The sequence below is a fragment of the Xenorhabdus khoisanae genome (genome assembly GCF_001037465.1).
GTDB classification, from domain to species: Bacteria; Pseudomonadota; Gammaproteobacteria; order Enterobacterales; family Enterobacteriaceae; genus Xenorhabdus; species Xenorhabdus khoisanae.
Map to the genome: position 1 here is coordinate 1 of NZ_LFCV01000092.1, position 57,671 is coordinate 57,671.

Sequence of the window (57,671 nt, forward strand, 5' to 3'; positions counted from 1 at the left end):
ACTTATGACACCTATTACTGCGGCTGTGGCTTTTACAGATTCACCTTTAAATAAAATCGCACAATTTGAAGGAACGGGAAGAGGAACGATATCTGCCACAATCTTAGGTGGTGGTTATTGGGAATAGTTTTGTAATAAAAACACTTATTCCATTTTTCTGATGAGTTTATCAAGTGTATTTCTGTTTGAATTATATTTAATCCTAAAAATTAAATTCTTGGTATTGATAAATAATCTAAAATTCGGCCTGATTCGGTTATGGAATGATATCCGAATTTATCAGAATTAAACTATTCGCAGTGATTGATTAAATTCGTAATAATACATCTGAGTTGAACGGAAGAGATTAAATGCCATCGGGTTAACCATCCGATGGCATTTAATGTTTATGCCCAGCGCTGGATCACTATCGAAGTATTAATACCACCGAAGGCAAAGTTATTACTTTGGATAAACTCGGTCTGGATTTGACGCGGTTGGTGCATGATGTAATCCAATTCACCACAAGCGGGATCAACCTCGTTGAGATTGATGGTCGGTGCAAACCAGCCTTCATTCATCATTTCCAGCGTTAACCAGGCTTCAAGCGCACCACAGGCCCCCAGTGTATGGCCGAAATAGCTTTTCAGTGAAGAGATAGGCGTTTGGTTGCCAAAGATATTGGCAGTGGCTTGACTCTCCGCCACATCTCCCCGATCGGTTGCCGTTCCGTGAGCGCTGAGGTAACCGATATCGGCTGGCTGTAAGCCTGCTGATTTCAGCGCCATTTCAATACATATTTGCATGGTTTCGGATTTTGGCTGAGTGATATGGGAAGCATCACAGTTAGTCGCAAATCCAATGATTTCACCATAAATTTTGGCGCCACGCGCTTTAGCGTGTTCCAATTCTTCAAGGATCAGCGTGCCAGCACCTTCACCAATCACCAGCCCATCGCGGTTAACATCAAATGGGGAAGGCGTAGTTTTTGGTGCTTCATTTTTCTGGCTGGTGGCGAACAGGGTATCAAATACCGCTGCTTCGGATGGACACAGCTCTTCCGCGCCACCCGCAACCATCACGGTTTGATAGCCATGACGGATAGCTTCCCACGCATAACCGATCGCCTGACTACCCGATGTACAGGCACTTGAGGTTGGGATCACTCTGCCACGCAGACCAAAGAACAGCCCGGTGTTGACGGCAGTGGTATGTGGCATCATCTGTACATAAGTTGTACCTGTGATGTTATTGGTATGCTTTTCTGTCAGCATGGTCGCAAATTCACTGACCGGCTTGGTACTGCCCGTCGAAGAACCGTAAGCAATGCCTGTTTCCCCATTGGTCAGGATGGGATCATCCAGTAAACCTGCCATCCCTAAAGCCAGCTCTGTGGCGCGCGTAGACATCAGAGAAACACGCCCCATGGAGCGAATGCGTTTACGGGTATAGTGTTCGGGTAAAATGAAATCCGTGACAGGTGCACCGAGGTGGGTATTAAGCCCGTCATATTCTGCCCATGCCGGCATTTGTTGGACGGTGTTGATACCCGCTTTCAATCCTGCGGAAACAGATTGCCAATCATGCCCCAGAGCGGTAATACCGCCCATTCCCGTAATAACTACCCTGCGAGTTGTTCCATTATGGCTCATAGCATTCCTCCATTGATTGAAATGACCTGACGGGTCACATAGCCTGCAATATCAGACATCAGGTAGCTGGCAAGACCGGCAACTTCATCGGCTTGCCCCATGCGTTTCATCGGGATCATATTCATGGCCTCTTTCAAGGCGACCTCTTCCATTTGAATCATATCTGTGCCAATTAGCCCTGGCGCAATACAGTTCACGGTGATTTTCCTTTTCGCCAACTCGATTGCCAGCGCTTTGGTGGCTCCGATAATGCCCGCTTTGGCTGCACTGTAATTGACCTGCCCACGGTTGCCCATCAAGCCAGACACGGATGACAAAGTGATGATTCGTCCTCCCTGACGCAAACCGATCATTGGCATTACGCAGGGATGGATAACATTGTAGAAACCATCCAGATTGGTATGGATGACGCTATCCCAGTCACTGCCTTCCAGAGCAGGAAAAGCCCCGTCTTTGGCAATTCCGGCATTGCAGACAATGCCATAATAGGCACCGTGGGTTTCGATATCTTTTTCCAGTACTTCACGGCAAGTTGTGCGATCTGAAACATCAAATTTCAGTACACGGCCATGACCGTCATTTGCCTGAATGTGTTCCAGTGTTTTTTCTGCGCCTTTAGCATCGCTGTGATAATGAACGATGACGTTGAATCCGTCTGCTGCCAGTCGGCAGGCAATTGCTCTGCCGATTCCTTTGCTGGCACCGGTCACTAGAACTGAACGCATTATGCTACTCCATCCCTTTGAAATAATTGTTTAAGCTCTGTTTTATCTGGTTGGTAGGTATTTAGGCGACCCGTTGTCAGCACCGTGCCGTTGCAACAGATCGAACCTTCAAAGCTGCCAACTTTTTCATCTTGTAGTAATAGATTCATCTGGATATCCAGCACACTGCCTTGTGTGAAAACAGGGGCCTGACATCGTACTGCGCGCCCACCAAGCAACATGCCCAATGCGGAATCTTCTTCTTTTCTTTCCTTGCGATGCCAGCCAGACCAAACGCCAATGGTTTGTGCCATGATTTCAATGGCAAACCAACCCGGCAGGTGGCCTTCTCCGTTAAGAAAAGGCGACAGGACACCTTCTTTGCTGACGGTGACTTGGCAATGGACATGGTCACTGGAAACGTTGATCACTTTTTCCAGTAACACCATCGGTGCTTCATGAGGGAGGTAACAATCTACCGGTAAATAGTCAGGCATTATACAGTTCCCAATATCAGGCTGGTATTGTTTCCACCAAAGGCAAAAGAGTTCGACATGATGATCGGTTTTTCCAGTGGCTTGGGTTGAGCCAGAAGGCCACAAGCAACCAGTGAGGCGTCAATGCCTGAACGCGAGAAATCTTGTACAGGCAGGGGTAAATTGCGGGTAAGCAATAACCAGCAAAGACCGGCTTCACATGCGCCAGCCGCACCCAGAGTATGGCCGGTTAAATATTTGGTTGAACTGCACGGGGTGTTTTCGCCAAAAATCTGATTGATGACGAGGGATTCCATTTGGTCATTTAATTTTGTGCCAGTGCCATGCAGGTTGATATACCCAATCTCGGCGGGAGATAACCCTGCGTTGTCCAATGCCATATTGATGGCTTCAATCGCCCCTTTTCCTTCAGGATGAGGGGCAGACATATGCCATGCGTCACTGGATTCTCCAACACCGAGCAATGCAATAGGCTGAGGCTCCCGTGTCAGCAGCAGTAATGTTGAGGCTTCCCCAATGGTAATGCCTTCGCGGTTTTCACAAAATGGCTCACATCGTGTTGAAGAGAGGGATTCAAGGCTATCGAAGCCATTGATTGGCATGCGGCTTAGTGTGTCTGCACCACCGACAATCGCTACATCGACCATGCCCATTTCAATCAGGCGCTGACCAGTGATAACCGCCCGTGAACTGGATGAACAGGCCGTGGAGATGGTCAATGCCGGCCCATCGGTATCAAGGTAATTGGCAAGGAAGCGGGAAGGATCGCCCAGTTCTTGTTGGTAATAATGGTACTGCTCATTAGGTTGCTGATGGATTGTTCGGCTAACATGTTGATCACCTTCGTCAAGGCCAGATGTACTGGTTCCCATGATAATTGCGATGCGTTCCCGTCCGAAACGGGCGATAGCTTCATCCACTTGTGGTTTTATTTGCAGAAAGGCAGCCAGTAGTAAGCGGTTATTACGGCTGTTGTGCTTAAACAGAGCATCAGGAATGGCAGGTAATTCACCGTCAACGCCGCCCAGACAGCAGGTTTTATCAGGTTGCAACCAGCCAGAACGCTCATACATGCCGGGTGCTTGGCCGATCACGAGGTTCTGGGCGATTTCATCCGTATTATTACCCAAGGCATTGAGCATACCCACGGCAGAAATATAAATCATGTTTTACTCTTCCAGATGCTGAATGGCGATGTTATAGCCAAAAATGAACTGCTGGACGCGAATCGGGCGTCGTTTGCCATTCGCGGTATCATAATGAATTTCCGTGATTAATTTTCCATTCTTATCATGCAGTTGGCGGGAATTACCGCTGTCCTTGAGTGTCCAGCCAGAAGGAAGCCGGGTCTGCCAGGCGGAAACGGGCCAATAACTCAGCATGATATCAGCCAATACTTGATTGGCTGGTGGAAGTTCCGGCAAAACAATAGATTGCTCGGTATGGATGCCGTTTTTGTCGTAATCCAGTTTGAATAACCGAATGCCTAACGAAGACAACCCCGCCAGAGACAGGTGTTGTTCATTAGCACTAAGCAACACAATTAATGATTGTTGTTTGTCTTTGACGGTGGCTGTCAGCAATTGTTGTTCATTAATCGCAGGCGCAATGCTCGGTCCTGGCAGAGAAACGCGTACACCCGGCTTTAGCCACGCGCTGGGCGAGCTATCTTGTGGAAAATTCGTACAAGCTGCCAACAGGCAAACCAGAGATAAGATAACTATCCGTATCATGATTTCTTTTTCCTTTTTTGGCGTTCGGGCATAGCCAGTGGAGAGAGCAGGAATGCGGTAAAGATCCCACTGCATAACACAATGCCAAAACTACTGATTGCTTGGGTACTACTGAATACCAACATGCCGAGCGTGAGCAATGAAGTACACATTGCTACGCTGATTGCCAGCAAAGAGGTGAGTGGCGTACCACGGGGATTGCTGAAAAACAGGGTGTAGTTGATACCAATGCCCAGCACCAAAACCAGCGCCAAGATTGAGAATAAGTTAAGGCTATAGCCGCTAAAACCGAGAACAGCCAATCCACACCCTAATGACAGCAATGATGGCAATATACTGATGACACCCCGGCGCAGGCCCAGCCGAATAATATAACTGACGGCGATCAAGATGATTGAACCCGCCAGCAACCAGCCAAGCATGGTGCGGTAAAACTGAAACATTTCATCAAAAGCCAGTTTGCGGTCGATCCAACTGACACCTGCCTGTTTCTCCGCTAATTGGCGCATCAGCACACTGTCCTTAACGCCGTTGACGGGTAGCAGGACACCGCTTTGACCGTTTGGCAGGGTTATCCACATCAGGCGCCAGCCTTCACTGACCACACTGTTGAGCCAGTCATTCGGTATAACCGTCATAGGGTGGATATCTGGCTGTTTGATTGTCAGTCCCGCGTCTGCCAAACGAGCCATGATATTGGGAATGGCGGCCTTGATAAGCCCAAGATCCCGCTGCTGTTGTGCCAGAGAGGAAAGGGGCAGACGCTGGTACTGACTGATATTACCTTGCTGTTTTTCTGCATCCAGTTTGGGTATAAAAGACTCTAATCGCTGTAATGTTTGTTCTGCATTATCGCCGTAAACCACGAACCATTTTTGGTCACTTCGCTGTCCGGTCAGTGCGGCAATGTGTTTTTCCTGTTGATGAATATCCTGTGGCAGAGCCTGCAATTGGGCAATGTCATCATTGACGTGCAAACGAGAGATCCCCAATAAAGCAAAAACTGCCAACATAGCGGGTAACCCGATATAAAACAGACGATTACGTCTCCACAAAGCCAGCCAGCGCATTAGCATAATCATGGCAGGAATTGGGCGCACAGGCAGATTCTTAGCCAGTCGGGGATACCAGCAAACGACGGTTAAGCAGGAAGCTGTCAGCCCCGCAGCGGCAAATACAGCCAATTGGCGCAGGCCGGGGAAGGGGGCAAACATCATGATGAGATAGGCAATAACAGTGGTCGCTAATGCCATTAATAAAGCAGGCAAAACTTTCCGCATGCTTTGCCACGCTGTGACTTCCTGCCCGTGCACCATGCGCTCTGTCAGGTAATAAATGGCGTAGTCAGCAGAAATACCGATGATGCTGATACTCATCACCAGCGTCATAAAATGCAATTCGCCAAAGACACCCAAGGTTGCCACGGTTCCGGCCAAAGCGCCGATGCTGATAGAGAGAACACACAGTAACAAGGGTTTCAGTGAGCGGAAAACACCATAGATAAGCAGCAATACTCCAAACACGGTAGCGCTACCCAATGTTGAAATATCGTGTTTTGCCTGTTGAGTCGCGTAATCGCTGTAAAACAGAGTTCCCCGTGAAATGACTTCGGCATCAGGAAATTGCGTTTTTAAGGTTTGCTGCAATTTATCGAGTTCAGTGACAGCATGATGCCCTTGCTGCATATCAAAAGAGGAACTGTTCAGCTCTCCGTGGAGCAGATACCAGTTTCTTCCTGACTCATCTTTAGCAACTAACCAGCCATTCTGAAGGCGTAATTGGCTGGATGTTTGTTGAAGCGCCAGTTGCGAACCCCTGACCAGCATCAAGGGATCATTACTGAGCTCTTGCCCACTGACACCGGAAAAGGCGGAATAAACCTGAGACAGTATCCAGTTTGCCTGCTGACTGCCATCGTCTTTCAGCCTGCCACGGGTAGCAGGATCGAGCAGCGCATTACGGTGCTCATAGTAAAAGCGTCCCCATGCTTGTTGCTGTTCTGCGGTCATTGGCCCTTTGACATGGGTCAGAAATGAGGTTTTTTGCAGATGTTCCAGCCAATATTGCGCAGGTGCAGAGTCTTCTTTCTTCCCCGGACTGACCATCCAGACCAATTGGCGATCAAGGCGTTGTATAAACTCTTCTTGCAGAGCGGGTGGCATCTCTCCGGCACTTTGTGCAGGTAGTAATGCCAGTACGCTGGTGGACAAGCGGGATTGCGGTAACAAGACTACCAGTGATATCAGTAAGATAGTGCACATGAGCAGCCAGAATAATGCCAGCAGACGCGGCTCAGAATTTGAAGTGTTGCTCTTCTTCATGGCTTAGCGTCTCAGGAGTCAGTCGGTGTTGAGTAAACGATAATTCTGTGCGATCACCCTGGCGATCGGTGAGTAAAATAGCATCAAGATTAGCTTGACCGTTCAGGGTAATCGCCGTGAACAGTTTATCCAAAGGGGAGGTTTTTGGCGTTAATACCAAACGCCACTTTTCCTGCCCTAAGTCACTGAACTCGATTTTGAAATTTTCTTCCAGCACGGCACGATCGGCCTGAAACAAGGCCCGCATCAAATGATTGAACTGAAACAGTTGTGGATTGGAGTCAGCAGTAATCACCTGAGGCGCTTGCCCCGACATGATTTGCACCATATGGCTGTCATCCAATACCAGTGTCAGCGGGAAAGGTTTCTTCTGATGCCACCACAGCCCTTGATGCTGTGAAACCAACATGTCACCGTTGGAGCGCAGCGGTTGAGGCATGCCCTGAATTTGACGCTCCTGTGTAAAGTGAGCACGGACAACAGGCTGGTGTGTAAAGCGCTGTTGTAACTCTTCAAGGGTAACGGCATGTGCCACATTATTGATTATCAGAAAATTTGCTGTCAGAAATAGCAGCATCCAGCGCCATTTTTTCACGGCCTAACTCCCATGCGTTCGAATAGAATATCCGGGCTGACAAAACTCATCTCCTGTGTTTCTTCGGAAACGGCAACCTGAATGGTGTAGCCCATCGTTGTTTTTTGGCCGCTTGCTGCATCAAAAATCTGGTAAGCAATTTTCAGGCGGTTTTCAAATTCTTCAATGGTAGCCCTCACGCGTATTTTTTGTTCAAAGCGCACTGATGCACGGTATTTGATTCGGGCATCAACGACAGGCCAAACGTAACCGGATTCGCGCATTTCGCTATAACCATAATTGAATTGGTTCATCAGCGCTTCACGGGCAATTTCAAAATAGCGGAAGTAATTTCCATGCCAAACGACGCCCATGGGATCTGCGTCATGAAATGGCACGGTCAATTCGACCTCAGCGGTAAAACGGGGATCAGTCAGCATTTTTTTTATTCCTTATTTGTCCGATCAGCTGGCAATTGCCAGAAATCGAAAAAATTGAACCAATCAAGGGGAGATTGCAGAGCGTAATGTTCCAGACGGGAAGCGTAGTGATCCACTGCCTGCTGCAATGCCTGTTCTCTTTGTTTACGCGGCAGTTCCAGCGGATTGGCGAAGTGCTCACAATAAATTCTGAATTGGTTATTTTGTCGGAGAGCGAACATTAACAGTACTGGGCAGCGCAACACGGATGCAAGGATAAACGGCCCTTGCGGAAAGGGAGCTGGATGACCAAGGAATTGGCTCCAAACCACACGCTGGGTATTGGCTCGGGAAGGATTAACAGCAATCCGATCACCGACAATAGCGACCCATTCACCGGCATCAATTTTTTCTTTCAGCATGATGGCGGTATCGGCTCCCACATCCGTCACCGGCAATAAATTGATGCCTGCCTGTGGTGAGACTTCTTCAATAATTTGTTTGAAACGTTGGGCATGTTCAGTAAACACCAGTGCATTGATGGTTTGTTTCCCTGCCTTTTGTGCCAGTGCCCGACAAACTTCAATGTCGCCCAGATGCGAAACCAGAAGCAGCTTGCCACCTGAATTCCCATCCAAAAGCGTCTGTTCTGCGTCTGGTGCAAATTCGATATCTTTTCCCCATTTTAAATCACCGCGCCAGCTTGCGATTTTATCCAACATGGCTCCGCCGAAACGCAGGTAATGACGGTAACTATCAAGGTGTTGTGGAATGGGGACCCCTTTGCGTTGCATGGTCTGTTTCAGACGCGCAAGATACTGACGCGATGCCTGACGTTGTGAGCCGCCAGTGGCCCAGAAATAGCCAACAACAGGATAAAGCAGCCACTCAAAGGGCTTGCGTCCGAGCCATCGATAAACCGCCAGCATAAACTTCATGCCAAGCAGCCCCTTGCGCTCTTTAATATCAGACCAGTGACGGTGGTTGCGCCATAATCGTTTACGCCATAACAGCGAGGGAATGCGTGGTAACATGCTGAAAAACAGACGGGTATGCATCCATGAGATGCTGAGGTTATCCCGCAGTGCATCGAAATGGGACAAGCCATTTTCAGGATAAATCACTTTTGTTGGCACAAACTCACTTTCTGTTCCTTGCCAGTAAAGCCGCACCATGATTTCGATATCAAAATCCATCCTGCGGCCAATGTCTTTTTTAGCCAACAATTGCAGCGTAGGCGCCAACGGATAAACCCGGAAGCCACACATGCTGTCTTTGATGGAAAAAGAAAGCGTCTCTACCCAAACCCAGAAATGAGTGATATAGCGTCCATAAAGGCGGGATTTTGGCACGGAAACGTCATATATCGGATTGCCGGAAATCAAGCTGTTAGGATGCTGCTGTGCCTTTGCTAAAAACGCGGGAATATCGTCAAGGCAATGTTGCCCATCTGCATCAACCTGCAAGGCGTGGCTATATCCTGCATCTGCGGCAGCCCGCATTCCTGCCATAACAGCCCCCCCTTTGCCCTGATTATGTGCAAGGCGGAGAAGCGTCACATTGGGAACCGATTTTGCCAAATCTTCAAGGCGACGTTGAGTATCAGCTTCACTTCCGTCATCGACGATAAAGCAGTGAAGTTGATAAGGCGATAACCTTTCCAATACAGCAGGCATGGTTGCGCCGTGGTTATAACAAGGAATAACCACGCAGGGCGTAATGGTGTTCACGCTCAGCGACATAACTTTATCTTTCCTTGGCTTGCAGTCTGATGTTCGCTGCCGTTTGAAACTTCCACTTCATAGCTGAAGGCCAGAAGCTGTTTTTCTTCTGCCCACGTCATTTTTAACAGAAGTTTGTCACGGGGTTGCAGGGGAAACTGGAATTTAACCATTTCAATCGAAGAGAAAGACCAGTCTGGCGCGAGTAAAGTCTCAGCATAGTGCATAACCCAATCGATTTGGGCCACACCCGGCAAGAGCGGTTGAATGGGAAAATGCCCACGAAACCAAGCCAGATCGGGATCTAAATACAGTTGTATAATGGCCTCATTTTGAGCAGGTTGCCCGCGGTGAATTTCAATGGGTTTCATTAAATAGCTCCTGTAACGCAGGCCATGAACGTTTGCTTTGGGCATTCAAGGGGATGGATTCGATCACTCGCCAGTAGCGGGGTAATGCGACGGGTTCCAGCCAAGGCTTCAATTGGCAACGCCAATGTCGGGAAAACTGATTAACACCTTGTTGCTGATAGCGTTCGTAGTCTTCATGCTCTAAAACCACGACTGCGCCAATGTAGTTGCGTTTTCCCCGATTGATGAGCAGTGCCGCAGCATCAGCGATGCCATGAATGTCACACAAACGGCGCTCAATTTCAGACAGTGAAATGCGCTTTTCTTCAATTTTTACCAGCCGGTCACGACGTCCCAATAAAGTGAAATTACCCCGGTCATCGAAGGCAAACTGATCATCCAAAATTAAGCCTTTGGGTTCAGTCACCAGCGGAGAATAAACGCGTAGATTTCCTTCCTCATCTTCACGGAATGAAACATTCTCAAATGTTGTCCAAACGGCATTGTCTGTTTTACGCTCGCGCCAAGCCATGATGCCTGTTTCGGTACAGCCATAAATTTCATTGGGGAGAATATTGAGCCATTGTTGCACCCGTTCTGCATGGGCAAAATGCAAAGGGCCGCCCGCCGAAACCACAAAAGCGCATTCTGGTGCGGGAAGTTTGTCATCAAGCCTTTGTAAAAAGGCGGGGCTACTGATCAGAACGCAGCGTGGGCTACCGATGAGTTGCTCGGGAAACTCCACCATTTTGCGGTCGAATGGCAGACCCAATGACATAGGCAACCAGATGCGGAAGGTCAAACCATACAGATGTTGATGACTGACCGACGCTCTGACAATACAAGATTGCAGTTGATCTCCCCATAAAGCCGCCAGCCATTGGGATTCAAGATCCATGACTGCGACAGGTTTGATCACTTGCTGAGGTTTACCCGTTGAACCGGAAGTGAACATCACCAAAGCGGCATCAGCCGGAATAGCCGGTAATGTGATGTCAGGTGAGGCTTTTTCCATAACATCAACTTCTGGGTTAGACAGCGAGATTTGCCAGCAAGGACAAGATAAAGTCAGAGGCAAATCGGTTAATACACCATCAAACAGAGGCAGTTGTTCCTGCAACTGAGCCTCACGGCAGTGCCCCGGAATAACGGGAGTCTGGCCGGCATGAAGTGTTGCCAATAGTGCGACACAGAAATGGTAACTATCTTCAAAACACAGCGCCCAGCGGAGAGTTTTCTGTTCTTGGTCTTGCAAACTCCGCTCTTTGAGACGCCAATACAGGGCGATGACATCCTGCCGGAGTGTATTCAGGCTGATAGCATGATTGCCCCAACTGATGATTCTATTGGGGCAATTATCTTCTGATAGCCATTGGGATATGGGTTGTACTTTCATCTTTTCTTTACCCGTTGGCGTATCAGCCATTCAACGGTGATGAGTAACCCGATTAATAGATAACTCACCATTCCGTTCCACAATGTCCATAAAACCATATCGTTATACAGGCAAGTCCCAAGTGCTACAGCGCCATTGAACATAAAAAACAGGCACCAGATATAAGTGACTTTACGTGTATAGATAACGCCCTCTGGAGGTAAATCCGGCTCTTTGTAACGGGCCATTCTTTCAATGATGGGAGGCCCATAATGTAATGAACCACCGAACAGGATCAGCAGAACGGTATTAACGACCACTGGGTAGTACATCAGCAATTGATGATTGCGCAGGAATAAACTGGCTAGCCCCAGAATTATTCCGGCTATGGATAATATCCATCCGGCATTCCAACCCGTTTTTTGCTGATTTTGCGTTTGGTGTTTGCTTAACAGTAATCGCAAAACAAAAAACAGAATAATGACAACTAATATTGCATGAAATTGCCCGTAGTTGACCATCGCCCACACCAAGAAAGGCCAGGCGATCAACATCACGGTATTGGCAATACGGAACAATAAAATCAATGGCTTCAATTAACTACCCAAATGTTTGCAGCTTGTTTTTGTTGTACTGATTATTGCCCTTTCAGCAATTGCTCTACGGCATCCACAACATCCTGAACTGTGCGGACAGATTTGAATGCTTCTGGTTTGATCTTGCGGCCGGTTTTTTTCTGCAAATGGACGACCATATCAACCGCATCAATGCTGTCGAGTTCCAGATCTTCGTAAAGACGTGATTCAGGCGTAATGTCTTCAGGGGACAGTTCAAACAATTGAACCAAGAGTTGTGATACTTCCTGAAAAATAGCTTGTTTTTCCATGATGACACCTGTTCTTATACTTGTTGTGACTGGATATAAGTTGCCAGTGCGGCGACAGAAGAAAAGTGCTGGCGCATCTCTTCACTTTCGGAAGATAAGACGATGCCATAACGGTTTTTGACTGCCAAACCCAGTTCCAGCGCATCAATAGAGTCTAGCCCTAAACCATCGCCAAATAAGGGCGCATCGGTTTCAATATCAGCAGGTGTGAGCTCTTCCAGATTCAGGGTATCTATGATTAATTGTTTTATTTCATTGTGTAGTTTTGGGTGTAGTTCTTGCATCATCGTATCCGATATCGATTAATTTTATGGTGTTAATAAATGAGTAAGCTGGCGATTGAGCTGACGGGCAGCGATGGCGTGTCCGTTCTCTGTATCGACAGCAAAATTTTCATTGGTGAGTTGTTCACCAATGGTGATCGTATAAATGGGTTTTTGGGGTGGAATTTGATACCACTTGCTTTTCTTATCTAACATTTTCTGGCTGCAAGTAATATGTATGATCCGTAAATCGCACTCACATCGCACGGCGATATTGGCCGCCCCACGTTGAAGCGAAATAGGATGCCCCGGCGTCGTGCGCGTTCCTTCCGGAAAAATCAGAATATTGTGTCCGGAAGCTAACCGTTCGCGGCAAACAGGAAGCAAAATTTCTGCATCGCTGTTGATGAGATAACGGGCAGAACGGATTGCACCACTGACAAACGGATTGCGCAGCAGCGCTGATTTTACGATGCAATCCACATCCGGCAGGGTTGAGGCCAATATGACGTAATCCAGCAAAGTAGGATGATTTGCAACGATCAAACAGCCTTTGTCTGTGCGAATTTTTTCCAGACCACTAAAATGGTAATCCAGTACGCCCAATTTTCTGGTTAAAAAGAGGAACAGACGGAAGCTGAACGAAATACTGTGGCGCGCAAGACGGCATCGTTTGTCTTCATTGCGTTGAAAAAACAGCAATAAATTAAACCAGATAAGGGAAAGCAGTAGCCCGCCTACGCCAAACAGGACGAAACAGAACCCTGTCATGAGCAGACGCCAGAGCCAGTTAATTCGTTCAGCGATATTGACTGTAATTCTTTTCACCATCTTATCGGTTCCAATTCCATTGACAACGATCCCCAGTAACCATGAAATTTTGTTCACCTCGCAGCCAGCCATGAAGAAACTGTAAGCTTTGGGGAAGATTAGGTTCGGTTTCCGGGGAAGATAGCCTTGTGGAAGACTGCTTTGTACAGCACAGGCCAGTGCCTTGCTCCAGTAGCAGCGCTACCGCAAACGGATAGGTTGGGGTATTGGCATCAATGACATTGTGATAAAAGCCAGGGATCTCGCCATCAAAATCAACGAGCAGGATTTTACGATGACCCGCATGGAGCAGTGTCAGGGCTTCAAACAGACCTTGCTGAAAACTGTCAATGCCTGCCGAAATGGAAGAGGAAACCAGAGGCGCTTTAGCCACAATGGTCAGATTGCCGACTGAAGAGTTATGAACTGACATGGCAAAATTGGTTGGCGAAACGCTCTCTGTCTGTGCCAGATTGTGCAATATCTGGTAATTGCGCTCCAATTCACCATGACGACTGCTATAAACAATAGCATCGACTTGATTGCGACGAAGGATAGTCAAACCACAGTCTACGGCAAGGCGGCTACCTGAACTGAGACGACGAGCCGTCATCATGGGTAACTGGGAGCATTTTGCTAATGGGCATGAACCATCAATAACGGCGGGTGATGCCGCAGACCATTCTTTCCATTCTTCATCCATGGAAAGTCCCGGTGCGATGGCTTGCCAATCTGTAATATCCAATGTCAATTTCATGAAATACCGTTCGTTACTGCTTTTTGCAGATCAGTAATGTGTGTCCAAGCCCTAACTGATCAATTTGGCTTTCTATTACCAACCCTGCTTTATTCAGGAATTGGGTAAAGTCATCAATGCTGTAAAAACGACTATTGCCATTTGCCATACAAGTAAAATAAAGCGAGGTCGCATTAAGACTATAAGCCGCTGCTTCAAAAGGCTGGCAGTCCCAGAACAGCTCCATAATGCAGATTCGTGCATCAGGTTTCATTGCTGCTGAGATCTTGCGTAAGATGCCTATAATTTGTGTTTCGGAAAAACAATCCAAGAATTGGCTCATCCACCAGATATCTGCTTCTGTGGGTAAGTCGTTATCCGATAACATGTCAACAGGATAGCCGAAAATACGGTCAGCCATGCCTTGGCTGCGTATATTTTCTTCAGCCAGTTTTATTTGCTGGGGTAAATCCAGAATAGTGACGCTGACTTTACTGTCATATCGGCAGCAGCGCAATGCCCATTTTCCTGTATTGCCACCGACATCATAAATCACTTTAGGATTCATGGAGAAAATGGTTTTCAAGGCTGCGCTAAAGGCAGAGTCAGAATAAAAATGATCGAATGAAAACCAGCTTGTTTTTGCAGGCTCAGGTAATTGGCTAAGGGCGGGATAAATGGTTGGCCATTCACCGAATACTTTTAATCCGGCAGGCTTATTTTTCATAAGCGATTCTTTTAGATGAAATAGCCCCTGATAACAAACATCTTGGGTGAAATCCATATTGACGCGGGTCATTTTGTCATGCAGCAAATAGTGGCCGATTTTACTGAGAAAATAACGTTCATCTTGTTTGATGATAATTTTACCGCTCAATCCCATATCCAGCAAAATACCCACGCCGTAGCTGTCTAATTCTGAACTGCTACAAATTTCATCTTTAGTTGCACCATTCTTATGATTTTTATCTAAGAAAGATAAAATTCCACAATCGCGCAATCCGATTGCGGTTTGAAATAGCATGGGAGCAAAAGCAATGCGCTGAGCTTCAGTAATCGCTTCCAGAGCACTGAATTCGTCTTTGTCATAATTGTAGGGTGCAGTCATATATCCCAATATCCGATATGTCTATAGCCAGAAAATATATTTAAAGATTGAAGCCTACCTCATCAGGAATTTTTTACCTATCGGGGTAGGCTCTAAGATGATGTTACTGATTAGCCAGCAGGACTAAATTTGACTGAATATCTTTATCCAGATTATTGATCCAGCGATTGTAATTGCGGTGAATTTTACCGTTACTTTCTCTCAGCTTATGGCTGGTAACATAATTAATGGAGTAATTTTTGGCGGTATAATTGATGCGTATTTGAACGTCATGTTTGCGCTTTTTCAGGAAGCCATCAATAACACCCGGGGAAACTTCAGTCATAACCCATTTGCGTTTTTTGCCTGCTTCCAAAATAGCTTTTTTCACGGAAGGCTGGGAGTTATGTGTCACGATAGTAGTTTGAGGCGTTAATATTGGCACATTCCGTGCGCAACCTGCGAGCGTGACGATGCAAGCCAGACTGATTAACAGTTTATGTGAAGTTTTCATCATTTTTCTCTTGTTAGATGAGGCAATATAGCTTGTGACATAATTACTTTGCGTAGAATATCTTAAATAAATTCTTACAATACTGCTACATCTATCATTTCACTATAAATATTATTAAGAATATTTCCACTTTCCACCCGATTTTTATCTCTATGTTTTATTGCTTTTTCATGACTCATTGACTATACAAAAGTATATTTGCATGTATTTCTACTATTGGTTTGAAGTTGGGCGGGTGAAGATTAATTGTGCGATTTTGCTTTATATAGTTAATGTAAATTCTATCCTTGGAATGTATTTATATGGTGAATGAGTTATTTTGTAATATGAGTGATAAAAAGCCAGTGAATAGTCACTTCTGTTATTTTTTATTATTAATATTTTAATATTATTTTAAGGGATTTCCTTTCATCATTAGAGAATGTGGTCATTTTTCCTTATCTTAACTACCTCTTAATTGATATTCCCGAATTTGGACCGGAAGGAACGCCTAAAGCAGTATCTACACCTTTATGTGACCGAAGATCCTTTTTGAATTCCGTTTTCTAACCAAATGTCACTATGACGAATTGCTTCTTCCAATAAGGGGGATCATGTGGCCTTTTAACGCCAGCACATAATCTGCCTTGTTTTCGACAATCTGGTCAGCGATTTTGTACTGGCAGCCCATCGCGTCAATCGTGATGGTAGAACCACCAATATCCAGCAAGACCAGCAGCTTGGGGATCAAGCCGGTTTATCACATCGTTAAAGGTATCGTGGCTGGGGATACCATTGTGAAGATCCAGAAATTGCCGAAACCAATCTTCCTTGGATTTACCGTACTCTTCAATCGCATTGAAACCTTCACAACCCAGAAGCATAAAAGATACCCCCACCCTGTATGGGTAAAATCATTTTAATTGATTGAATCATCTGGAAATAAATTTATAATTTACGACTGTTAGTTGAGCAAGCGCGGTGACCGCCGCTAAAGAGCATTTGATATAGAAAAGGAATTCAGCATTTCGTAAATTTTGCGTGACGTATCATAGTCATCCCAGATGTAGCAAAGCTTTCAGGGCATTGCGCACAGGGTGCATAGTGGAGAGGGGGAAAAGATTTTTAGGGATATCTCTGGCAGGAAAACTAAATTTTCTAATTTTAAGTGTTCATTTTTCTTGTTTAAGAAAATAATTAGTACATAAAAATATCTTTATGTTTTTGATATGTCAAAACATAATTAAAATTAGCAGCTTAATTAGTTGTTTTTATAAGCTATCTAATGAAATATTCTTTCACAACAGAATTATCAAAATCACTCAATGTAATATATATTAGTATCATTGAGTGATAATATTTTTGATTTCTATATTATATTTTTTATTATTGTTATTTTGTTTTATAGTAAGTTATTAATGTGGCTATTGACAGGAAGACAAATAGTTATATATTTTATGACGGTAAAATAGCAAGAAAAAGGAAAGGAAATGGCTAATATTATTTATATGACTTTAAATGGTAAAAAGCAAGGGCTGATATCGGCAGGTTGCTCAACTTATGATTCAATAGGCAATAAATACCAAGAAGAAAATAAAGATAAAATATTAATTTATTCTATAGATCACGATATCAATAGAGAGCAAAATGTAAATCACCACCCTATGGTAATAACAAAACCAATCGATAAATCATCTCCATTATTAGGTGTTTCAATATCAAATAATGAGCATTTAGATTGCCTGCTTGATATATATAGGAATAGCTCAGCCGGGGGATTAGAAAAATTTTACTCTATTAAATTAACGAATGCCACTATAAAAAACATCTCCAGCCACTACCCTAATTCACTAAGCCATAATGATATGCAACCATATGAAAGTATAACAATTTCATATGATAGCATAACTTGGATACATCACATCGCTGGCACATCAGGTTACAGTATAAGAGAAGAGAATGTATTTTAATTCTTCTCAACTAAAAACAAAATGGTACGGTCAGTATCATTTTGTTTTATCTGTATAAAAAAATCTCCTTTACTCCAAGATTCACTTCCATCTGTATTCCAATATGCGTTTATGTCTTTTATATAACCTAATTTTTCAATATAGTTTATTAATTTTATTTTACGATTTGGATTTACATTCGAAAATAAAACTGAATTAGTCATTGGTTTTACACCATCTGGAGAATCATAATAGATAACATAATCATTTGAAATAATTGGCATTTTTTTGACCTCATCAAAGGTAAATAAATTATATTTAATAAAGTCACTTTTTGTATATGAAAAATGATTATCTACAAAGAAAATAGGAATGGTAAAAATCAGCCCTAAAAAAAACAGGGCGATAAATGCAATTTTCAAAAATTTATTCAAGTTCAATCCCCACATCTCTTACTGCATGTATGTTATACCCAGTTATATCATTAATATGTATTATCAAATGACTTCTATCTATATCAGTTATGGGTGATATAGTATTAAGAAACGTAGGCAAAGAAGAATAATATGGCCTAGCATTATTTGGGTATTTTTCCGGATCAGGGAACAACAAAGGCTTAAACATTTTATTTTTATACTTTCCTATGGGACCATAGTAATCCCATCTCTTTAGTGCATCTTTTTTACTTATAGGTTGAAGCTGAGGTAAATAATCAATTTCATTTATCGCTTGATAAAAACCAAGCAGATTTGAAACTAAATCCTCACCACTGTATCCACTATCTGTATACCAATTAAAAGGAAAGGAATCTTGATGTGCTTCAAATAGATGAGTTGTATACATCATAATAGTAAGAGCAACTCTTTTTTTATCATGTAAAGATAATCCTCTCCTTACTCTCCATCTTGTTATTTTAGATGTGCCATATTTTAATCCAAGCCCCATGTATTGTGTGTACTTAATGGTAAAGTATGATTCTTTAGTATCATCACCTGAATTTATAGCAGTCATTAATATTCTGGCATCATTACCTTTTGAATGCCCAGTATCTACCCATCCTAATTTTTCGGTATAAACTAACCTTCCTTCGATTACATCACTTCTACTACTCATGAAAGCTCCTGTAATTTAGTTAAATACACTATAAAACTTTAGATCACATAATAGTATATAAAATAATTAACCGACTGCCTAATAGAAGCCTTTTAGCAAAAGGTTACCGTTTTTTTACCTTACACTAAACAATAGGCTTCTATAGAATATGATACTATAATTACATAGTAGATTAGTAAATCTCAATCTCACTTTTTCGAAGGCCATTTCATATTCCACCGGCGTTAAATAACTATTGGCCGTGTGTAACCGGGTTAAATTATAATAATGCAGGTAATCTGTCACAATGGCGATCCGGTGCTCGCTTGGGCGATGTCTAATGTGGTGATGGAAACAGACGCAAACGCCAATATCAAACCAAACAAGAAGAAATCAGCCAACAAGATTGATCCTGCAATCGCGTTCCTGATGAGTTTTGGTACATGGCAAGTAGAGTATGAAGATTTTGCGTTTAGTCTCAGTGATGAGCAGCAGCGACTAGCTAACTTTGATGGAATTTAATTTATTTATTACTTGGTGGGAGTTATTAATAATCAGTTAATTGACAAATTTTATTAATTAAGCATCTGTTATTTTATGTCATTCTGCAATCAAAACATGCAATTTATCCGTTGAATTAAATCAAGCCGTACTCTCCAGTATTGCTGAACCAATTTTATTGATGTTCACAGGCGGAGAAGTATCCCACCGCCTCATATTGCCAAAGATTTTTTAATAAACCTCTTTGGCTTAATTAGCAATCTACGTTGTTAATACATGAGGGAATAAATATGAGCATTCAAGATAAAAAGCCTGAGTCAAAAGCTTTCGAAGATGATGGCCTTGTTGTTGTTACAACACCGGAGTATGTCAAAAATTCGATTAGAAAAGCGGTCGAAGATCATGCTAAAAGTCGTAATCATCCGGATGCAACACTGCAAGATAAAGGATTTGTTACTCTGAGTAATGATGTTAGTAGTGATAGTGAAACTAATGCAGCAACACCAAAAGCAGTTAAGACAGCATACGACTTAGCAAACAAAGCAAATGAGAATGCCGATACCCGTCTGGCGAAAGACCAGAACGGAGCTGATATACCTAACAAAGAAGAGTTTGTTAAGAACCTTGGGCTGGCAGAAGGATCGGTCTTGCCTGTCGGTGTTCCCGTTCCTTGGCCGACAGAAACAGCACCAGAAGGATGGCTTATATGTAACGGTGATTCATTTGATAGAGCAAAATATCCTAAACTTGCTCTTGCCTATCCATCTGGTGTGTTACCTGATTTAAGAGCGGAATTCATTCGCGGATTGGATAATGGGCGTGGTGCAGATCCAAACAGGGAAATATTAACGCACCAAGAGGGAACGATCGTTTCTGGTTTCGATGACAACGATACAGGAGATATAAGTTCTATTGGTGAACCTAAATATGCGTTTGGTGATCCTATGACGGATACCCAATGGAAGAATATTAAAGGTAAGAAATGGATACTTTGGAATAAGGGAGATTCAAAACTTTATGATTGGTGGGCTTATACTTCAGCACGTCCACGTAACGTGGCATTCAATTATATAGTGAGAGCCGCTTAATCCTGAGTGTTAATAATGTTCAGGGAATGTGATAAATATCACAGGGAGAAATACGACAACGGTTCATTACCGTAGCGGTGTTAATCGGTTATACCTCACGCTACTGCCAGAAGGTATCCTAGAAAAAACTAAGGGGTCGCACTTTTGATGCAACCCCTTGATAATTCTGGTGGCCCCTGCTGGACTTGAACCAGCGACCAAGCGATTATGAGTCGCCTGCTCTAACCACTGAGCTAAGGGGCCGTTGAAGTGAGACGATTATACGGCACACTTTGGTATTAGGTCTAGTCCCCAAAATTCATATGCGTATTTTATATACAATAATTAGTATTTTTTAACATGTTTACAGTCACTGGGAGTGGTCTAAAATCATTCTTAGTGATGTTGATTGCTTTTTTAATAAGTCTTTCTGATTGTTTTCTGTTCTTTGTTTAGACTTTAGCCAACGAAAAATACCTTTGTAAATTAATATGAAAAAACATCCTTTATCTGCGGCTATCCTAGCTTATCTTCAAATAGAAGATCACTTTTTCTCATCTATCAGCCAGATGTATCAACATATCAGCGAAGATGTCCGAGCTTATGTGACAGGCGTTGAAACCCCAGCGTTAAATTTGCTACTGGTAACAGGGCGCTCTGTCAAAATCGCAGAAGAGCTTAAAACGGCTATTCGGCTGCTGGATGAACACCTTAGCGTGCCTTTCATGATTGCTGCCGTCGATCCAGATAGTCAAATTCTGGTGGTTATCCAGCAGGCAGGATTTGTCCCCGATCCTGATAGTATCACTACAGCCATGCAGCTTGATTTGACAGGTTGGCAGATGAGTGATGCATCAGCGATGGAGTATGAAATCAGGCGTGTTGACCATTGCCTGGATGATTGGGCAACTCCGGTAGAAAGCGCATTTGAGACAGAAGGCCCTACTTCTGGGCAATATCGAAAATGCCATCAGGCGGCATTGGAGGCAGGAAAAGATCTACAACATTATGCGTTATATGTTGAAGGGCAACCCGTATGCGCTTTAACCTTATCAAGACAAGGCAATATTGCTCGTTTTGATGATATCGGTACAGTGGTGGAAATGCAGGGCAGGAGATATGCTTCTGTCTTGATTAATCATGTATTGCACGAAGCCAAACAGCAAGGCGTGACTGAGTGTTATTTAGAGGCTTCTCGTGAGGGTAATGGGTTGTATCGGCGCGTTGGATTTAAGCCATTATTTGAGTATCAGGGATTTATCCGTGAATAATAAAAAAGCGTCTGCCGGAACAGACGCTTTTCAGATTGATCAGCAAATTCGTTGATTAGTCATCAAGGAAGCTGCGCAGTACTTCAGAACGGCTTGGATGGCGCAGTTTGCGCAATGCCTTGGCTTCGATCTGACGAATACGTTCGCGGGTTACATCAAATTGTTTACCCACTTCTTCCAGTGTATGGTCAGTGTTCATATCAATACCAAAACGCATACGCAGAACTTTCGCTTCACGTGCAGTCAGGCCAGCCAGCACATCGTGAGTTGCAGAACGCAGGCTTTCGGAAGTTGCAGAATCCAGCGGCAGTTCGAGGGTCGTATCCTCAATGAAATCGCCCAGATGTGAATCTTCATCATCACCTACAGGTGTTTCCATGGAGATTGGCTCTTTGGCAATTTTCAGTACCTTGCGGATCTTGTCTTCAGGCATCAACATACGTTCTGCCAGCTCTTCTGGTGAAGGCTCACGTCCCATTTCCTGCAACATCTGGCGGGAAATACGATTGAGTTTGTTGATGGTCTCAATCATATGTACCGGGATACGGATGGTACGCGCCTGATCAGCGATAGAACGCGTGATTGCCTGACGTATCCACCATGTGGCGTAAGTTGAGAATTTGTAACCACGACGGTATTCAAATTTATCAACCGCTTTCATCAGGCCGATATTACCTTCCTGAATCAAATCGAGGAATTGCAGACCGCGGTTGGTATATTTCTTCGCAATCGAAATAACCAGACGCAAGTTAGCTTCAACCATCTCTTTTTTCGCACGGCGGGCTTTCGCTTCACCGATGGACATACGACGGTTGATATCTTTGACCTGCTCAATGGTCAGGCCGGTTTCTTCTTCGATTTGGCGTAACTTTTGCAGGCTACGCATGATTTCTTCTTCAACTTCCAGCAACTTATCAGACCATGGTTTGTTCATTGCTTTTGCAGCGGTGAACCATGTGTCAGTCGTTTCATTGCCAGAGAATAGCGTGATGAAGTTTTTCTTCGGCATTTTGCACTGTTCAACACACATCTTCATGATTTGACGTTCTTGAAGACGAACACGATCCATCATGGAACGCATGTTGTTGACCAGATAATCAAACTGTTTCGGTACCAGACGGAACTGTTTGAATACCTCAGATAAGGTCAATATTTCTGCTGCGGTACTTGGATGACTGCGCCCGTGCTTCTTGATTGACTGACGGGTCAGTTCATATTGTTCACGCAGTTCCAGAAACTTCTGGCGCGCCAGTTCTGGATCAATGCTGTTATCATCGTCGCTGTCAGTATCATCCTCGCGCTCTTCATCGTCATCCTCTTCGTCGTCGTCAAGCTCTTCCTGAGGAAGTTCTGAGCCAACGTGAGTCGCTGTTGGTGCGAGATCTTCTTCTGCATTAGGATCGACGAAACCCGTGATTAAATCAGACAGACGGCTTTCGCCGGCTTCAACGCGATCATACTGCTCCAGCAGATAAGTAATCGCTTCAGGGTATTCGGCAACGGAGCACTGCACTTGGTTGATGCCATCTTCAATGCGCTTTGCAATGTCAATCTCACCTTCGCGAGTCAGTAACTCCACCGTACCCATTTCACGCATGTACATGCGAACAGGATCGGTGGTACGACCGATTTCTGACTCGACACTGGATAACACTTGCGCAGCCGCTTCTGCCGCGTCTTCATCGGTGTCGTTTGTGTTTTCTGCCAACATGAGATCATCAGCATCAGGTGCTTCTTCCATTACCTGGATGCCCATGTCATTGATCATTTGGATGATATCTTCTATCTGATCAGAATCGACGATATCTTCCGGCAGATGGTCATTGACCTCAGCATAGGTCAGATAGCCTTGCTCCTTACCTCGGGTGACAAGTAGCTTTAGCTGTGACTGCGGGTTTTGCTCCATAAGACGGTATCCACACTTCAGAGTATTGGTTGGTGTCGGTCGGCGAAACAAATATGCCAACAATAACATTTGGGGGCGGTTTCATTGTATTGCCGCTGCCCTCAATAGCGGCAATCGTAGGGCTGTCTCCCTACCTAATGCGGCAGTTAAGCCGTGAATTCTGTATCAGAGTGATTTTACACTTGGTATAGAACCTGTTTCATCAAGCTATATTTCTTTAAAAAAATATATTTTCAAAAAATTATGTTTTTCAAAGATATATTTTCACCCAGTGATGTTACGGACCTAAACGTATTGAGTAAGTAAGCCAAGTAATATAGTCTTCATACAAATATAGCTTGTTGAGACAGATTCTTATTTCCTCGCACCAGATTCCGTAATTAAGCGGACTTCTTCCCGTTCTTCTGGTGTCAGTCCTTCTGTCCTCTCTTTGGCCATCAGAAAGTTAAAACGTTCATCAAGGGCTGACGCGAAAAGATGGTTCAGCGCATCGCTGAAAGTTTTCTCAGCAATTTCTTCTATTTGTATATCGTTCCATGCAGCGAGTTTTTCAAGCTGTGTTGCATACTTATTATCGCGATACTGCTCTAAAAGTTGCCCGGTCGTTAAACCCGGTTGGGCAAGGCACGTGTCGACAAGCTCTATAAATAACGGTAACCCCGCTACCTGAGCAGAAAACATTCCCTGTAATGAAGGAACTAATGTCGCTAAATGCGGATTCTGCACCAGCAATGCGATAAGAATACGCATTGTTGTTGGTTTCAGTTTTAGCGCCTGATATGTATTGGTATCTTTTTTGACAAGTTTTGCCAAAGATCGTTCCAATTGTGTTGTATCAGGTATGCCAAGCAGTTTTCCAATTTCTTGGAGCAAGTAGAGCCGCAGTGCTTCCCCAGGAATTTGACTAATCAGCGGCATAGCAAGTGAACTGAGTTTGGTCGCACCTTCTGGGGTACTCAAATCTACCTGTGGCAATAGCGATTCAAACAAGAATTCAGATAAGGTTAATGCTTTCTGCATTCTTTGTTCGAACGTCGCTCGTCCTTCCTTGCGAACCAGTGAATCTGGATCTTCGCCATCAGGCAAGAACATAAAACGTAATTGTCGACCATCATTCAGATAGGGTAACGCTGTTTCCAGTGCCCGCCAGGCAGCATCACGGCCTGCACGGTCACCGTCGTAACAACAGATGACATTATCCGTTGTGCGGAAAAGTAGCTGAATGTGTTCGGCTGTCGTAGATGTTCCCAACGAAGCCACGGCATAGTCAATGCCAAATTGGGCTAACGCAACAACATCCATATAACCTTCAACCACCAATAGCTTTGAAAGCGTATTGTGGCTCTGCTGCGCTTCATAAAGACCATATAATTGGCGGCCTTTATGAAATATTTCTGTTTCCGGTGAGTTCAGATACTTGGGAAGTGCATCTCCCAGAACTCGGCCACCGAATGCAATTACACGACCACGACGATCGCGAATTGGGAACATCACACGTTCGCGGAAACGATCGTAAGTGCGGCCATTGTCGTTAGTGACCAGCATTCCTGCGTCGTTGAGTTGTTTGCGATCTTCCCCATTATGGGCAAAGCGTTTTAGCACGTTGTCCCACCCAGCCGGCGCAAAGCCGATGGCAAAGCGCTGGATGATCTCTTCACTGAGCCCACGTTGAGCCAGATATTGCCGGGCTGACTGAGCGCCGGGAATTGTCAGTGAATGCTGATAGAAGCCGTTGAGCTTATCCATCAGTTGGTAAAGATTTTGCCTTTGGTGGCGTTCAATATGACCACCGCCGGAGCCTGCTTCATAGGGAACTTCCAGCCCGTGCATTGCCGCCAGTTCTTCGATGGATTCGACAAAGTCTAATCTGTCATAATTCATCAAAAAATCGATAGCATTGCCATGAGCACCACAACCGAAGCAATGGTAAAACTGTTTATCGCCATTAACGGTGAATGAAGGAGTTTTTTCGTTATGAAAAGGACAGCACGCCTGATGGTTTTTGCCTTTCTTTTTGAGAGGCACTCTTACATCGATCAAATCAATGATATCGGTTCTTGCTAATAAGTCATTGATAAATGCGCGTGGAATTCGTCCAGCCATAAGCCCTTTTACGCCTGTTGATGAACGAGAATAAGCCGCGCTTCCTGTTGGAAAGCACGGCCTTTAACTGCAGTAGTTTGTTAATACAACCACTAAGCGGATTGACCGCAAGGATTAGTACAAACGAGTGCGGCGTGCGTTTTCACGAGCCAGCTTCTTAGCATGACGCTTAACAGCAGAAGCTTTAGCGCGTTTGCGCTCGGTCGTTGGTTTTTCATAGAATTCACGACGACGAACTTCTGCTAATACGCCTGCTTTCTCGCAAGAACGCTTAAAGCGACGCAGTGCTACGTCAAATGGCTCGTTTTCACGTACTTTAATTACTGGCATGTGCCTCTCACCTCAATGGAAATCGGGTTTGTCGCTGGCGTGATAGTGCCAGCCGTCTCTAAAATGGTGCGGAATTTTACTTCAATGAACACGGCTTTGTAAAGTGCCGAGGAAAATTGAAACCTATAACGCTACGGGTTACAGGATGCTTTTTTATTTATAAAACAAGCAGTCTGACGTTGGCGTTATTAACATTAACCACACAGGGTATTCAAGTAGGGTACTGATTATAGACTAAACAGGAAAAATAGCCAGCATGTAATGGTTCATAGATAATGTTACACTGGCGCCCGTTCAGAGGAATACGAATGTATAGTGACGAGACGAATAAAACAACGAGACGAACAAAACAAAGAGACGAATAGTACAATGCGAGTTTTAGGTATAGAAACGTCCTGCGATGAAACCGGAATCGCAATTTATGATGACAAAGTCGGTCTGCTAGCGAATCAATTGTACAGTCAGGTCAAGCTACATGCTGATTATGGCGGTGTTGTGCCTGAATTGGCGTCCCGTGACCACATTCGTAAAACGGTTCCCTTGATTCAGGCGGCTTTGCAGGAAGCGGGCCTGACAAATAAAGATATTGATGCCGTTGCTTACACTGCCGGGCCGGGTTTGGTTGGTGCGTTGCTGGTTGGGGCAACCATTGGTCGTTCATTGGCGTTTGCGTGGGATGTACCTGCTATTCCGGTGCATCATATGGAAGGCCATTTATTGGCACCGATGCTGGAAGAAAATAGCCCGGAATTTCCTTTTGTCGCCTTGTTGGTTTCTGGCGGTCATACCCAGCTTATTAGTGTCACGGGTATTGGTGAGTACAAACTGTTGGGGGAATCCATTGATGATGCAGCCGGTGAAGCCTTCGATAAGACCGCAAAATTGCTCGGATTGGATTATCCGGGCGGTCCCGTACTTTCCCGTATGGCGCAACACGGCAAAGCAGGGCGTTTTGTCTTCCCGCGTCCAATGACGGATCGTCCGGGATTGGATTTTAGCTTCTCCGGCCTGAAAACATTCGCTGCCAATACAATCCGCAATAATATTCACGGCCATGATGCGGTTGAGGATGAGCAAACCAAAGCGGATATTGCCCGCGCATTTGAAGATGCGGTTGTAGATACGCTGGCGATTAAATGCAAACGAGCACTGGAACAGACGGGATTTAAATGTCTGGTGATGGCGGGCGGGGTGAGTGCAAACCGGACTTTGCGTACCAAAATGCAGGAATTAATGGGAAAATTGGGGGGAGAAGTTTTCTATGCCCGTCCTGAATTCTGTACTGATAATGGCGCAATGATCGCACTGGCTGGCATGATCCGTCTGCAAGGCGGAACTGCGGGTGAATTGGGTGTTACGGTGAAAGCACGCTGGCCATTGGCGGATCTTCCTGCTCTGCAAAAATGATAAAAAACACGCGGTTTGATATGGGCTGAACGTCATTTGGCGCTCAGCCTTTTAAATGTCTTATTGCCTTTGTTGAGGCTATCCGCTTCAATCGTCTTGTTGCTCCTGCTGTTTGGCAGCTTGAATTTTCTCTTTATCAGTCATTTCTTTTTTCTTTTTCAACTTCTGCCAGATGCGACTTTCCTGCCCTCGCCACAGGCGCTGGATATTATCATGGTGACGAACCAGCACCAGACATGACAGCATTGCGACGGGAAAGGTGAGCTCAGGTTTGAACCACCAAACATAGAAAGGGGCGATTAATGCACTGATGATGGCACCTAATGAAGAGTAGCCACTTAACAGCACTGTCAGCAGCCATGTGCCGGCGATTAACCCCATGAGATCCCAACCAATGGCGGCAATAGCCCCGAAAGCGGTTGCAACGCCTTTTCCCCCTTTGAAATGGAAGAAAATGGGATAAATATGTCCCAGACAGGCGGCAATGGCGATAACACCTAAATAAAACGGGGGAATATTCAGTTTGTACGCCAGCCAAACCGGAACCATTCCTTTGAGGACGTCACAAATCAACACTGCTAATGCGGCCCATTTACCGCCGATGCGCAGTACATTCGTTGCCCCGGGATTGCCTGAACCATGCTGACGAGGATCTGGAAGCCTTGCCAAACGGCAGATTAATATCGCGCTGGATATAGAGCCACATAAGTACGCGAAGATGATCATGCCAAGCGCGATTGCACTCATAAGATATCTCCAATGATAAGAGTCGTTTTCTTAAGTCTAACAGTGGATAATACGCATATTTCGTCGGAAGTGGTATCTGGCGAACCGAAAAACGGGGAAAAGGGCGTGATGGATATCGTATTTATTGAAGAATTAACAGTGACTACCACGATTGGTGTTTATGACTGGGAACAAACAATTAAGCAAAAATTAGTGTTCGATATCGAAATGGGATGGGATAACAAACGAGCCTCTTCCAGTGATAATGTTGAGCACTGTCTGGATTATGCGAAGGTGAGCCAAGCCGTGATTAGCCATGTGGAAAACCAACGTTTTGCTTTGGTCGAGCGGGTGGCGGAAGAAGTGGCTGATATTTTATTGACTCAATTTCATTCACCTTGGGTAAGGGTCAAAGTCAGTAAACCGGGAGCGGTTGCACAGGCAAAAAGTGTCGGCGTGGTTATTGAGCGGAGTGCAGGTTAATTGGCTGGTTATTTAGCCGATCATATTAAAAAAGCGTCCCAATAATTCATTAAATTGGGACGCTTTTTTATTTATTATCAGCAATTAATCCATTGAATGCTGTTTCCAGTTTTCAATGGCAATGCGTCTCTGACGTTCTAATTCTGTGCGAATCTCCGCGCCCTGAAATCCACGGGCAATCACTTCTTGGACGCTGACTTGGCTGGCAATGGTAAACACTTTGCGTAGATAATTACCTTGTGGATAGGGCGCAGCTTCCGAATCGGTATAGCCATGGTTATCTGCTTCACTACAGATAATTAATTGTTCGATTCGCTGTGGTTTACGCCAGGCATCTACAGCATTAAACAAGGTCAGCAGGGTTTCGGGAGATAATTGCTCTGCGGTATGTACCCAACTGTGATATTGCGCCACAATTGTGGCTAAATCGCGTACTGAGTTTGGGATACGCAGCCGTTCGCACATTTGCTTCACTGACATAGCACCGATATGGCTGCATAATGAAGCGAAACGAATATCTGCCTCGTCGCTCAATTGGGTAGACATACGCAAAACTTGCAGTGAATGGAACCCGGCATCAAGTCTGAGAGGCGTTTTTTCCTGTATTTCGTCCCGTAATGGCAGAGGAATGCCAAACAAGTTATCAATCTCAGGAAAAAGAACAGCCAATGCGCCGCAATCGCGTAACACTTGAAAATAGACCTGCGGTGACTGTGAGGCGAGTGCTTTTTCAGTTTCCCGCCAAACCCGTTCAGCGGTCAATGATGACAACTCACCGCTTGCGACCATCTCTGCAATTAGTGATTGGGTTTCCGGTGCAATTGAAAAGCCTAAATGGGCAAAGCGGGCGGCAAAACGGGCCAAGCGCAGCACACGCAAGGGATCTTCTGAAAACGCGGCGGAAACATGCCGTAAAGTGCGATTTTTGAGATCATCGGCACCATGATAAGGATCGAACAATTCGCCTTCAGGTGTTTGGGCCATGGCGTTAATCGTTAAATCGCGGCGCAGCAGATCTTCTTCCAGTGTCACATCGGGAGCGGCATAACAGGTAAAACCGGTATACCCCTGACCAGATTTTCTTTCTGTACGTGCCAGAGCATACTCTTCATGGGTTTTAGGGTGCAGGAAGACGGGGAAATCTTTCCCAACCTGTTGATATCCTTCTGATAGAAGTGTCTCTGGATTCCCGCCAACGACAACCCAATCCCTTTCGGTAACGGGCAGCCCCAATAATTGATCGCGAACTGCGCCGCCAACCAAATAGACTTTCACTCTTGCTTCCTTAAATCAGCTCATCCAGCGATCTTTCTTTTTGCGACGTGGAATAATATGCGGCAATACCAACCCAAAAATCAGGCCGACTCCGGCCACACCACCGCCATAGGTAAACCACTGTAAGATAATTTCTCGTTGTTTATCATCCAGTTGTAAATTAGCCATTTCTACTTTTTTCTCAGCGATTGTTAATTTACTCTGGAGCTGGGCATTTTCTTTTTTCAGGTCATTGATGGCCTTATCACTGGTCGCTACCTTGTTTTGTAACTCTGCGGTACGTTTATTCCACGTATCATCAATATTTGCCAAATTCTCGGTCAGCGTTTTGATTTTTTGCTCCATAGCCGGCAGGCGTTCACGCAGGCTTGGAATGTCACTGAGTTCACTTGCGAGGATCCAGCTTGTACGTCCTTTGCGGTCTTTTACCTGAAAGAAACCATTTTCTGATTTTGAGCTGAGCAGGATGACTTCCTCACCGGAATTCAGTGAGCCAATGATACGGTTTTGAATGCTTGGGCCGCTACGAATGTAGGCTGATAATTCATCAGAAACATAATGTGTTTCTTCAGCATGTACGGATAATGGCAGCGTGAAGCCCAATAATAAGATAAATAATCGATGTAGTTTTTTCATTCTGTATTCAACTGTCTCTTTGTGTATGGACCAATCGTGATTCAAACTACTTAAATGATAGTAAAGAGTTAAGTTTGTGTGTGCAATCAGTAAACCAGAATCAATCCTCTCTCAACTGACCGAATACAGACCTTGTTAGGGGGTTTTTAACAAGGTGAGCATGATGATTGTTGAGATAACACCCTATTATGGTTTATTTTTCTCTTTTGTTAACGCAAGTGTGAACAGTATATAAAAAATTCTGTTATATGAATTGAGGAATAAAAAAATATGAGTTCTGTAGAAATAGAGTTGAAACTGTCTGTAAAATCTGATGCGATATCAGCAGTCCGCCAGCAGTTATTTCAGCTTCCTCATCAACACACTTCACCAAAGCATCTGACAAATATTTATTTTGAGACGCCGGATAATAAGTTACGGCGCTGGGATATGGGATTGCGCATCCGTGGTTTTGACGGGCACTATGAGATGACAATCAAAACCGCAGGTAAAGTGATTGGTGGGTTGCACCAGCGTCCCGAATTCAATGTACCTCTGCATCATCCTGAGCTGGATTTAGCACAGTTTCCCCCGCATATCTGGCCTGAACATACTGATCTTGCACATCTGCAAGCTGAATTGACCGTATTATTCAATACCGATTTCACTCGTGAAAAATGGCTTGTGACTTATGGGCAAAGTGAAATTGAAGTGGTGTTGGATCAAGGGAGCATTTTTTCTGGAAATCAGGCGTCACCCATTTGTGAGTTTGAGTTGGAGCTAATAAACGGCAATGTCACCGATATTCTGTCACTGGCAGAGAAACTGGCATCACAGGATGGGCTGCGTTTGGCGAATAAAAGCAAAGCAGCACGGGGATATGCACTTGCTCATGGTTTGTCGCATAAGGCGTTATCGTGTGTCCCTGATGAATTGGAATGGCAGCAGCCATTGTCTGTGCTTCTTTCTGAAATTTTGACGCAATGGCAGGAACAGGAAGAAGGATGGTTGGCGGGATTGAACGAAGGTAAAACGGGATTGATTCGGGTTGTACATTTGGTGATACAGCTAACTGAAAAGCAGGCCGGATATTTACCAGCACTGGAGCGATTGCCTGATTTACTCTCCGAATTAAGGCAGAGTTTATCTGCTGCCGATGCAGAAGCAGAAATGTTGTGTTACAGCGCTGCATGGCTGCAATGTAAGCTGGCGTTAACCCAATGTTTGATGGCTCAGTCTCGATAAGTTCAGCGCTTATTACCATTAATGATTAGCATTTTTATAGTAATAAGCGGTAATAAACGGTAATCAAGGGAAACCCAGTCATGTTGCCATTTTCATCACCTTTAGCTCAGCAATTACAGCGTGTCATCGCGAATTTCCAGCCATTAGAGGGGACTGTCGCGCCTTTTTCACTTCATGAACAGGCTGTCCTGTCATTAAGTGATTTTGCGGCAGAAAATTTACTTTCTCACCCCGCATGGCTGGAGGATATCCGCCAGAATCCGCCGCAATCGGATGAGTGGCAATGTTATTCCGATTGGTTAGAACACGCATTGTCTACGGCAAATGATGAAAATGGATTGATGCGGGTTTTGCGCCTGTTCCGTCATCGAATGTTGGTCAGGATTGCATGGTCACAGGCTTTACAAAGCAGCACGACAGAACAGACTTTACAGCAGTTAAGTATGCTGGCTGAAACCCTGATTGTCGCCGCTCGTGATTGGCTTTACCTGCGTTGCTGTCAGGATTGGGGAACGCCGACCAATAGTGATGGCGTGGCACAACCGTTGTTAATTCTGGGAATGGGTAAATTGGGCGGCGGAGAACTCAATTTTTCCTCTGACATTGACCTCATTTTTGCTTATCCGGCAAATGGCGTCACCCAAGGCGGGCGCCGTGAAATGGATAACTCCCAGTTTTTTACTCGCTTGGGACAGAAATTAATTAAGGTGTTGGATCAACAAACCGTAGATGGATTTGTTTATCGTGTGGACATGAGGCTGCGTCCGTTTGGTGACAGTGGGCCTTTGGTATTCAGTTTCCCTGCTCTGGAAGACTATTATCAGGAACAAGGGCGTGACTGGGAACGTTACGCGTTGGTGAAAGCGCGTATTTTAGGGCATGACGAGCAGGCTTATTCACAGGAATTGCGCCAGATGTTGCGTCCTTTTGTCTTCCGTCGCTATATCGATTTTAGCGTGATCCAGTCCTTGCGGAATATGAAGGGCATGATTGAGCGGGAAGTTCGCCGTCGTGGATTAAAAGACAATATTAAATTAGGCGCGGGCGGGATTCGGGAAATCGAATTTATCACTCAGGTTTTTCAGCTTATTCGCGGCGGAAGGGAACCGAGTCTGCAATCCCGCTCATTATTGCCAACATTGAAGGCCATCGAAAACCTGGCTTTACTGCCACCGGAACAGGTAAGGCAGCTCGAAGAAAGTTATTTGTTCCTGCGTCGGCTTGAAAACCTGCTGCAATCGATTCGCGATCAGCAAACACAAACCTTGCCGGATAATGTATTGGATCGTGCTCGTTTATCTTGGGGAATGGGTTTTCCGGATTGGGATGCGTTGATGGCAGAAACAGAACGCAAAATGCATGCTGTCCGAGGTATTTTCCAGCTGTTGATTGGCGATGAAAGCGAAGAGAATGGCGAGGAAGCTAACCATGTGCCATTTAAAAGTTTATGGCAGGAAGCGTTGAACAGGGACGAACTCATCACATTGGTTCCTCATCTTGATGAAGCAGAAGCCCAGAAAATGCTGGATGTGATCGCACTTTTTCGTCAGGACGTCAGTAAACGCACGATCGGCCCAAGGGGACGAGATGTACTTGACCAACTGATGCCACGCTTGTTGGCAAAAATTGGTGTGCGGGAGGATGCTAATGCCGTTTTGGAGCGGATTATCCCGCTGTTACTCAGTATTGTCAGCCGGACGACTTATCTGGAACTGATGCTGGAATCAGAGCAAGTCATGATTCACGTGATTCGCCTGTGTGCCGCTTCCCCGATGATTGCCAGCCAGCTTACCCGCCATCCCTTGCTGCTGGATGAATTGCTCGATCCAAAATCGTTGTATCAGCCGTTGCCGATGGAAGCCTATCGCGATGAGCTTTATCAATATTTGCTGCGTATTCCTGAAGATGATGATGAGCAATTGCTGGAAGCCTTACGTCAATTTAAGCAAGCTCAGTTATTGCGGATTGCAGCAGAAGACATTGTAGGTGCTTTGCCGGTGATGAAAGTGAGTGATCACCTGACTTATCTGGCGGAAGCCATTATTGGTGCCGTTGTGCAGCAGGCGTGGAACCAGATGGTCAAACGCTATGGCACTCCTGCTCATTTATCCCAGCGAGGGGGGCTGGGGTTTGCCATTATCGGTTATGGCAAATTAGGGGGCTGGGAGCTGGGTTATAGTTCCGATTTGGATCTGGTTTTCCTGTTGGATTGCCCAATGGGGGTAGTGACCGACGGTGCCCGCGCCATTGATGCCCGTCAGTTTTATTTGCGCCTTGCTCAACGCATCATTCACCTGTTCAGTACTCGAACGGCATCGGGAATATTATATGACGTTGATGCCCGCTTGCGTCCATCCGGTGAATCAGGAATGTTGGTCAGCACGCTTGAGGCTTTTGATGACTACCAGAAAAATGAAGCGTGGACTTGGGAACACCAAGCGTTGATTCGGGCGCGCATGGTTTTTGGCGATGAGAAAATGCGTAGTGACTTTGAGCGCATTCGCCGTGAAACATTATGTATTCCTCGCGACCCTGCGTTTTTGCGCCAGCAAGTGCGTGAAATGCGTGAAAAAATGCACCGGCATTTAGGCAGTCATCAACAAGATCAATTTGATATCAAGGCTGATCCGGGCGGGATCACCGATATTGAGTTTATTGCCCAGTATCAGGTACTGCGTTATGCGCCGGAAAATGCCAAATTGACCCGTTGGTCTGATAATGTGCGCATTTTCGAATTAATGGCGAATCATAATATTATGGATGAGCAGGAAGCGATGGCATTGACGCAGGCTTATATCACCATGCGTGATGAACTCCACCACCTTGCCTTGCAAACACTACCCAGCCGGATTTCATCTGACCATTTTAGCCAGCAGCAGACATTGGTTCGTGATAGCTGGCAGAAGTGGCTAGCAGATAATCGTTGAAATTGTCGGTTTTGCTGCTGATCTTACTGGCATTCAGACGGGTTATGGTAATATCCACCACAGTTTATTTTGATATTTGGAGCATGGGATGAAAGTAACACTCCCTGATTTTCACCGCGCAGGTGTTTTAGTTGTTGGTGATGTCATGTTAGATCGCTATTGGTACGGCCCTACCAGCCGCATTTCACCGGAAGCGCCGGTTCCCGTGGTTAAAGTGGAAACGATTGAAGAGCGTCCTGGTGGCGCGGCGAACGTCGCCATGAATATTGCGTCACTGGGGGCAAATTCACGTCTGGTCGGGTTGACGGGTGTTGATGATGCGGCAAGGGCATTGAACGAAAAACTCAGTAGTGTGAAAGTCCAATGTGATTTTGTTCCTGTTCCAACTCATCCAACTATCACGAAATTGCGTGTTTTATCACGTAACCAGCAATTGCTTCGTCTGGATTTTGAAGAAGGTTTCCAGAATGTTGATGCTCAGCCGATGCTGGAGAAAATTCGACAATCTTTGCCACATATTGGGGCGTTGGTTCTGTCGGATTATGCAAAGGGAGCGCTGAACCAAGTTCAGGCAATGATTAAGCTTGCTAACGAAGCCGACGTTCCTGTGCTTATCGATCCAAAAGGCAGCGATTTTGAGCGTTATCGTGGCGCAACATTACTCACGCCAAATATGTCAGAATTTGAAGCGGTTGTAGGACACTGTAAAGACGATGACGATCTGGTACAGAAAGGCACGCAACTGGTACAGGATCTGGAACTGAAAGCGTTGCTGATCACGCGTTCTGAGCGTGGCATGAGTTTGCTGCGAGTCGGGCAGCCGCCTCTGCATTTGCCAACTCAGGCACAGGAAGTTTTTGATGTCACGGGTGCGGGCGATACCGTAATTGGTGTATTGGCAACGGCTCTTGCTGCCGGCAAACCGCTGAATGAAGCTTGTTACCTTGCCAATGCGGCGGCAGGTGTTGTGGTTGGTAAACTGGGAACTTCTACTGTTTCGCCTGTCGAACTGGAAAACGCAGTGCGTGGACGGGCAGAAACCGGGTTTGGCATAATGAGCGAAGCGCAACTGAAAGAGGTTGTTGCACAGGCTCGTCAGCGCGGCGAACGTATTGTGATGACTAACGGCTGTTTTGATATTCTTCACGCCGGGCATGTTTCTTACCTGTCCAATGCGCGCAAATTAGGTGATCGTTTGATTGTTGCCGTTAATAGCGATGCCTCCACCAAGCGACTGAAAGGGGAAACCCGCCCGGTCAACCCACTGGAACAGCGTATGATTGTATTATCGGCACTGGAATCCGTGGATTGGGTGGTGGAATTTGAGGAAGATACCCCTCAGCGTTTAATTGCAGGTATCCTGCCGGATATTTTGGTCAAAGGTGGTGATTACAAACCAGAAGAGATCGCCGGTAGCGAAGAAGTTTGGGCGGCTGGTGGCGAAGTTAAGGTATTGAACTTCGAAGATGGTATTTCCACGACCAATATCATCAAAACCATTAAGCGCCAGTAAGTTTGGTATTGTGTCCGTTATGCTTCTTTGTGAGCATAACGGCATATACCCTTCGTCTTTCAAGTTGTCTCTTTGTTGGCTGCACTCACTCACCCCGGCCACATAGTTATCTATGCTCCCGGAGATTCGTTCCCTTGCCGCCGCGACGCAACTTGAAATCCATTGGGTATAGAGAAAAATATAAGATGATTTTTTTATGTTGAAAATAAAAGGAAACGATGGAGGAGAACGAAGCTACGATAGCTATTCTCCTCACACAATTATTCAGCCTGCTCAGTTTTCTTGTCTGAACCTTCCTGACGGGCTTCCAATTCAGTTAAGCGTTGTTCCAGCGCAACCAACTTTTCACGTGTACGCAGAAGAACTTGTGTCTGAACATCAAACTCTTCACGGTTGACAAGATCCAGCTTGCTCAGTTGAGATTGCAGAACGGTACGCAATTTTTTTTCTACGTCGTCACCAAACTCTTTGACACCTTTCGGCATTGCATTGTGGATTTGGCGGGCAATTTGTTCAATTTTCTTTGGATCAAGCATGATGATCATCCTTTTATGCATAATTGTGTTGGCAGTATTCTAATACTTGATGATGAAAGCATAAATGATTGCGAGCCAGGTTTCATATTTGATTTTGTAGATTGCCCCTACAGATTATTAGCGCTATAGTGAAATTGTTTATCTCAGGGCAGGGTGAAAGTCCCTACCGGCGGTAACATGAAATGATCGAATGATCATTTTATGAAGCCCGCGAGCGCTCTGTTTGTTGTTATCCGTAACGAAATAAAACAGAGGTCAGCAGATCCAGTGTGATTCTGGAGCCGACGGTGATAGTCCGGATGGGAGAGAATAACAGCATCAATCGAGTGCTTGCGCTCGTCTGTTGTTTTTGTTGCCGTATTTTTGTGCAGCACGAACTCCTCAAAATTGCCCTGATTCTGGTAATCCATACATTTAAAGAGGTTTCTTTACCATGAATCAGACGCTACTTTCCTCATATGGGACGCCATTTGAACGTGTTGAACGTGCGCTTGTTGCTTTGCGTGCGGGTCAGGGTGTGATGGTATTGGATGATGAAAATCGTGAAAATGAAGGCGATATGATTTTCGTTGCCGAAACAATGACGGTAGAACAAATGGCATTGACCATCCGTCATGGCAGTGGAATTGTTTGCCTTTGCCTGACCGAAGAACGTCGTCAGCAGTTAAATTTACCCATGATGGTAGAAAATAATTCCAGTCAGTACCAGACAGCTTTCACTGTCACCATTGAAGCCGCGCAGGGGGTAACCACCGGCGTGTCTGCGGCAGATCGTATCACCACGATCCAAGCCGCCATTGCAGACGATGCTCAACCAAACGATCTGAATCGGCCCGGGCATGTTTTTCCTTTGCGGGCGCAACCGGGAGGCGTTCTGACTCGCCGTGGTCATACTGAAGCCACCATTGACTTGGTTAAATTGGCCGGTTTCAGGCCTGCGGGGGTACTGTGTGAATTGACGAACGACGATGGTTCAATGGCCCGTGCACCTGAAGTGATTGAATTCGCAAAACTGCATGGTATGCCGGTAGTCACTATCGAAGACTTGGTGGACTATCGCTTAAAGATAGCAAAGGCGGCGAGTTAACAGCCTCCTTAAATAGGTTACTTTAAGACACCAGTTCATCATGATGGGTAAGAGATATTGTTTTCTTTAGTATGGATAGAAAACAGTGGATGAAAAAAAATCGGATAGAATATATCGGTTATACCCAACAGATTTTGAGTTACTGTGCAGTAGCACAGTAAATTGAAAGATGAGGAAAAATATCGCATGCACGTATGAAAGGCCACCGCCCATCTTCTGTGGCCTTTCAGTATTTTTGAAACACTCCATCATTTTTGATTGACTGTATTCAGGGAAGAAAAGTCTTAATCTTGTCATAGTTTTTTTACCATAACTCACAATCCATTATTCTAAATGTTTAATTTGCTGTATAAGGGGCGAAAATGAGTCTCCTGAGAATGCCTGCATTGTTCATTGGTCATGGTAGCCCAATGAATGCCATTGAAGATAACTGCTACTCACGTGCTTGGTTTGAGCTGGGGAAAAAATTGCCCAGACCAAGAGCGATTCTTGTGATTTCTGCGCATTGGTATACGGAAGGTACAGCAGTGACAGCCATGACACAGCCCAGAACGATCCACGATTTTGGTAATTTTCCCAGAGAGTTACATGAGAAGCAGTATCCGGCCAAAGGATATCCTGAGCTCGCTGTATTGGTACAAGATATTCTGGAACCGATTGAAGTCGAGACTGATTTTAAAGACTGGGGATTGGATCATGGCTCTTGGGGGATATTAGCCAAAATGTATCCTGATGCAGATATTCCCGTTGTCCAATTGAGCATGGATCGTACTCAGCCATCGTCTTTTTATTACGAGATGGGCAAAAAATTGGCCCTGCTTCGTGATGAAGGCGTCTTAATTATGGGAAGCGGTAATGTCGTACATAATTTGTCGGCTGGGATATTGAAGGCAAAGCCTTTCCCATGGGCACTCTCTTTTGAGCAGTTTGTGCGTGAGAGCTTAACCAGCCTTGAAGAGCCTCATCCTCTGGTTAATGCTTTGGATAGAGAAGATGGTCAGTTATCTAATCCAACCCCAGAGCACTTCCTGCCGTTGCTGTATGTGATGGGAACATGGGATAAAAAAGAGCCGATTTCAACCCCGGTTGAGGGTATTGAAGACGGCTCCTTGAGTATGTTGTCTATTCAGCTTGGATAATTGAATTAATCCAAAATAATATGCGGGTAGAAACGTGACAGATCTTGAGTTATCAACTCTTGATCTTCACGGATACAGATACCCGCCGATTGATCATTCACCAACCAACTACCCACCAACACATAGCTATCGCCAAATTTTGGCAATGAATGGAATTGCTGAACGATCATGCCTTCTTCCCCATAAGGGCCATCGGCACTGGCTATTTCCCGTCCATTTTCGATGATACGAATATTGGCACCTTCACGGGAAAACAGCGGCTTAATAACATAGCTATCCATATCTGAAGGGCGTTCATCCGCAAAATAAGCAGGCAGCAGATTAGGATGATTCGGGAACATTTTCCACAGCATTGGCAATAACGCTTTGTTGGAGATAATGCTTTTCCATGCCGGTTCCAGCCAACGCACACCCGCATCAGCCAGTTTGGTGGAAAACATCTCACGCAACATGAATTCCCACGGATACAGTTTAAACAGATTGCCGATCACTTGATCCTGCAAGTCAGTAAACTGCCCTTTTTCACCCAGCCCGATATCTTCAATAAACAGGAATTCGGTTGGAATACCAGCTTCCGCAGCGCAGTCCTGTAAATATTGGATAGTGCCACGATCTTCCTCAGTATCCTGACAGCAGGCCATATGCAGCAGGCCAAATCCATGTTTTTCACGTAACTGCACAAAACGATCAATCAGCTTTTCTTGCAGGCTATTGAACTGATCTGCATCTGACGGCAGGTTGCCGGCATTGATCTGGTCTTCCAGCCAGATCCACTGAAAGAAAGCAGATTCATACAGAGACGTCGGGGTATCGGCGTTGTTTTCCAGTAACTTAGGCGGATTTTTGCCATCATAGGCTAAATCCAGACGGGAATAGAGTGAAGGCTGGCTGGTTACCCATGAAGAGCGGATAAACTCCCAGCAGTGTTTTGGGATCTGAAATTTTGCCAGCAGCTCTTCGCTATTGACCACTTTTTCCACGACCTGCAAACACATTTGGTGCAGTTCTGCTGTCGCATCTTCAATTTCTTCAATCTGGTTCAGAGTGAACTGGTAATAAGCATCTTCACTCCAGTAAGGCTGACCATACATAGTATGAAAGTTAAAGCCATATTCTTCAGCCTTTTCGCGCCAATCCGGGCGCTCGGTAATACCAATGCGTTTCATCTTTAATTAACCACCCATAGAACGGGAAGAACTGGAGCTTGAGCTGGCAGACGAACGCTGCATAGTCGATTGTTTCGCCACAGACTCACCGAACCCGCCGCGGGTAATGGTGGTTGTGGTGGCGGGTTTTGGCGCCATTGCGGTTTTTGGCACAGTCATGCTGCGACCGCCTGCGGTAGCAGGGCCATAGCTTTTACCTGTCGCATCAACAAACTTGCCGTTAGCCGGGCTGGAAGCTGATTTTGAGGTAAACAGCGGTTGTGATGGTGCAGAGCTGCCGCCCATTAAGCGACCCATCATATAACCTGCCATCAAAGGCATCCAGAAACTGCCGCTGCTGCTGTCTTGTGCCTGAGCCTGACCGACGCCAGCCTGAGCCGGTGTTTGCGTACATTGCTGTTCACCAAACTCTGCAACACACTCTTCGCGAGAAGCATATTTCGGTGCGGTTTTCTCCGCTTCTTTCACGGCATTGTTGTAAGCGACTTTACATTGTTCGCTTTGAGAAGGATTCGCCTGAGAGCACTCATCGGCATTCGTATAGAGTGACACCGTTTCATCGTTTTGTTCACAGGCAGAAAGCATGAAAACAGCACTGACAGCGAGCGCTACAGGTGCCAGACGATAGCTTCGCCACGTTTTGCGAAAAGAATCGCGGTTTATCTCTTTTGTCCGTTTCATTGTCATAGGGGGCATCCATCTTAAAGGTATCTGATTAAGAGCGTGTCCCACATAGGATATCCAGGGGATTGGCTCTCTGGGATATGCTTAAAAAGCAGCCCACACAATTGGCGGGCTGCTTTCTTTAGTATAGCGTCTTTAATATAACGTTTTTTAATGTAAAACGATAGAGCATTAAATCAGCGAATTGATGGCGTTTTCATCTCTTTAATGATGCTGCTGGCAGAAGTAGAGATTTGCGCGCCTAACATCTTGTTCAACTCTATCAAATCATTTTCATTCAAAGTGCCACGCGCCTGTTTGTTCTGCAACAGTGAAAGCAGATAATCATAACGTGCTTTAGACAGATTCTGTTTGGCTTGATAAAGCTTGGTTGTCGCTTGCAACACGTCAACGATAGTACGGGTTCCGACCTGATAACCAGCCTCCATTGAATCCAATGAACTTTGTGTAGAGAGCACAGTCTGTTTGTTGGCGTCAACACTACTGATCGCAGCAGAAATATTATTGGTAGAGGAATGCACTTCTTGTGTCACTTTACGGTAAGTGTTTTCCAAATCCTGACTCGCGCCGACGAAATTATATTTTGCTTGTTCTACTTGAGAATAGGTTAATCCACCACTGAATAGCGGTAGATCTAAGGATACTCCAACAGAATTACTTCCGGTGTATGAATTCCTTCCATCTGGTTGGACGTTGCCGCGACTATGATTGTTGGCGATTTCTGTGCCTGCAGTCAACTTAATCGTTGGCATATAGCCTGTCTGTGATTCTTTGATCTTTTCACGACTTAAATCTTGGTTTAAACGTGCTGATAGCAGGCTCAGGTTGCGGTTTTCTGCTTCTTTTAGCACCTTATCAGCAGGTTCAGGTTGTTTAGTTTTAAATTGATCAATATTTAATGCGGCTAGTTGCGGGTAGTAAGTGCCCGTAATCATGCGTAGTTTTTCTAACGCATTCTCTAGATCGTTACGGTTAGAAACCTCTTGGGCCAGAATTGAGTCATATTCGGCGCGGGCATTCTGCACGTCAGTAATGGCAACCAGTCCTACATTAAAACGCTGGGTTGTTTGATCTAACTGACGGTATAGTGAGGCTTTCTGGGCTTCGCTATATGTCAGGGCATCAATTTTATTCAGAACGCCAAAATAGGCTTGTGCAGTATCCAGAATTAGTTTTTGTTGGGCTGTTTGGTAATTGATATCCGCGATACCAGCACTTTTCTCAGATTGATTTAGCTTATTCCATTTCGCCATATCGAAGATGGTCTGGGTCAACTGCAAGCTTGCATTTGTACCATGGTTTTCAGTGTCTTTAGAGTCGCGAAAGCCCTTTCTATAACTCGCACCTGCGCTTAATCCCAATTGAGGCAGTAAAGCACTACGGGATTGATTAACATTTTCAACTACTGAATTGCGGTCAGCTTGTGCCTTAAGCAATTCCGGGTTTGTTTCTTTTGCCTGCTGATAAATCTGGAGTAAATCTGCAGCATGGCTTGAAGTACTAAAACCGACCAGATTCATAGCAATAAAAAGAGAGAGCAATTTTTTCATTTGCGTTCCTTGTTGTGCAGCTATTTTGCTTAAGTTGCCTCTGCATAAAAACTAACTACCACAGATTCTAGCAGAAAATACCAATAAGGCAGGGTGGCTGTTTGTGCCATATTGCCTCATTTTTCAACTTGTTTATATCATCAAAATGAATTTATTTAGACAATGTAGAAAAATACCTTTTAATAATAGGAAATTTTAAAAATAATCAGGAGCTTTTATGAGCGAAGATCTTTCCCCGTCGCGTACTTTTACAAAACAAGATGTTGAAGTTATTTCCCAAAAAACGCTTTATCGCGGTTTTTTCACCATGACGGAATATCAATTCAGGCATCGTCTGTTTCGGGGTGGCTGGAGTGAAACCGTTAAACGCGAGGTTTTTGAACGCGGTCATGCAGGCGTGTTATTGCCTTATGATCCGGTACGCGATGAAGTCGTTTTGATTGAGCAAATCCGTATTCCTGCGCTTGAAACCAGCCAAACGCCGTGGTTGCTGGAAGTGATTGCCGGCATGATCGAAGAGGGTGAAGAGGGTGAACAGGTTGTGCGCCGTGAGGCAGTGGAAGAGGCTGGTATTGAGGTTAAGCGCTGTCAGCCTGCGTTGAGCTATCTCTCCAGCCCTGGCGGTACAACAGAGCGCATGCATATCTTTGTCGGTGAAGTGGATGCTTCTACCGCGTCAGGCGTTCATGGTCTGGAAGGTGAACATGAAGATATCCGCGTTCTGGTTGTCAGCCGTGAGCAAGCTTACCAGTGGGTAGAAGAAGGGGTTATCGATAATGCCGCTTCGGTTATTGCAATACAGTGGCTTGCATTGCACCATGAAAAACTGAAGAGAGATTGGTTGGGGAACCATTCCTAATTTATGCTGGAAAACGGGAAGTGTGCCCCAGTCAGCAGATCTTTTACATAAAGACACGCTAGAATAATCCTTATGATCGACAGGAAAAGGAAACCATTTGGAAAGCCTGCTTGAAATACCTGTGGCAGAAGGTGCCACAGCCAGAATACTACAAATCACTGATACGCATCTTTTCGCCAATAAGGGTGATTCACTGCTGGGCATCAATACTTATCGTAGCTATCATGCTGTGTTGGATAAGATCCTTGAGCAGAATCTCGATATTGATTTGATCGTTGCGACAGGTGATTTGGTTCAGGATCAGACAATCAATGCCTATCAGCACTTTGCTGAGGGGATTGCTCGTTTGCCTGCGCCTTGTGTTTGGCTGCCCGGTAATCATGATTATCAGCCAGCGATGGTTGATACATTGGCAGCCGCAGGGATTTCACCTTCCAAGCAGATATTTATCGGTCAGCATTGGCAATTAATTATGTTGGATAGTCAGGTGCAGGGCGTTCCTCATGGAGAGTTGACGGATTATCAGCTCGAGTGGATGAATAAATGTTTGGATGAGCACAGTGAGCGCCATACCATTGTCATGCTGCACCATCATCCCATTCCTTCTGGATGTACATGGTTAGATCAGCACAGCTTACGTAATGCCCCTGAATTATCAGAGTTTTTGAAAGGCAAAGCACAGGTGAAAGCCATACTGTGCGGACATATCCATCAGGAAGTTGATGAAATGTGGAATGGCATTCGTGTTATGGCAACACCATCAACCTGTGTGCAATTTAAGCCACATTGTACTAATTTTATGCTTGATACAGTGGCTCCGGGATGGCGTTACCTCGAACTGTCTGTGGCTGGCAACGAAGAAACAAGATTGCAAACACAGGTTCACAGGCTTAAGAGTAACGAGTTTTGCCCGGATTTAGATTCGGACGGGTATTAATGTCAACGTTACTTTATCTACATGGTTTCAATAGCTCACCCCAATCAGCGAAAGCCAATGCACTGAAAACATGGTTGCACCAGCAGCATCCTGAAATTGAGATGCTGACGCCGCAATTACCGCCTTATCCTGAAGAAACGGCGACCTTGCTGGAAGAACTGGTGATGGAGTGCGCTGGTGAAAATATCGGTCTGGTGGGCTCTTCCCTTGGCGGCTATCTGGCTATCTGGCTTTCCCAGTGTTTTGGATTACCTGCCGTGGTTGTTAACCCTGCGGTACGCCCATTCGATTTGCTTCAGGATTATCTCGGGGAAAACGTGAATCCCTATACCGAAGAGCGGTATACTCTCGAACAAAGTCACATACATGATCTCAAAGTGATGCACATTGACCCGCTGGAATCGCCCGATCTTATCTGGTTATTGCAGCAAACCGGGGATGAAGTGCTCGACTACCGCCAGGCCGTTGCTTACCTGATGCAGTGCCGGCAAACGGTCGAATCTGGTGGGAATCATGCTTTTGTTGGCTTCGAATACTATTTCCCTCAAATCATCAACTTCTTGGGTCTGACCAGTGGTAATAGTAAAAAAATTGCCAAAAATAGGTAAGCGACTGGTATTATCAACAGTATATCAATACTGATTGGCCCTCTAATAACGAAGCAACCGACAGAATTACAACATGACTCAATCTAGTTACAACGCAGAGGCCATTGAAGTCCTCAGTGGCCTGGAGCCAGTTCGTCGTCGTCCCGGCATGTATACCGATACAGCCCGCCCGAACCATCTGGCACAGGAAGTGATCGATAACAGCGTGGACGAAGCCTTGGCTGGTCACGCGAAGCATATTGAAGTAATCCTTCACAGCGATCAGTCTCTGGAAGTGATAGATGATGGCCGTGGTATGCCGGTTGATATCCATCCTGAAGAAAAAGTTTCTGCTGTTGAATTGATCCTCACCCGCCTGCATGCGGGGGGAAAATTTTCCAATAAAAATTACCAGTTTTCTGGTGGCCTGCATGGTGTCGGGATCTCGGTGGTCAACGCCCTGTCCAAACGGGTAGAGGTCACGGTTCGTCGCAACAGTCAAGTTCATCAGATCGCTTTTGAAAATGGCGAAAAAGTACAAGAGCTGGAAATCATCGGCAGTTGTGGCAAGCGCAACACCGGAACGAGTGTTCATTTCTGGCCGGATGAAAGCTATTTCGATATCCCCCGTTTCTCTGCCACTCGTTTGACACATTTACTGAAAGCGAAGGCGGTATTGTGTCCGGGTGTTGAAATTGTCTTTAAAGACAAATTGAACGATACAGTGCAGAAATGGTGTTATGCCGACGGGCTGACAGATTATCTGCTGGAAGCCATTAATGGTTTGGTAACGTTACCACAAGCGCCTTTTGTGGGCACATTAAGCGGGGATACTGAAGCCGTTGACTGGGCATTGCTTTGGTTGCCGGAAGGCGGAGAATTACTGGCAGAAAGTTACGTTAACCTGATCCCGACAGTACAGGGGGGAACCCACGTTAATGGATTACGCCAAGGTTTGCTTGATGCCATGCGTGAGTTCTGTGAATTCCGCAACATCCTGCCACGTGGCGTTAAACTCTCGGCTGATGATATCTGGGATCGCTGTGCTTACGTGTTATCCCTCAAAATGCAAGATCCGCAATTTGCAGGGCAAACCAAAGAACGCCTCTCTTCACGCCAATCTGCGGCTTTCGTTTCTGGGGTGGTGAAAGATGCATTCAGCCTGTGGTTGAACCAGCATATTCAGGAAGCAGAACAACTGGCTGAAATGGCCATTGCCAGTGCGCAACGCAGAATGCGTGCGGCGAAGAAAGTCGTGCGTAAAAAGCTGACCAACGGCCCTGCGTTGCCGGGCAAATTAGCCGATTGTACCGCTCAGGATCTCAATATCACGGAGCTGTTTCTGGTGGAAGGGGATTCGGCCGGCGGCTCTGCTAAACAAGCCCGCGATCGTGAATTCCAGGCGATTATGCCGCTGCGCGGAAAGATCCTGAATACATGGGAAGTTTCTTCTGATGAAGTACTGGCCTCGCAGGAAGTGCATGATATTTCTGTTGCGATTGGTATCGATCCTGATAGTGAAGATTTGAGCCAGCTTCGTTACGGTAAAGTCTGCATACTGGCGGATGCGGATTCTGATGGATTGCACATTGCCACCCTGCTGTGTGCCCTGTTTGTCCGCCACTTCCCGACGCTGGTAAAACGTGGGCATGTCTATATGGCAATGCCGCCACTGTACCGCATCGACCTCGGCAAAGAAGTGCACTATGCGCTGGATGAGGGAGAAAAGAGTGCCATACTGGATCGCTTGAGCCGCAAACGGGGTAAACCGAATGTTCAGCGCTTTAAAGGCTTGGGTGAAATGAACCCGATGCAGTTGCGCGAAACCACGTTAGATCCCAACACTCGCCGTCTGGTGCAATTGACTATCGACGATGATAATTATCAGGAAACCCTTTCAGTCATGGATATGCTTCTGGCGAAAAAACGCTCAGAAGATCGCCGTAACTGGCTACAAGAGAAAGGTGATTCCATCAATATTGAAGTTTAGCGTATTGAGATATAGCGCAATAGATAGTCAATACAGATTCTGAGGAAATTAATACATGAGTGAGATAGCTCACGATGGTGTGGAGCGTCAACCGCTTCACACGTTCACTGAAAACGCCTATTTGAACTACTCCATGTACGTCATCATGGACAGGGCGTTGCCTTTTATCGGTGATGGTTTAAAACCTGTTCAGCGCCGTATTGTCTATGCGATGTCAGAACTGGGGCTGAGCAGCAGCGCCAAATTTAAAAAATCTGCCCGTACCGTGGGTGACGTGCTGGGTAAATACCATCCACATGGGGATGGCGCATGTTATGAAGCTATGGTTTTGATGGCACAGCCTTTCTCATACCGTTATCCGCTGGTTGATGGGCAAGGTAACTGGGGGGCCCCGGATGATCCGAAATCTTTTGCGGCGATGCGTTATACCGAATCCCGGTTGTCCAAATATGCTGAGTTGCTGTTGAGTGAGTTGGGGCAAGGCACGGTGGATTGGGTGCCAAACTTTGACGGTACATTGCAGGAGCCGAAAATGTTGCCTGCACGCCTACCCAATATTTTGCTGAATGGCACTACCGGCATTGCCGTTGGTATGGCAACGGATATTCCACCGCATAATGCCCGTGAAGTGGCGAATGCACTGATTGCCATGCTGGATAAGCCTGATCTATCGCTTGATGAGGCAATGGAATATGTCAAGGGTCCGGATTATCCAACCGAAGCCGAGATCATCACGTCTAAAGAAGATATTCGCAAGATCTACAAAAATGGCCGTGGTTCGGTGCGTATGCGGGCTATTTGGACGAAAGAAGAGAGCAACGTTGTCATTACCGCCCTGCCACACCAAGTGTCCGGCGCGAAAATTCTGGAGCAGATCGCCAGCCAAATGCGGGCGAAGAAGCTGCCAATGGTGGATGATCTACGCGATGAATCTGATCACGAAAACCCAACCCGTTTGGTGATTGTTCCACGGAATAATCGTGTTGATGTCGAACAAGTTATGAACCATCTGTTTGCGACGACCGATCTGGAAAAAAGCTATCGCGTTAACCTCAACATGATCGGTTTGGATAACCGTCCTGCGGTTAAAGGCTTGGTTGAGATCCTCAGCGAATGGCTGGTTTTCCGTCGTGAAACAGTGCGTAACCGTCTGAATTACCGTTTGGAAAAAGTCCTTAAACGTTTACATATTCTGGAAGGTTTGTTAGAGGCTTATCTTAACATTGACGAAGTCATCCTCATTATTCGCAATGAAGATGAACCAAAGCCAGTGCTGATGCAGCGTTTTGAATTAACCGAAACGCAGGCTGAAGCAATTCTGGATCTGAAATTGCGTCACTTGGCGAAATTGGAAGAAGTCAAAATTCGTGGCGAGCAGGATGAATTGGCGAAAGAGCGTGACAAACTTCAGTCGATTTTGGGTTCCGAACGTAAATTAAATACCTTGCTGAAAAAAGAGATTATTGCCGATGCTGAAAGCTACGGTGATGTTCGCCGCTCTCCGTTGAAAGAGCGCACAGAAGCGAAAGCCATGAGCGATCATGACATCCTGCCATCTGAGCCAATTACGGTCGTTATGTCTGAAATGGGCTGGGTGCGCAGTGCGAAAGGGCATGAGATTGATCCGGCTGGCTTGAATTATAAGTCTGGTGACAGCTTCCGCAGTGCAGTACGGGGTAAAAGTAACCAACCCGTGGTCTTTATTGATAACACCGGGCGTAGTTACTCTATAGATCCGTTGGATTTGCCATCAGCCAGAGGTCAGGGCGAACCGTTGACGGGGAAATTGGCATTGCCGGCCGGAGCATCCGTTGAGCATCTTCTGATGGCGAAAGAAGAACAGAAACTCCTGATGGCATCAGATGCGGGTTATGGTTTTATCTGTACTTTCAGTGACCTGATTGCGAAAAACCGTGCAGGTAAGGCGTTGATTACCCTGCCTGAAAAGGCCAAAGTGATGTTGCCGTTGGAAATTAACAACGAGCAGGATGATATGCTACTGGCGATAACCAAAGCGGGCCGCGTGTTAATGTTCCCTGTAGCGGATCTTCCTCAGCTTTCCAAAGGCAAGGGCAACAAGATTGTGTCTATCCCCGCAGCTCAGGCCGCATCAGGGGAAGATATGCTGAGTTGGTTGCTGGTGCTGCCTCCGCAATCCACCATTACGCTCTACTTTGGTAAGCGTAAATTGCAACTCCGCCCAGAGGACTTACAGAAATTCAGAGCAGAAAGAGGGCGTAAGGGAACCTCACTGCCTCGTGGATTACAGCGCGTGGAACGTGTTGAAGTAGAAACGCCTAACCAATAAGTAACAACAAAAATCATAATTGCGGGCCAGTATGATACTGGCCCGCTCTGAAAGAGGCCGATATGCTAGCAATCATTCGTGGAATTATTGTTATTCTGTTTACAATCCTGATCTTTATTTTTGGTTGTATCTACTGTTTATTCAGTCCGCGCAATCCACGTCATGTTATGACCTTCGGTCATGCGTTTGGCAAACTGCATAAAATATTTGGTATTAAACTGGTGGAACGTATTCCGGCAGGCGCTCAGGAATATGGGCCTAGCATTTATATCGCTAATCATCAAAACAATTACGACATGGTAACCATGTCTAATGCAGTGCAGCCACGTACCGTCACTGTGGGCAAAAAAAGTCTGGTTTTTATTCCGTTCTTTGGTCAGCTTTATTACCTGACAGGTAATATTTTGATCGACAGAGAAAACCGCACAAAAGCACACGGTACAATCTCACAGGTTGTTGATCAAATTACCAAAAAGCAGGTTTCGGTCTGGATGTTCCCGGAAGGAACGCGCAGCCGTGGTCGCGGATTGTTGCCGTTTAAAACAGGTGCTTTTCATGCTGCTATTGCAGCAGGTGTACCTATCGTGCCGGTGTGTGTTTCTTCAACACACGGTAAAGTAAAATTGAATCGTTGGAATAATGGCGCTGTGATTGTCGAAATGTTACCTCCGATTGATACCACGAAATATACCAAAGAGCAGGTTCGTGAATTGGCGGGGCATTGTCGGCAAATGATGCAATCTAAAATTGAAGAATTGGATAAAGAAGTTGAGGCGCTGAATAAGCGAGGATAAATTCGGATGACGATAAAATGTCCGAAATCGTCAAATATATTTCCCCACACGTTGACCGAATTTTGGCTATCAATTTAAGATAGTTTTAGAATTTATTTCCCATTCGCGATATGATTGCGTTTAATAACTTAATGTTTTTATTAAACGCAATCGATAGAATAATAAATCCTGATAGCCACAATATCGGGATATTCATCCCAGTAATTATTTGAATTTTTTAGTCATTACTAGTGCTTGCGTTTACATAAGCAATCATTGTGGATTGCTATTTTTGTCGTAGATACTATTCCTTGTCGTAGATACTATTCCTGCTGTGGAGAAAGTATGTCACTGAGTCGACGCCAGTTTATTCAGGCATCTGGTTTGGCAATGTGTTTAGGGGCGCTTCCTTTTGCGGTTCGAGCCAATAAAAATCAACAAACGAAATTGCCACTTCCCCCCTTACTGGAACCCCGAGGCGGACAACCTCTATTTTTAGCCATACAGAAAGCCAAATGGTCATTTAACGGTCAGAATAAAGTTCATGTTTGGGGCATCAACGGGCACTACCTGGGGCCGACTATTCGGGTTCGTCGCGGAGATGATGTCAAACTGATATATAGCAATCGTCTGTCTGAACCGGTTTCAATGACGGTAGGTGGTTTACTGGTGCCCGGAACCCTGATGGGAGGCTCGGCCCGCTTAATAGCACCGGGTGAAAGTTGGTCGCCCGTTATCCCAATCGATCAACCTGCGGCTACCTGTTGGTATCATGCCAACACACCACACCAAATGGCACGGCATGTTTATGCTGGTCTGGCCGGAATGTGGCTGGTGGAAGACGAAAGCAGCCGTAGTTTGCCTTTACCTGAACATTATGGCGTTGATGATTTCCCTGTTATTTTGCAGGATAAACGACTGGATAATTTTGGCGTACCACAATATGACCCATCAGCCAATCAGGGTTTCCTTGGCGATACTTTAGTGGTTAATGGGGTTGAAAATCCTTTTGTTGAAGTTGCCAGAGGCTGGGTCAGGCTACGTTTGCTGAATGCTTCTAATGCCCGGCGATATCAATTAGAACTCAGCGATGGGCGTCCTTTCTATATGATTGGAACTGATCAAGGGCTATTGCCTGCTCCTGTAGCCATACAGCAACTGCCACTTGCCCCGGGCGAACGTCGTGAAGTCTTGATTGATATGTCGAAAGTGGAAAGTGTCACTATTACTGCGGGAGAATCCGCAAGCGTGATAGATCGTTTGAAAGGATTGTTTGAACCTTCAACCAAATTGATATCAACCACCGTACTGACGCTAAAAGCCAGTGGTTTGCTCCCTCTGGTGACGGATCAATTACCTTCTCAGCTCGTACTGGATAATACACAAATCAATTCTTCTATCCGAAGCAGGCAGTTGGCTTTGGGAGATTATTCTCAGGGAATTAATGGTTCAGTGCTGAATGAACACCGAACCGACATAGCCAGCCAGCAAGGTGCATGGGAACGTTGGGTAATCACAACCCCAACACCCCAGCCTTTCCATATCGAAGGCGTAAGATTTAAAGTTATCAGCCTTAATGGCAATCGCCCAGAGCCACAGGATTATGGTTGGAAAGATACTGTCTGGATTAATGAACGGGCAGAACTACTGGTTAATATGATGCAGCCCTCTTATGAGAATTTCCCCTTTATGTATCACAGCCAGATACTGGAAATGGCGGATCGTGGAGTTGCAGGACGATTAATTGTTAACCCTGCCAGTTTTAGTATTGGGTAACAATAATATTGGGTAAAAATGGCATTAAGAAATAGCAACTCAGAATAGCAATGAAGAGCAGTGGTGGATGCCCGTCCGGTTGAATCGGGCTGCTATGGGGAATCCTTTTGTCAACCAGGGGTTGATTAGGCAATAAATTGCTTAACATTTAGTGTATAGACTAACAATTTGTTCTGAATAAATTGCTAATTTTATCGACTGAGCGTAGCCCTTTCCGTATAGTGTCCCAAATTTTCATACTACTTGCCTGTAAGGTGACTTAATGAATATTAGCTTGATTGCTGCGATGGCCATGGATCGAGTTATTGGTATGGAAAATTCCATGCCGTGGACTCTGCCGGGTGATTTAGCCTGGTTCAAACGCAACACACTCGGAAAGCCGGTTGTGATGGGACGAGTTACTTATGAATCAATTGGCCGTCCTTTGCCGGGACGTCTGAATATCGTGATCAGCAGTCAACCTGCAAGCGATGATCGGGTCACTTGGGTAAGCTCCATCGAAGCTGCTTTAGCTGCGGCTGGTGATGTTGAAGAGATTATGGTGATGGGAGGAGGACAAATTTATGAGCAGTTTATTCCTCTGGCCAATCGTATGTATCTGACTCACATCGATGCAGAAGTGATTGGTGACACGCACTTCCCTGATTATGAACCTGATGAGTGGAATTCAGTTTTTACTGAATATCACGATGAAGATGAAAACAATTCACACAGCTATTGTTTTGAAGTCTTAGAACGCAGAGAGTGATTTAATTTTACGCCGGAGTGCCCGGGCACTCCGGCGTCGTCAATTCAGTCTTTCGTTTTCGTGAGCATTGCATCCTGACTGAAATACTGTTTATCTTCCCAACGTAGCATTGTCAACTTACCTCCCCAACAGCAGCCTGTATCCAGCGCATAAATACCATCAGGAGCACCTTGTCCTTCCAGCGCAGCCCAGTGACCAAACGCAATGGAATAATCTTCAGGAATGTTGCGCGGTAATTCGAACCAGGGTTTCAGCGGAGCAGGGGCATTTTCGGGCTTAGATTTACAGATCATATCCAACTGACCATTTGGGAAACAATAACGCATCCGGGTCAGTGCATTGGTGCTGTAACGCAGCCGGGCAAGGCCACTTAACTCAGGGGCCCAGTTATTTGGCATATCCCCATACATTTCATTGAGAAATAAAGGATAACTGTCACTGCGAAGAATGGCTTCCACTTCACGGGCACATGTTTTGGCAGTCTCTAAATCCCATTGTGGGGTGAGTCCTGCATGAGCCATGACCAGTTTCAACTCATCATCGATTTGTAACATTGGCTGTTTTCTCAGCCAATTTATCAATTCATCGATATCTGGTGCAGTGAGCAATTCATCCAGTAAGTCTTTCGGCTTATTGCGGCTGATTTTTGCGTAAACAGCCAACAAATGCAGATCGTGATTACCCAACACCAGTTTAACTGCTGTGCCGAGCTGTTTGATATAACGAAGTACTGCCAGAGAGTCAGGGCCACGAGCGACCAAATCGCCCGTTAGCCACAACGTATCTTTGCCGGGATGAAAATCAACTTGTTCTAATAAGGCACGTAATTCACGGTAACAACCGTGAATGTCGCCGATAAGGTATGTCGCCATAATTAATTAATCAGTGTTGGAATTGCCAGTCGAAATACGGGAATGGCGGCCCGAAATGGGTGGCCCTCGTGATCAACCATTTCATAATGACCTTCCATCGTGCCCAGAGGTGTTTCCAGGATTGCCCCGCTGCTGTAGCTATACTCTGCTCCCGACGGGATCAAAGGTTGTTTCCCCACAACCCCTTCACCCTGAATTTCGGTTCGGTGACCATCACTGTTGGTTATGCGCCAGTAACGGCTAATCAGTTGCACTGGGAAATGCCCAAGATTGCGAATTGATATTGTATAAGCAAATACAAAGCGCTGTTGTTCCGGCTGTGATTGACTTTCTACATAGGTACTTTGTACTTGAATATAAATTCTTGGTTCATTGAGCATAGGTGCCTCCTGTTACTGTAACGACTGTTTGTTGATTTCAGGCAACTTCAGACTGAGACGATAACCAGTTTGCCATTTTACAGTATTGCTCGACAGAGATGTTTTCAGCCCGAATGGTTGGATCAACACCCAGTTCAGATAACTGTTCAGCAGAAAAAATATTCCCAAGGCTGTTACGGATAGTTTTTCTCCGTTGGTTAAACGCTTGAGTTGTGATCCGGGCTAACATGTTAATGTCCTGAACCGGATAAGGTATGGTCTTGTACGGGATCAGGCGCACAATAGCGGAATCCACCTTTGGTGCCGGCGTGAATGCCGTAGGCGGTACCTCAAGAACAGGGATTACTTGACAGTAGTATTGAGCCATCACACTTAAACGCCCGTAGGCTTTGCTGCCCGGGCCAGCGACAAGACGATTCACCACTTCTTTTTGCAGCATAAAGCTCATATCAGCGATAGCATCAGTATAGCTGAAAAGGTGGAACATCAATGGCGTGGAAATATTATAAGGCAGATTACCAAATACACGCAGTGACTGCCCGCGCTCTCTGGCAATCTGACCAAAATCAACAGTCATCGCATCTTGTTGAATGATTGTCAGCTTATCTTTTAGTTTCGGATGGACATGCAGTCTGGCCGCCAAATCGCGGTCAAGCTCGACGACCGTCATTTTATCCATGCGCTCACCAACGGGTTCAGTCAGTGCTCCCAGACCCGGGCCAATCTCCACTACAGCCTGACCAGCCTGTGGGTTTATCGCATCGACAATGCTATCAATAATAAACTGATCGGTTAAAAAGTTTTGCCCGAAACGTTTACGGGCATGGTGCCCTTGATGGACTTTATTATTCATTACTGTTTTGTATCATTTTAATTGCTAGATTTAATGCGGTGATAAAACTACCCACATCAGCTTGACCTGTCCCCGCCAGCTCCAGTGCTGTGCCATGATCGACAGAAGTTCGGATAAATGGCAGACCCAATGTAATATTCACGGCCCTGCCAAAACCCTGGTATTTTAACACGGGTAGCCCCTGATCGTGATACATAGAAAGCACAGCATCGGCATTATCCAAATATTTGGGCTGAAAAAGTGTATCAGCGGGTAATGGGCCTTCCAGCCATATCCCTTCTGCTCTCAGGCTATCCAGCGCAGGAATGATCACATCTATTTCTTCATGCCCCATATGCCCGCCTTCACCCGCATGGGGATTCAGGCCGCAAACATAGATGTGGGGACGTTGGATACCGAATTTGGTTTTCAGATCATGGTTGAGAATGGTGACAACTTCCCTGAGGGAATCAAAGGTAATCGCCTTGGGAACATCTAAAATTGGCAGGTGTGTCGTTGCCAGCGCCACCCGTAACTCTTCTGTTGCCAACATCATGACCACCCTTGAGCATTGGCTGTGGTCAGCAAAAAACTCAGTATGTCCGGTAAAAGGCACGCCAGCTTCATTAATGACGCCCTTATGCACCGGTCCTGTCACCAGAGCAGAAAATTCCCCATTCAGGCAACCATCGCAGGCTTTTGCCAGGGTTTCCGTGACATAAGTACCGTTTTCTCGGTTCAATTCACCCGCAATGGTCGGAGATTGGAGAGAGACAGGCAGAATAGTCAGGGTTCCGGCTGCTTGTGATGAAGAAATGTGTTCAGGGGAGTATGTTTGTAGTCTTAGAGGTAAATTCAGTTGTCTGGCCCGGGAGAGCATCAGCTCTGGATCAGCACAGACTACCAATTGGATAGGCCACTCTTTTTGGGCGAGGGCAATCACTAAATCAGGACCAACCCCGGCCGGCTCGCCGGGGGTGATGACAATGGGGTTGATAGTGGATTTATTGTTGTGCATCGCTACCATCTAAAATTTTCACATAAGCAGAGGCGCGTAATTCTTGCACCCAGCTTTGTGCCTCTTCATTGAATTTACGGTTGAACAGCAGACGGTAGGCACGGTCTTTCTGTGCTGTATCAGTTCTGTCAACTTTGCGGCTATCAAGCAGTTGAATTAAGTGCCAGCCGAAAGAAGAGTGAACGGGTTGGCTGATCTCACCTTTTTGCAGTTTGGTCAATGCGTCACGGAAAGCAGGGTCATAAGCACTCGGCAAATTCCAGCCCAGTTCTCCACCACGCATGGCGGAACCGGGATCTTCAGAATACTCTTTTGCTGCTGCTTCGAATGTCGTTTTGCCGCTTAAGATTTCTTCCCTGAGTTTCATTAATTCGTTACGCGCCTGCTCGTCATTCATAACCGGTGATGTCTTCAGCAGAATATGACGGGCATTCACTTCAGTGACCGCAATCGGCGTCTGACCACCACGGATATCATTCACTTTCAGAATGTGAAAACCCACACCAGAACGAATCGGGCCAATGATCTGTCCCTTGTGCGCAGTAATCTGTCCCTTGTGCGCAAGCTGTTCAGCGTACAGGGTTGGCAATTCCTGCAACCTGCTCCAGCCCATATTTCCCCCTTTCAGGGCTTGGCTATCACCAGAATATGCGATGGCCAATTTGCCGAAATCCCCGCCACTCTTGAGTTCAGACAAGATTTTTTTGACCGTGGTTTCAGCTTTTTCTACCTGAGCCTGATCCGGATTTTCTGGCAGAGGGATCAGAATATGGCTGATGTTCAATTCCGAGTCCTGACTATTCTGGCTTTCGAGCTGATTCGCCAGTGAATCAACTTCCTGTGGCAGAATAGTGATGCGGCGGCGCACTTCATTATTGCGTACTTCCGCAATCGTCATTTCCTTGCGGACTTGGTTGCGGTAGGTATCAAAATTAATACCATTTGCGGTCAGGTTCTGTTTCAGCTGGGCCATGCTCAGGTGGTTTTGGGCTGCAATATCGGTGATTGCAGAATCCAGGGCTTGATCGGGGATGGTAATTTGCATCTGTTTTGCCATTTGCAAAACGATGTCATCCATAATCAGGCGCTCAACGATCTGATGACGCAGTGCTTCTTCATCCGGTATTTGCTGGTCTGCATGCTTTGCATTGAGTTTAACGGATTGTAAGAGGCTGTTGACGTCACTTTCCAGTACGACATCATTGTTAACAACGGCAGCCACCTTATTGAGTTCCTGCGGTGCTGCCACTGCGACAGTATTTACTGAAAACATCAATCCGAGAATGAGCGTTCTCCAGTTCTTCATACATTTCCCATCATATCAATCCCGCCTTGGCGGGGTTATTGTGTATACGTTGTGTTTATCGGTATCAGAGTTTATCGGTATCAGAATGCACGCTGGTATGGAAGAATACCTTGCTGTAGCATTTTCTGGCTACCCAAACTGTGATTGTTACTTAAGCCACGAAGTTCAACATTGAATGACCATTTGTTGTCATACTGACTGCTGCCGAACCTCCAGTTGACGATTTTGCGTTCATAGCCCACATTGACTGCCCAACAGCAAGTGTTGTATTGCAGGCCAACCATCTGGTTCGCAGGTTGTTTCTCTTTGGTATCGTAGTAATACGCTCCGACAAATGCCCAGTGATCCGTCAATGGCCAGCTTGCCACCATCCCAACCTGCGAAATACCCTGTTGATAAGCTGGCGCACCGCCTTTGAGCGTGGCCTGAATATAATCGCGGTCAACAAAACGATAGTTTAACTGCAATATGCGATCAGCATCACGACGGTATTCCACTACTGCATTGCCCATGGTTAAACTGCCCAGACGGTTATCGTATTGCAGCCCGCCTTTGAGCCCCCAGGAATCATTGATTCTCCAGTGCGCATCTCCGGCCCATGTCGTGGCGCCCGTTCCCTTTTTGTTGCCGATGATATCTTTAGAACCTGAATTAGGTTCAGTATCTTCAGTACGTGGACGTTCAAAGTAGTAGATTTGACCTACGGACAGGCTAAAACGTTCAACTAAATCTTCATCATAAATGCGGGTAGTTACACCCGTCGTAAATTGATTGGCAGATGAAATGCGATCTAACCCACTGTAGAAGCGGTCACGGAACAATCCGGTATAGTCGGCTTGCAGCAGGGAGGAATCAAAGTTGTTAATGTTATTTTGATTCTTGTAAGGCACATACAGATACTGAACGCGTGGCTCCAGCGTCTGGGTGTAATCCTGATTAAAATACATGGCGCGTTCAAACACCATCTTGGCATCTGATTTAAATACAGGCAGGAGACGGTTTACTGATCTCTCCAATAAGGCCGTATCTTTATTGGCTTTGGTTTCCTCAGTAAGATCCTGTTGGTAATGCGTCGCCATCAACTTAAATTCATTGTTGATGCTGGCCCAGCCG

Annotated in this window: 56 protein-coding genes, 1 tRNA gene, 2 pseudogenes and 1 riboswitch (1 of these 60 running past the window's edge); of the genes and pseudogenes, 19 read left to right on the forward strand and 40 right to left on the reverse strand. The window is 45.6% G+C overall.

Translation table 11 applies throughout. The features are described 5' to 3' along the window. Window positions 1-386: 386 nt before the first annotated feature. The 20 genes and pseudogenes from AB204_RS13765 to AB204_RS13855 all read right to left on the reverse strand — a co-directional run bounded on the left by AB204_RS13765 (window position 387) and on the right by AB204_RS13855 (window position 16,484). Complete coding sequence (locus tag AB204_RS13765) at window positions 387-1,631, reverse strand: beta-ketoacyl-ACP synthase (RefSeq protein WP_047963942.1); 1,245 nt, start codon at window positions 1,629-1,631, stop codon at window positions 387-389. Continuing rightward, window positions 1,628-2,359 carry a 3-ketoacyl-ACP reductase FabG2 gene (locus tag AB204_RS13770; RefSeq protein ID WP_047963943.1) on the reverse strand — a complete coding sequence of 244 codons (732 nt, stop codon included), beginning with the start codon at window positions 2,357-2,359 and terminating at the stop codon, window positions 1,628-1,630. The genes AB204_RS13765 and AB204_RS13770 overlap by 4 nt, the downstream gene beginning before the upstream one ends. Next, window positions 2,356-2,832: an ApeP family dehydratase gene (locus tag AB204_RS13775; RefSeq protein WP_047963944.1), complete on the reverse strand. Its 477-nt coding sequence runs from the start codon at window positions 2,830-2,832 to the stop codon at window positions 2,356-2,358. The genes AB204_RS13770 and AB204_RS13775 overlap by 4 nt, the downstream gene beginning before the upstream one ends. Then, window positions 2,832-3,998, reverse strand: coding sequence for a beta-ketoacyl-[acyl-carrier-protein] synthase family protein (locus AB204_RS13780; protein ID WP_047963945.1), 1,167 nt, complete (start codon window positions 3,996-3,998; stop codon window positions 2,832-2,834). Before AB204_RS13780 ends, AB204_RS13775 begins: the two co-directional genes overlap by 1 nt. A gap of 3 nt (window positions 3,999-4,001) precedes the next feature. Continuing rightward, window positions 4,002-4,565 (reverse strand): DUF3261 domain-containing protein, encoded by a 564-nt coding sequence (locus tag AB204_RS13785; protein ID WP_047963946.1) that lies wholly within the window; start codon window positions 4,563-4,565, stop codon window positions 4,002-4,004. After that, window positions 4,562-6,886, reverse strand: coding sequence for an MMPL family transporter (locus AB204_RS13790; RefSeq protein ID WP_047963947.1), 2,325 nt, complete (start codon window positions 6,884-6,886; stop codon window positions 4,562-4,564). The genes AB204_RS13785 and AB204_RS13790 overlap by 4 nt, the downstream gene beginning before the upstream one ends. Then, window positions 6,858-7,463, reverse strand: coding sequence for an outer membrane lipoprotein carrier protein LolA (locus AB204_RS13795; RefSeq protein ID WP_047963998.1), 606 nt, complete (start codon window positions 7,461-7,463; stop codon window positions 6,858-6,860). Before AB204_RS13795 ends, AB204_RS13790 begins: the two co-directional genes overlap by 29 nt. Before the next feature lie 14 nt (window positions 7,464-7,477). Beyond that, complete coding sequence (locus tag AB204_RS13800) at window positions 7,478-7,900, reverse strand: acyl-CoA thioesterase (protein WP_047963948.1); 423 nt, start codon at window positions 7,898-7,900, stop codon at window positions 7,478-7,480. Window positions 7,901-7,905: 5 nt separating this feature from the next. Next, entirely contained in the window at window positions 7,906-9,615 is a 1,710-nt protein-coding gene (locus AB204_RS13805) for a glycosyltransferase family 2 protein (protein ID WP_235428092.1), read from the reverse strand. Continuing rightward, window positions 9,612-9,971 (reverse strand): ApeI family dehydratase, encoded by a 360-nt coding sequence (locus tag AB204_RS13810; protein ID WP_047963950.1) that lies wholly within the window; start codon window positions 9,969-9,971, stop codon window positions 9,612-9,614. The genes AB204_RS13805 and AB204_RS13810 overlap by 4 nt, the downstream gene beginning before the upstream one ends. Continuing rightward, window positions 9,958-11,346 (reverse strand): AMP-binding protein, encoded by a 1,389-nt coding sequence (locus AB204_RS13815; RefSeq protein WP_047963951.1) that lies wholly within the window; start codon window positions 11,344-11,346, stop codon window positions 9,958-9,960. The genes AB204_RS13810 and AB204_RS13815 overlap by 14 nt, the downstream gene beginning before the upstream one ends. After that, window positions 11,343-11,921 (reverse strand): COG4648 family protein, encoded by a 579-nt coding sequence (locus tag AB204_RS13820; protein WP_235428091.1) that lies wholly within the window; start codon window positions 11,919-11,921, stop codon window positions 11,343-11,345. The genes AB204_RS13815 and AB204_RS13820 overlap by 4 nt, the downstream gene beginning before the upstream one ends. Before the next feature lie 41 nt (window positions 11,922-11,962). Further along, the gene (locus AB204_RS13825) at window positions 11,963-12,214 is read right to left on the reverse strand and encodes an acyl carrier protein (RefSeq protein WP_047963952.1); all 252 of its coding nucleotides are present in this window, start codon (window positions 12,212-12,214) and stop codon (window positions 11,963-11,965) included. A gap of 11 nt (window positions 12,215-12,225) precedes the next feature. Next, entirely contained in the window at window positions 12,226-12,495 is a 270-nt protein-coding gene (locus AB204_RS13830; protein ID WP_047963953.1) for a phosphopantetheine-binding protein, read from the reverse strand. A gap of 24 nt (window positions 12,496-12,519) precedes the next feature. Continuing rightward, on the reverse strand, window positions 12,520-13,305 hold the full coding sequence (locus AB204_RS13835) for a lysophospholipid acyltransferase family protein (RefSeq protein ID WP_047963954.1): 786 nt from the start codon (window positions 13,303-13,305) through the stop codon (window positions 12,520-12,522). Window position 13,306: 1 nt separating this feature from the next. Beyond that, window positions 13,307-14,041 carry a beta-ketoacyl synthase chain length factor gene (locus AB204_RS13840; RefSeq protein ID WP_047963955.1) on the reverse strand — a complete coding sequence of 245 codons (735 nt, stop codon included), beginning with the start codon at window positions 14,039-14,041 and terminating at the stop codon, window positions 13,307-13,309. Between the two features lie 13 nt (window positions 14,042-14,054). Then, the gene (locus tag AB204_RS13845; protein ID WP_047963956.1) at window positions 14,055-15,128 is read right to left on the reverse strand and encodes a methyltransferase; all 1,074 of its coding nucleotides are present in this window, start codon (window positions 15,126-15,128) and stop codon (window positions 14,055-14,057) included. Window positions 15,129-15,231: 103 nt separating this feature from the next. Next, window positions 15,232-15,621 (reverse strand): hypothetical protein, encoded by a 390-nt coding sequence (locus tag AB204_RS13850; RefSeq protein WP_047963957.1) that lies wholly within the window; start codon window positions 15,619-15,621, stop codon window positions 15,232-15,234. Window positions 15,622-16,216: 595 nt separating this feature from the next. Beyond that, window positions 16,217-16,348 (reverse strand): annotated as a pseudogene (locus tag AB204_RS23990) (ISAs1 family transposase); the annotation flags it as partial. Continuing rightward, window positions 16,296-16,484, reverse strand: coding sequence for a transposase family protein (locus tag AB204_RS13855; protein WP_053067912.1), 189 nt, complete (start codon window positions 16,482-16,484; stop codon window positions 16,296-16,298). The gene AB204_RS13855 and the pseudogene AB204_RS23990, both read right to left, overlap by 53 nt. A gap of 606 nt (window positions 16,485-17,090) precedes the next feature. On the opposite strand from AB204_RS13855, the gene AB204_RS13860 reads away from it, so the two are divergent. After that, window positions 17,091-17,570 (forward strand): Hcp family type VI secretion system effector, encoded by a 480-nt coding sequence (locus tag AB204_RS13860; RefSeq protein ID WP_047963959.1) that lies wholly within the window; start codon window positions 17,091-17,093, stop codon window positions 17,568-17,570. Here the strand turns inward: AB204_RS13860 and AB204_RS13865 are convergent. From AB204_RS13865 to AB204_RS23995, 3 genes are all read right to left on the reverse strand, one after another. Further along, a complete protein-coding gene (locus AB204_RS13865; protein WP_047964000.1) occupies window positions 17,567-17,983 on the reverse strand; it encodes a hypothetical protein in 417 nt (138 codons plus the stop codon). The two genes, AB204_RS13860 and AB204_RS13865, sit on opposite strands and share 4 nt — an antisense overlap. After that, a complete protein-coding gene (locus AB204_RS13870) occupies window positions 17,976-18,662 on the reverse strand; it encodes a hypothetical protein (RefSeq protein WP_047963960.1) in 687 nt (228 codons plus the stop codon). Before AB204_RS13870 ends, AB204_RS13865 begins: the two co-directional genes overlap by 8 nt. Before the next feature lie 114 nt (window positions 18,663-18,776). Next, on the reverse strand, window positions 18,777-18,947 hold the full coding sequence (locus AB204_RS23995; protein WP_161796571.1) for an IS3 family transposase: 171 nt from the start codon (window positions 18,945-18,947) through the stop codon (window positions 18,777-18,779). Between AB204_RS23995 and AB204_RS13875 the strand changes: the two are divergent. Both AB204_RS13875 and AB204_RS21495 read left to right on the forward strand, forming a co-directional pair. Then, window positions 18,933-19,163: pseudogene (locus AB204_RS13875) on the forward strand (terminase TerL endonuclease subunit); the annotation flags it as partial. The gene AB204_RS23995 and the pseudogene AB204_RS13875 sit on opposite strands and share 15 nt — an antisense overlap. 269 nt (window positions 19,164-19,432) lie before the next feature. Beyond that, window positions 19,433-20,230: a phage tail protein gene (locus AB204_RS21495; protein ID WP_072061447.1), complete on the forward strand. Its 798-nt coding sequence runs from the start codon at window positions 19,433-19,435 to the stop codon at window positions 20,228-20,230. Window positions 20,231-20,397: 167 nt separating this feature from the next. Here the strand turns inward: AB204_RS21495 and AB204_RS13885 are convergent. Then, a tRNA-Ile gene (locus AB204_RS13885) sits at window positions 20,398-20,473 on the reverse strand. Between the two features lie 227 nt (window positions 20,474-20,700). On the opposite strand from AB204_RS13885, the gene AB204_RS13890 reads away from it, so the two are divergent. Next, window positions 20,701-21,480 carry a GNAT family N-acetyltransferase gene (locus AB204_RS13890; RefSeq protein ID WP_047963962.1) on the forward strand — a complete coding sequence of 260 codons (780 nt, stop codon included), beginning with the start codon at window positions 20,701-20,703 and terminating at the stop codon, window positions 21,478-21,480. A gap of 55 nt (window positions 21,481-21,535) precedes the next feature. Here AB204_RS13890 and rpoD read toward each other — a convergent pair whose 3' ends face one another. The 3 genes from rpoD to rpsU form a co-directional block, all read right to left on the reverse strand. Further along, a complete protein-coding gene (rpoD, locus tag AB204_RS13895; RefSeq protein WP_047963963.1) occupies window positions 21,536-23,386 on the reverse strand; it encodes an RNA polymerase sigma factor RpoD in 1,851 nt (616 codons plus the stop codon). A 354-nt stretch (window positions 23,387-23,740) separates the two neighbouring features. Further along, window positions 23,741-25,489 (reverse strand): DNA primase, encoded by a 1,749-nt coding sequence (gene dnaG / locus AB204_RS13900; RefSeq protein ID WP_047963964.1) that lies wholly within the window; start codon window positions 25,487-25,489, stop codon window positions 23,741-23,743. Between the two features lie 114 nt (window positions 25,490-25,603). Beyond that, window positions 25,604-25,819 (reverse strand): 30S ribosomal protein S21, encoded by a 216-nt coding sequence (gene rpsU, locus AB204_RS13905; protein WP_001144069.1) that lies wholly within the window; start codon window positions 25,817-25,819, stop codon window positions 25,604-25,606. A gap of 369 nt (window positions 25,820-26,188) precedes the next feature. On the opposite strand from rpsU, the gene tsaD reads away from it, so the two are divergent. Continuing rightward, window positions 26,189-27,226 (forward strand): tRNA (adenosine(37)-N6)-threonylcarbamoyltransferase complex transferase subunit TsaD, encoded by a 1,038-nt coding sequence (gene tsaD, locus AB204_RS13910; RefSeq protein WP_047963965.1) that lies wholly within the window; start codon window positions 26,189-26,191, stop codon window positions 27,224-27,226. An 87-nt stretch (window positions 27,227-27,313) separates the two neighbouring features. On the opposite strand, the gene plsY is transcribed toward tsaD, so the two are convergent. After that, window positions 27,314-27,973: a glycerol-3-phosphate 1-O-acyltransferase PlsY gene (plsY, locus tag AB204_RS13915; RefSeq protein WP_047963966.1), complete on the reverse strand. Its 660-nt coding sequence runs from the start codon at window positions 27,971-27,973 to the stop codon at window positions 27,314-27,316. A 108-nt stretch (window positions 27,974-28,081) separates the two neighbouring features. On the opposite strand from plsY, the gene folB reads away from it, so the two are divergent. Next, window positions 28,082-28,435, forward strand: a complete 354-nt coding sequence (gene folB, locus AB204_RS13920; RefSeq protein WP_047963967.1) for a bifunctional dihydroneopterin aldolase/7,8-dihydroneopterin epimerase — start codon at window positions 28,082-28,084, stop codon at window positions 28,433-28,435. Between the two features lie 84 nt (window positions 28,436-28,519). On the opposite strand, the gene AB204_RS13925 is transcribed toward folB, so the two are convergent. Together AB204_RS13925 and AB204_RS13930 are read right to left on the reverse strand one after the other, a co-directional pair. Then, a complete protein-coding gene (locus AB204_RS13925; RefSeq protein ID WP_047963968.1) occupies window positions 28,520-29,710 on the reverse strand; it encodes a multifunctional CCA addition/repair protein in 1,191 nt (396 codons plus the stop codon). 15 nt (window positions 29,711-29,725) lie between these two features. Next, window positions 29,726-30,346, reverse strand: a complete 621-nt coding sequence (locus tag AB204_RS13930) for a TIGR04211 family SH3 domain-containing protein (RefSeq protein ID WP_047963969.1) — start codon at window positions 30,344-30,346, stop codon at window positions 29,726-29,728. Window positions 30,347-30,616: 270 nt separating this feature from the next. Between AB204_RS13930 and AB204_RS13935 the strand changes: the two genes are divergently transcribed. From AB204_RS13935 to hldE, 3 genes are all read left to right on the forward strand, one after another. Further along, on the forward strand, window positions 30,617-31,570 hold the full coding sequence (locus tag AB204_RS13935; RefSeq protein ID WP_047963970.1) for a CYTH domain-containing protein: 954 nt from the start codon (window positions 30,617-30,619) through the stop codon (window positions 31,568-31,570). Between the two features lie 80 nt (window positions 31,571-31,650). Beyond that, the gene (glnE, locus tag AB204_RS13940) at window positions 31,651-34,497 is read left to right on the forward strand and encodes a bifunctional [glutamate--ammonia ligase]-adenylyl-L-tyrosine phosphorylase/[glutamate--ammonia-ligase] adenylyltransferase (protein WP_047963971.1); all 2,847 of its coding nucleotides are present in this window, start codon (window positions 31,651-31,653) and stop codon (window positions 34,495-34,497) included. An 88-nt stretch (window positions 34,498-34,585) separates the two neighbouring features. Then, a complete protein-coding gene (gene hldE / locus AB204_RS13945) occupies window positions 34,586-36,010 on the forward strand; it encodes a bifunctional D-glycero-beta-D-manno-heptose-7-phosphate kinase/D-glycero-beta-D-manno-heptose 1-phosphate adenylyltransferase HldE (protein WP_047963972.1) in 1,425 nt (474 codons plus the stop codon). Between the two features lie 260 nt (window positions 36,011-36,270). On the opposite strand, the gene ubiK is transcribed toward hldE, so the two are convergent. Then, a complete protein-coding gene (gene ubiK / locus AB204_RS13950; protein ID WP_047963973.1) occupies window positions 36,271-36,546 on the reverse strand; it encodes a ubiquinone biosynthesis accessory factor UbiK in 276 nt (91 codons plus the stop codon). Between the two features lie 135 nt (window positions 36,547-36,681). Continuing rightward, window positions 36,682-36,861: riboswitch (FMN riboswitch) on the forward strand. A 118-nt stretch (window positions 36,862-36,979) separates the two neighbouring features. On the opposite strand from ubiK, the gene ribB reads away from it, so the two are divergent. Together ribB and ygiD are read left to right on the forward strand one after the other, a co-directional pair. Continuing rightward, a complete protein-coding gene (ribB, locus tag AB204_RS13955; protein ID WP_047963974.1) occupies window positions 36,980-37,633 on the forward strand; it encodes a 3,4-dihydroxy-2-butanone-4-phosphate synthase in 654 nt (217 codons plus the stop codon). Between the two features lie 362 nt (window positions 37,634-37,995). After that, complete coding sequence (ygiD, locus tag AB204_RS13960; protein WP_047963975.1) at window positions 37,996-38,772, forward strand: 4,5-DOPA-extradiol-dioxygenase; 777 nt, start codon at window positions 37,996-37,998, stop codon at window positions 38,770-38,772. A 5-nt stretch (window positions 38,773-38,777) separates the two neighbouring features. On the opposite strand, the gene AB204_RS13965 is transcribed toward ygiD, so the two are convergent. From AB204_RS13965 to tolC, 3 genes are all read right to left on the reverse strand, one after another. Next, window positions 38,778-39,938, reverse strand: a complete 1,161-nt coding sequence (locus tag AB204_RS13965) for a glutathionylspermidine synthase family protein (protein ID WP_047963976.1) — start codon at window positions 39,936-39,938, stop codon at window positions 38,778-38,780. Window positions 39,939-39,944: 6 nt separating this feature from the next. Further along, window positions 39,945-40,619: a DUF1190 family protein gene (locus AB204_RS13970; protein WP_200898244.1), complete on the reverse strand. Its 675-nt coding sequence runs from the start codon at window positions 40,617-40,619 to the stop codon at window positions 39,945-39,947. Between the two features lie 179 nt (window positions 40,620-40,798). Then, on the reverse strand, window positions 40,799-42,172 hold the full coding sequence (tolC, locus tag AB204_RS13975; protein ID WP_047963978.1) for an outer membrane channel protein TolC: 1,374 nt from the start codon (window positions 42,170-42,172) through the stop codon (window positions 40,799-40,801). A 217-nt stretch (window positions 42,173-42,389) separates the two neighbouring features. On the opposite strand from tolC, the gene nudF reads away from it, so the two are divergent. The 8 genes from nudF to folA all read left to right on the forward strand — a co-directional run bounded on the left by nudF (window position 42,390) and on the right by folA (window position 52,150). After that, a complete protein-coding gene (nudF, locus tag AB204_RS13980; RefSeq protein ID WP_047963979.1) occupies window positions 42,390-43,031 on the forward strand; it encodes an ADP-ribose diphosphatase in 642 nt (213 codons plus the stop codon). Between the two features lie 97 nt (window positions 43,032-43,128). Continuing rightward, entirely contained in the window at window positions 43,129-43,968 is an 840-nt protein-coding gene (gene cpdA / locus AB204_RS13985; protein WP_047963980.1) for a 3',5'-cyclic-AMP phosphodiesterase, read from the forward strand. Beyond that, window positions 43,968-44,576 (forward strand): esterase YqiA, encoded by a 609-nt coding sequence (gene yqiA / locus AB204_RS13990; RefSeq protein WP_047963981.1) that lies wholly within the window; start codon window positions 43,968-43,970, stop codon window positions 44,574-44,576. Before cpdA ends, yqiA begins: the two co-directional genes overlap by 1 nt. Before the next feature lie 73 nt (window positions 44,577-44,649). After that, entirely contained in the window at window positions 44,650-46,545 is a 1,896-nt protein-coding gene (gene parE / locus AB204_RS13995; RefSeq protein WP_047963982.1) for a DNA topoisomerase IV subunit B, read from the forward strand. A 55-nt stretch (window positions 46,546-46,600) separates the two neighbouring features. Then, entirely contained in the window at window positions 46,601-48,853 is a 2,253-nt protein-coding gene (gene parC, locus AB204_RS14000) for a DNA topoisomerase IV subunit A (RefSeq protein WP_047963983.1), read from the forward strand. A 62-nt stretch (window positions 48,854-48,915) separates the two neighbouring features. Then, complete coding sequence (locus tag AB204_RS14005) at window positions 48,916-49,647, forward strand: 1-acylglycerol-3-phosphate O-acyltransferase (protein ID WP_047963984.1); 732 nt, start codon at window positions 48,916-48,918, stop codon at window positions 49,645-49,647. A 324-nt stretch (window positions 49,648-49,971) separates the two neighbouring features. Continuing rightward, window positions 49,972-51,402, forward strand: a complete 1,431-nt coding sequence (ftsP, locus tag AB204_RS14010; RefSeq protein ID WP_047963985.1) for a cell division protein FtsP — start codon at window positions 49,972-49,974, stop codon at window positions 51,400-51,402. Between the two features lie 262 nt (window positions 51,403-51,664). Then, the gene (gene folA, locus AB204_RS14015) at window positions 51,665-52,150 is read left to right on the forward strand and encodes a type 3 dihydrofolate reductase (protein ID WP_047963986.1); all 486 of its coding nucleotides are present in this window, start codon (window positions 51,665-51,667) and stop codon (window positions 52,148-52,150) included. 44 nt (window positions 52,151-52,194) lie between these two features. Here folA and apaH read toward each other — a convergent pair whose 3' ends face one another. From apaH to lptD, 6 genes are all read right to left on the reverse strand, one after another. Beyond that, window positions 52,195-53,022 carry a bis(5'-nucleosyl)-tetraphosphatase (symmetrical) ApaH gene (apaH, locus tag AB204_RS14020; RefSeq protein ID WP_047963987.1) on the reverse strand — a complete coding sequence of 276 codons (828 nt, stop codon included), beginning with the start codon at window positions 53,020-53,022 and terminating at the stop codon, window positions 52,195-52,197. 2 nt (window positions 53,023-53,024) lie between these two features. Continuing rightward, window positions 53,025-53,402: a Co2+/Mg2+ efflux protein ApaG gene (gene apaG / locus AB204_RS14025; protein WP_047963988.1), complete on the reverse strand. Its 378-nt coding sequence runs from the start codon at window positions 53,400-53,402 to the stop codon at window positions 53,025-53,027. Between the two features lie 37 nt (window positions 53,403-53,439). Next, the gene (gene rsmA / locus AB204_RS14030) at window positions 53,440-54,255 is read right to left on the reverse strand and encodes a 16S rRNA (adenine(1518)-N(6)/adenine(1519)-N(6))-dimethyltransferase RsmA (protein WP_047963989.1); all 816 of its coding nucleotides are present in this window, start codon (window positions 54,253-54,255) and stop codon (window positions 53,440-53,442) included. Next, window positions 54,248-55,252, reverse strand: a complete 1,005-nt coding sequence (gene pdxA / locus AB204_RS14035) for a 4-hydroxythreonine-4-phosphate dehydrogenase PdxA (RefSeq protein ID WP_200898243.1) — start codon at window positions 55,250-55,252, stop codon at window positions 54,248-54,250. Before pdxA ends, rsmA begins: the two co-directional genes overlap by 8 nt. Continuing rightward, the gene (gene surA, locus AB204_RS14040) at window positions 55,239-56,558 is read right to left on the reverse strand and encodes a peptidylprolyl isomerase SurA (protein WP_047963991.1); all 1,320 of its coding nucleotides are present in this window, start codon (window positions 56,556-56,558) and stop codon (window positions 55,239-55,241) included. The genes pdxA and surA overlap by 14 nt, the downstream gene beginning before the upstream one ends. 80 nt (window positions 56,559-56,638) lie before the next feature. After that, on the reverse strand, window positions 56,639-57,671 hold the 3' end of the coding sequence (gene lptD / locus AB204_RS14045) for an LPS assembly protein LptD (RefSeq protein ID WP_047963992.1). It continues 1,331 nt past the right edge of the window; 1,033 of the gene's 2,364 nt are visible here — the last part of the coding sequence; its start codon lies off the right edge, out of view; it ends in the stop codon at window positions 56,639-56,641.

What these genes read in the sequence shown, in the direction of transcription:
- AB204_RS13765 (WP_047963942.1), bottom strand. Translation starts at nt 1,631, where the DNA reads ATGAGCCATAATGGAACAACTCGCAGGGTAGTTATTACGGGAATGGGC.
- AB204_RS13775 (WP_047963944.1), bottom strand. Translation starts at nt 2,832, where the DNA reads ATGCCTGACTATTTACCGGTAGATTGTTACCTCCCTCATGAAGCACCG.
- AB204_RS13780 (WP_047963945.1), bottom strand. Translation starts at nt 3,998, where the DNA reads ATGATTTATATTTCTGCCGTGGGTATGCTCAATGCCTTGGGTAATAAT.
- AB204_RS13785 (WP_047963946.1), bottom strand. Translation starts at nt 4,565, where the DNA reads ATGATACGGATAGTTATCTTATCTCTGGTTTGCCTGTTGGCAGCTTGT.
- AB204_RS13790 (WP_047963947.1), bottom strand. Translation starts at nt 6,886, where the DNA reads ATGAAGAAGAGCAACACTTCAAATTCTGAGCCGCGTCTGCTGGCATTA.
- AB204_RS13795 (WP_047963998.1), bottom strand. Translation starts at nt 7,463, where the DNA reads ATGCTGCTATTTCTGACAGCAAATTTTCTGATAATCAATAATGTGGCA.
- AB204_RS13800 (WP_047963948.1), bottom strand. Translation starts at nt 7,900, where the DNA reads ATGCTGACTGATCCCCGTTTTACCGCTGAGGTCGAATTGACCGTGCCA.
- AB204_RS13810 (WP_047963950.1), bottom strand. Translation starts at nt 9,971, where the DNA reads ATGAAACCCATTGAAATTCACCGCGGGCAACCTGCTCAAAATGAGGCC.
- AB204_RS13815 (WP_047963951.1), bottom strand. Translation starts at nt 11,346, where the DNA reads ATGAAAGTACAACCCATATCCCAATGGCTATCAGAAGATAATTGCCCC.
- AB204_RS13830 (WP_047963953.1), bottom strand. Translation starts at nt 12,495, where the DNA reads ATGCAAGAACTACACCCAAAACTACACAATGAAATAAAACAATTAATC.
- AB204_RS13835 (WP_047963954.1), bottom strand. Translation starts at nt 13,305, where the DNA reads ATGGTGAAAAGAATTACAGTCAATATCGCTGAACGAATTAACTGGCTC.
- AB204_RS13840 (WP_047963955.1), bottom strand. Translation starts at nt 14,041, where the DNA reads ATGAAATTGACATTGGATATTACAGATTGGCAAGCCATCGCACCGGGA.
- AB204_RS13845 (WP_047963956.1), bottom strand. Translation starts at nt 15,128, where the DNA reads ATGACTGCACCCTACAATTATGACAAAGACGAATTCAGTGCTCTGGAA.
- AB204_RS13850 (WP_047963957.1), bottom strand. Translation starts at nt 15,621, where the DNA reads ATGAAAACTTCACATAAACTGTTAATCAGTCTGGCTTGCATCGTCACG.
- AB204_RS13855 (WP_053067912.1), bottom strand. Translation starts at nt 16,484, where the DNA reads ATGCTTCTGGGTTGTGAAGGTTTCAATGCGATTGAAGAGTACGGTAAA.
- AB204_RS13860 (WP_047963959.1), top strand. Translation starts at nt 17,091, where the DNA reads ATGGCTAATATTATTTATATGACTTTAAATGGTAAAAAGCAAGGGCTG.
- AB204_RS13870 (WP_047963960.1), bottom strand. Translation starts at nt 18,662, where the DNA reads ATGAGTAGTAGAAGTGATGTAATCGAAGGAAGGTTAGTTTATACCGAA.
- AB204_RS21495 (WP_072061447.1), top strand. Translation starts at nt 19,433, where the DNA reads ATGAGCATTCAAGATAAAAAGCCTGAGTCAAAAGCTTTCGAAGATGAT.
- AB204_RS13890 (WP_047963962.1), top strand. Translation starts at nt 20,701, where the DNA reads ATGAAAAAACATCCTTTATCTGCGGCTATCCTAGCTTATCTTCAAATA.
- rpoD (WP_047963963.1), bottom strand. Translation starts at nt 23,386, where the DNA reads ATGGAGCAAAACCCGCAGTCACAGCTAAAGCTACTTGTCACCCGAGGT.
- dnaG (WP_047963964.1), bottom strand. Translation starts at nt 25,489, where the DNA reads ATGGCTGGACGAATTCCACGCGCATTTATCAATGACTTATTAGCAAGA.
- rpsU (WP_001144069.1), bottom strand. Translation starts at nt 25,819, where the DNA reads ATGCCAGTAATTAAAGTACGTGAAAACGAGCCATTTGACGTAGCACTG.
- tsaD (WP_047963965.1), top strand. Translation starts at nt 26,189, where the DNA reads ATGCGAGTTTTAGGTATAGAAACGTCCTGCGATGAAACCGGAATCGCA.
- plsY (WP_047963966.1), bottom strand. Translation starts at nt 27,973, where the DNA reads ATGAGTGCAATCGCGCTTGGCATGATCATCTTCGCGTACTTATGTGGC.
- folB (WP_047963967.1), top strand. Translation starts at nt 28,082, where the DNA reads ATGGATATCGTATTTATTGAAGAATTAACAGTGACTACCACGATTGGT.
- AB204_RS13930 (WP_047963969.1), bottom strand. Translation starts at nt 30,346, where the DNA reads ATGAAAAAACTACATCGATTATTTATCTTATTATTGGGCTTCACGCTG.
- AB204_RS13935 (WP_047963970.1), top strand. Translation starts at nt 30,617, where the DNA reads ATGAGTTCTGTAGAAATAGAGTTGAAACTGTCTGTAAAATCTGATGCG.
- glnE (WP_047963971.1), top strand. Translation starts at nt 31,651, where the DNA reads ATGTTGCCATTTTCATCACCTTTAGCTCAGCAATTACAGCGTGTCATC.
- hldE (WP_047963972.1), top strand. Translation starts at nt 34,586, where the DNA reads ATGAAAGTAACACTCCCTGATTTTCACCGCGCAGGTGTTTTAGTTGTT.
- ubiK (WP_047963973.1), bottom strand. Translation starts at nt 36,546, where the DNA reads ATGCTTGATCCAAAGAAAATTGAACAAATTGCCCGCCAAATCCACAAT.
- ribB (WP_047963974.1), top strand. Translation starts at nt 36,980, where the DNA reads ATGAATCAGACGCTACTTTCCTCATATGGGACGCCATTTGAACGTGTT.
- ygiD (WP_047963975.1), top strand. Translation starts at nt 37,996, where the DNA reads ATGAGTCTCCTGAGAATGCCTGCATTGTTCATTGGTCATGGTAGCCCA.
- AB204_RS13965 (WP_047963976.1), bottom strand. Translation starts at nt 39,938, where the DNA reads ATGAAACGCATTGGTATTACCGAGCGCCCGGATTGGCGCGAAAAGGCT.
- AB204_RS13970 (WP_200898244.1), bottom strand. Translation starts at nt 40,619, where the DNA reads ATGAAACGGACAAAAGAGATAAACCGCGATTCTTTTCGCAAAACGTGG.
- tolC (WP_047963978.1), bottom strand. Translation starts at nt 42,172, where the DNA reads ATGAAAAAATTGCTCTCTCTTTTTATTGCTATGAATCTGGTCGGTTTT.
- nudF (WP_047963979.1), top strand. Translation starts at nt 42,390, where the DNA reads ATGAGCGAAGATCTTTCCCCGTCGCGTACTTTTACAAAACAAGATGTT.
- yqiA (WP_047963981.1), top strand. Translation starts at nt 43,968, where the DNA reads ATGTCAACGTTACTTTATCTACATGGTTTCAATAGCTCACCCCAATCA.
- parE (WP_047963982.1), top strand. Translation starts at nt 44,650, where the DNA reads ATGACTCAATCTAGTTACAACGCAGAGGCCATTGAAGTCCTCAGTGGC.
- parC (WP_047963983.1), top strand. Translation starts at nt 46,601, where the DNA reads ATGAGTGAGATAGCTCACGATGGTGTGGAGCGTCAACCGCTTCACACG.
- AB204_RS14005 (WP_047963984.1), top strand. Translation starts at nt 48,916, where the DNA reads ATGCTAGCAATCATTCGTGGAATTATTGTTATTCTGTTTACAATCCTG.
- ftsP (WP_047963985.1), top strand. Translation starts at nt 49,972, where the DNA reads ATGTCACTGAGTCGACGCCAGTTTATTCAGGCATCTGGTTTGGCAATG.
- folA (WP_047963986.1), top strand. Translation starts at nt 51,665, where the DNA reads ATGAATATTAGCTTGATTGCTGCGATGGCCATGGATCGAGTTATTGGT.
- apaH (WP_047963987.1), bottom strand. Translation starts at nt 53,022, where the DNA reads ATGGCGACATACCTTATCGGCGACATTCACGGTTGTTACCGTGAATTA.
- apaG (WP_047963988.1), bottom strand. Translation starts at nt 53,402, where the DNA reads ATGCTCAATGAACCAAGAATTTATATTCAAGTACAAAGTACCTATGTA.
- rsmA (WP_047963989.1), bottom strand. Translation starts at nt 54,255, where the DNA reads ATGAATAATAAAGTCCATCAAGGGCACCATGCCCGTAAACGTTTCGGG.
- pdxA (WP_200898243.1), bottom strand. Translation starts at nt 55,252, where the DNA reads ATGCACAACAATAAATCCACTATCAACCCCATTGTCATCACCCCCGGC.
- surA (WP_047963991.1), bottom strand. Translation starts at nt 56,558, where the DNA reads ATGAAGAACTGGAGAACGCTCATTCTCGGATTGATGTTTTCAGTAAAT.